Origin of the sequence: Novosphingobium olei (assembly GCF_012927405.1) — a bacterium.
GTDB classification, from domain to species: Bacteria; Pseudomonadota; Alphaproteobacteria; order Sphingomonadales; family Sphingomonadaceae; genus Novosphingobium; species Novosphingobium olei.
Genome location: NZ_JABBGM010000012.1, coordinates 57,672 through 108,474, shown reverse-complemented (window position 1 = coordinate 108,474; position 50,803 = coordinate 57,672). Strand labels below are relative to the sequence as shown.

Genomic DNA, 50,803 nt, shown 5'->3' with positions numbered 1-50,803 from the left:
CTACGACGACATCGTCGACCAATGCTGCTTCGCATGGAACAAACTCGCCGATCAGCCGTGGCGCATCATGTCTCTCGGATTGCGCCAGTGGGCCCATGGGTTCTGATCAATGCGCGTTGGTATTAGCGAACGCTTCGTGCCCCGCGCCGCTTGGCTGGGCGCCCATATTCCGGCGCTCTATCCCTACGCCGATATCTACCCGGTATTCATGGACCCGGCGGTGCAGCGGGCCGATGGCGTCCAGTTCCAGGTGCCGATCACCCCCAACGCCAGTTTTAACGGACGCCCGGCGATCCAGATCTCGCGGCGTAACAATTCAGCGCAAACGCATCCCCAGACCGCGGTCGGCAAGGTGCTCAAGGTGCTCGACTTCCTGGAGAAACTGCCGTGACAGACAACCGGATCGATCTCACATTCGCGCAAGCGGACTACGCCCGCCTGATGGCGCACCTCTTCCCCGGGGATCGCGACGAACACGGCGCAGTGCTTCACGCCGGCATTGTACGCGACGGCGACACACTGAAACTGCTGGTCCGGGACGTTTTCCCGGCGAAGCCCGGACAGGACTATGTTCCCGGGCAGCATGGCTACCGCGCGCTCAGCCCGCAGTTCATTCACAAGCACATCACGGCGTGCCGCGACCAGGGGCTCGCTTACCTCGCCGTGCACAATCACAACTGCGACGACCGTGTCGGCTTCAGCCACATCGACAATGCATCGCACGAGCGCGGCTACCCTGCCCTCCTCGACATCGGCAAGGGCGTTCCGGTGGGCGCGCTGGTCTTGGGGCGAAATTCGATCCAAGCAGATATCTGGACGCGCGCGGGTCGCTTGTCACTGCGCGAAGCCCGCATCCTGGGCCCGCGGCTCCGCCGCATCTACCCTGCCCCTCCCGCCCCCGCGCGCAGCCCGGGCGAGGAGGAGGCCCATGACCGCCAGATCCGCATGTTCGGACAGCAGGGCCAGGCGCTGCTCGGCAAGGCGCGGGTGGCGGTGATCGGGCTGGGCGGGATCGGTTCGCTGGTTTCGGAATATCTTGCAAGGCTGGGCGTGGGCGAGATCATTGCCATCGACCCGGACCACCTGGAGGTTTCGAACCTTTCGCGCGTGGTCGGCGCAACCAGGCAGGATGCGCAAGCCCGTGCGACAAAGGTCGAGGTGGCGAAGCGCCACGCCGGGGAAGCCAGCTTGTCCCGGTTCACTCCGCTGGAAGCGGACCTGGCGCGCGAATCCGTTGCCCACCAGCTGCGATCTTGCGACTACCTGTTCCTCGCGGCGGACTCGATGCGGGCGCGGCTCGTGTTCAACGCGCTGGTCCACCAGCACATGATTCCGGGGGTTCAGCTCGGCGCGAAAATCCGCTCCGACGCGGACGGCGCGTTGCTCGATGTGATGAGCGCGGTTCGGCCGGTCCATCCCGGCGAAGGCTGCCTGTGGTGCAACCAGCTGATCGACCCACAGCAGCTGGCCATCGAGGCCAAGAGCGATGCCGAACGCATCGCCCAGGCTTACGGCGTGCAGGAACCCAATCCGAGCGTGATCACTCTCAACGCCGTCGCGGCGGCCCATGCGGTCAACGATTTCCTGTCCTATTTCCTCGAACTGCCAAGCGCGAGGACTGAGCACAGCTACCGCCATTTCCATCTCGTGGAGGACCGGCTGAACATCGTGATGCCCCGCAAGGACGAAAATTGCCGAGAATGCGGCAAGGATGGACGCTTCGGCCGGGGCGACGCGGCGGCGCTGCCCTGCCTCGAGGGCTAGGCGGCTATCATCACCAGGATCACCCTCGATAAGGCCTCTGTGGACGTTCCGCAGGGGCCTGTTGGTGTCTGGTTTCGTACTCACCAGCGCGGCGTTGACGCAGGCTCCGGCCGACCGCTTGCATCGTCCAATGGTCGTTCGGAAGGGCAAGGCAGCTTGGGTAGGGCTGGTGGCTATTTGTACCCGCAAACGGAACAAATCGAGAATTACGTCGTAGTCGCTTCGAGGTGGTCGCGGCCACCGCCACAGCCCGAACGGGCGGAAATCCCGCAGGAATCCGCGAGCAACCAGAGATTTCGATCAAGCCGCCAGCACCGGTCCAAGGGTCCTGATTCCTGCCTGTTGACAGGCACACCGTACGTGCTTCTGCATAATCTCCGCCACAGCTTCGCTTCGATAGTAGTGCGGGAAGGGGTGCGTCTGATAACGATCGATCGGCTACTCGGACATGCCTTGCTAGGAATCAAAGCTCACTATGCCCACTTTGCCGACCAAATGAAGGCCGAGGCGGCTGCGCTGGGAGTGCACCATGTCCCGTCTTGCGCTTCGCGAGATTGTTGCAGGCGCGCTCGGCGAGGTTGGACTCGATCGCGCGCTCCCGGTCGGGCCAGCGGGCAAGGCGGCACCACGATGTGGCTGGCGGGGCGAATTCGGCGGTGGGATTCGTCATTACCAGAGCGGCCGCAAAGTCTACGTCGTGCAGACCCGCATGAGTGGGCGGATGTCCTTGAAGCAGCGCAAGCGATCGCTGATGTCGTAAAGCGTACGACCTATCGGTCAGGACCTAGGGTGAGCGGCGTGGCTGATCGAAAAAATCAGGAAACTTGCCTCAACTATGCGACTGGGGTAGGTTACATGTAACCCTCAAGGAGGCTGAATTGGTAGCGCCCACATCTATCCCATCATCCCGGTCCAAGGTGCAGGCACATCGTGCGCGGCTGAGGAGCAAGGGCTTGCGTCCAATCCAGATCTGGGTGCCGGATGTGCGTGCACCTGGCTTTCGACAAGAGGCGCACAGGCAGTCGCTCGCCGTTGCCAACAGTGTGCATGCAGCGGAGGATCAAGCGTTCATCGATGCGATTTCCGATTGGGATGATGCATGAAGCGAGGCGAAATCTGGACGGTCGCTGGCGGGTCGGATTATGCAGGAAAGCCTCGCCCGGTCGTGATTGTTCAGGACGATGTCTTTGATGCCACAGCGTCGGTCACGGTGTGCTTGCTGACGACGGACCCGACTGAGGCCCCGTTATTCCGGCTCGCAATCGAGCCGAACGAACGCAATGGATTGAGGTTTACGAGCCGAATCATGGTGGACAAGGTGACGACTGTGTCCAAGCCGAAGATCGGCGACAGAGTAGGGCGTATCGACGACGAAGATATCGTCCGCCTCAATCAGGCACTGATGGTCTTTCTTGGTCTTTCCATTGCGCCGAAGAGTCGATCGAAAAGCTGACCGATTCTTTCGGAATACTAGTTTTTGCTAGATGGAAAAATCCGGCACAAGATGCGCCGTGCGGTAGAGTGTGTTGCCGCTGATTCACCATCTTCGTCCAGAAGATCGTGGATATCCACCGATAGCTTCCGGTTCTGATCAATGATCTCCTGCTATTAGAGCGTGCTTCAACAAGTCGCCACCCTCCTGCGCAGTAATTGCTTGCGTCGTGTGTAGAGCTGCCCTGTTCCGATCCGATGTCGTCGCGCAACGCCGTTACAATTACCCCCGGCTGCGTCGTCTCCTTCAGGGTCGTGAGGTTTTCCTCCCCGCTCCAATGTCGCCGTCGCTCTACCCGTACGACCATCCCGACGAGGGCCTGTACGCTGCTCATTTGACTGCTCTCCGCTACGCGCAAAAGCCCCATTTGCCCCGCGAAATTCACGCCTGCTCAATCCCGCACAAGGCGGGGTTCTATCGGCGCTTACCCCCCGGCAGCTTTCCCAGCAATATTTCGCAACGCTCTGGAAATGGTATATTGCGAACGATTATCAATCGCGTTATCTCGCCTGCGACTCGACGAAAGAGGGAAGTATGCGGACGGTTGCAACATGGTTTGCGGGGACTTCACTGGCATTTGCGGCTCCGGCGTTTGCGCAAGATGTTCCAGTGGAGGTGGAAGTTGCACAACTGAAAGCGCAGATCGCTGCGCAGAAGGAACTGATTGACGCGCAGGCCGCTCGGCTGGCGCAGATCGAGGCGAAACTGCAGGCCTCTGCACCGCAGACCCGCGAGCCGCCCGCCCTCGCGGTGACCAGTGCTAGCGAAGCAGGCGACGCTCTGACGGCGCCGTCCGCCGGAAGCGGCGGCGTGGGCCGAACTGGTGCACTGGCAGCCAATGACACGACGATCGGCGGATATGGCGAGATTACGTATAACGGTTATGTCAAGGATGGCAGCCGAAACCAGGCCGACCTCAAGCGGCTGGTGTTATTCGTGGGTCATCGTTTCAGCGACAAGTTGAATTTTACCAGTGAGATCGAGGTGGAACATGCGGTCGCCAGTTCGGGCGACGAGGGTGAGGTTGCGATCGAGCAGGCCTATCTCGACTATGCATTCAATCCGGCGCTCAATCTGAAGGCTGGACTGTTCCTGATGCCGTTTGGCTTCCTGAACCGCAATCACGAGCCGCCGGTGTTCCATGGCGTGGAGCGCAACGAGGTTGAAACGCGGATCATTCCTTCGACATGGCGCGAAGGTGGCGTGGGCTTGTTCGGCACCACCTCGTTTGGCCTGAACTACGATGTCGGGGTTGCCACTGGCTTCGACATTGCCAAGCTGGATGATGCGGGCGCGCCGTTGGCCGGTTCGCATCAGGAACTGCAACTGGCGAAGGCCGCAAACCTATCGGTCTATGGTTCGCTGGAATACCAAGGCGTACCCGGTTTCCTGATCGGCGGTGCCGTGTTTACCGGCAACGCAACGCACAACAATGCGGATTTTCGGCATGACGGCAGCCTTCCGGACTTTGCCGGTATCACCTCGCGCATCACGCTGTGGGATGTTCACGGGCGCTGGCAGCATCGTGGTTTCGATCTGCAGGCGCTGTATTCGCGCGGCACGATCAGCCGTGCGGCCGAACTGGATCGCGTGATCGACGCCTACAATACCACGAACAGTGCCGAACTGCCGCTTGCGCCAAGAGCGTTCTACGGCTGGTATGTGCAGGGTGCATACAGCATTGCGCTGGGCGGCGATGCGACCATCGATCCCTTCGTGCGCTATGAAAAGTTCGATACGCAGGCGCAAGTGCCGCTCGGCATTGTGGCCGATCCGATCAATCGCGACCGCGTGCTGACGACCGGGCTATCGTTCCATCCGCTGCAGTCGGTGGTGGTCAAGGTCGATTTCCAGAAGTTTTTCGAGAACCGCGACAACGACCGGGTCAATCTTGGCCTCGGTTACATGTTCTGAGGCGACCGGGCGTCAAGGGCGACCGTCGGCCGAAATCAAGACAAAGGACATTCAATGAGAAAGCGATTTGCCGCGCTGGTCGCGGTCGGGGCTCTGTGCCTGCCTGTTGCGGCCCAAGCCGATGAAAATCTGTTCGGCTACAACACTGGCGCGGAAACACTGCCCAAAGGTTCGGCTGAAATCTACGTGTTCAACACGCTGCGGACGAACAAGGGACAGGGCACATATCGCGCCGTCGATACCGAAATCGAAGGCGAATACGGCGTCACTGACCGGATCACGGTATCGGCTGCGGCGGGTTTCCTGACCATTGATACGCACGGCTTGCTGATCGATGGCTATCTTCCGGCCCCGATCGACAAAGGACCGCGCTTTTCCAGTCTGGAAATGAAGGCCAAGTTCAACGTTCTCAGTCCGGCGCTCGACAACTTCGGTCTCGCCGTCATCACTTCGGCGGAGTGGAAGCAACTCGATCCGCATAGCGGGCAACGCAAGACCGAATACGAAGGCAAGGTCGTGCTGGCGGCGCAGAAGTATTTCCGCGAAGGTCAGATCGTGTGGGTCGGTAACGTCGGCCTCAAGGCCGGACATGAGAAGCGGGCACCGATTGACGGGTTGCCCGACGGGTTCGACTGGCCGACCACGCCCGAAATGGAAATCGAACTGACCGCAGGTACCGGCCTGACCTATCGCGTCGCGCCGAACTGGTTCGTGGGCGCCGAGACGCAGTATACGTCCGAGTACGAAACTGAGGTGGGCCAGGAGCGATGGTCCTTGTTCGCCGGACCGACGATCCATTACGGCGGGCAGAAGCTGTGGGCCACGCTGACCTGGTTCCCACAATTGAAGGGCGGGGGCGAACGGTACCCAGGGCAGACGGGAAGCCTTCACCTGATCGAAAAGACGAAGAACGAGTTTCGCCTGAAGATTGGCTACAATTTCTGAACGGAACGTCTCATGGCACGAATTGATTGGATAAGCCTCCTATCGCTTCCGGCATTGATGGCTACAACGTCACCGGCATTTTCCGCCGATTACCTGACCGTGGCCGACGCGCAGCGCATCCTGTTGCCGCAGGCGCAGTCGTTCGCAGCCTATCCGGTGACGCTCAATCCCGCCCAGATGGCACAGATCCGCGCCATCTCAGGGGTTGCCCAGCGGACCGCGCAGCCGCGCGTGTGGCGAGCCCTCGTTGCCGGCCGCACTGCAGGCTGGGTGATCGTCGACGAGGTCGTCGGCAAGCACGAATTTATCACGTACGCCACTGGCATCACGGCGGACGGCCATGTGACCGGCGTTGAAATCCTGAGCTATCGGGAAACCAAGGGCGGTCAGGTCCGGGATCCGCGCTGGCGCGGCCTTTTTCGCGGCAAGACCGTGAAGGACAAGTTCAAGCTGAACCAGGATATTCCCAACATTTCCGGGGCGACGCTGTCCTGCCGCAATATTACTGACGGCGTGAAGCGCCTTTTGGCGATCCACGCCGTCGCGCTGGCGCAGGTGGGATAACTTGCTCAGCCGCTGTCGCCCGCTCCTCGGCACATTTGTCGAGATCACGGTTCCGGACGGTGCCGAAATCGCGATTGCCGCTGCGTTTGCGGCAGTGTCGCATGTGCAGGAACGCATGTCGTTCCATGAGGAGACGAGCGATCTCGCCGCGATGCGGCGGGCACCGCCCGGCGACAAAGTTGCGGTGTCTGCCGAAACGGTTGCAGTCCTGTCCGCCGCGCTGGCATTTTATCGCCAGTCCGATGGACTTTTCGATATCACGATCGGCAGCGATCTGGTTCGGGACGGTTTCCTGCCGCGCCCGCCGGGCAGCCTGCCGGGCCGTTGCCGCGGCACCAGTGCGGACATCGAGATCGTGGATGAACTCCATGTGCGCTGCCACGCACCGATGCTGATCGATCTTGGCGGCATCGCCAAGGGTTATGCCGTGGATCAGGCCGTGCGCGCGCTCCAGGCGCAGGGCGTAATTGCAGGGCTGGTCAACGCTGGCGGCGATATGCGGATGTTCGGCCATGAAGAATGGCCGATCATGTTGCGCGATGGAGATGGACGGATGCGCGAACATCTTAGCCTGGCCAATTGCGCGATCGCCAGTTCGGCCAATCTCCGCGACCGCCGGTGGCGGCTGGGCCGGTGGCGCACGCCGCATATCGGCGTGAACCGGGCGCCCGTTGTAGCGCGCGGGCGCACAACAATTGTGGCGCCCGACTGTATGACGGCTGACGCGATGACAAAGATCGCGATGGCCGATCGCGCGCTTGCGTATGCCCTGCTCGCTTCTTTGAGCGGCCAGCTCTTTTCTGAACGTCAACGAGGAGCCCAACACTGATGCCGCATCGTCGTACTGCCAGGCTGGCGTCGTGGCAGCTCTGGTTGTTGTCACTTAGCTGCGCGGGGCTTTGGCTCACCGGTGCTGGGTGGCTTCTTCTCCATTATTTCGGGCAAGCGCAGGGCGAATACGGACCGGAAATGAACCCGGCGGAGCCGTGGATGATGACGCTGCATGGCTTTGTCCTCATTCCCGCCCTCCTTGGTCTGGGCGGGCTTTTTGTCGCGCATATTCCGAAGGGCTGGTCCCACAAGGGGCAGCGCGTGGCTGGATTGGCGCTGAGCGGTGTGCTGACGGTACTCATCGGCAGCGGATATTTGCTTTATTATGCTGGTGAGGAAGGAGTCCGAACCTACGCCAGCCTTTCGCACTGGCTGGTTGGACTTGCGATGCCTGCCATATTCACATGGCATTATGTGAACGGCTTGAGGATGCGCCGCCGAGTCCGTACGAAATCGACGGCTCATGCGTCGGAAGCTGACGCTGGCCAGAACAGCAGGTAGCGGCACGCGGGGCATTGCTCACCTTTGACGTCTCGCGTGGGTTCAACGGGTGCGGATGCAACGTTGACGTAGCGAGAAATGCAAATGACGATGGCCCCAGTAAGGCACCTGCCGGAATACGCTCATGCCGTAGGTACATCGATCGCAGCGAGCGCGATAATGTTGAACTTTGCAGAGTTCGGTCTGCTCGTCCGATTGGTGCCCCGCTTGGCCGCGTGCGCGCCATGCCGGTTCATATTCCGCTCATTCCGCGTCGCGATAGCTCTGATAGAGTGATGAGGGAGACATTCGATGATCGGAAAATGGTGTGCGGCATTGGCTCTGGGCGGCGCGATGTTGGCTGGCAGCATGTCACCGGCATTGGCACGGGATTGGGATGACGAAGGCTATTACGAGCACGAAGGACCTGACCGGCGCGAATACCGCGAGGAGCATTATCGTCGCGATGCCGATGGTTATGAATCCTATGAGCACCATCGCGTCGAATATCGTCCGCGCTATGCAACCTACGACGAAGCTCCGCGGCGGTCGTATTATCGGCATCGTTATCACCGCTGTGGTTCTGGGACGACAGGCGCGATTCTGGGCAGTGTCGTGGGCGGCCTGCTGGGCCGCGAAGTTGGCCGAGGCGGGCCGTGGAACGAACCCAGCACGACCGGCCTGATTGTCGGTGCGGGTGCCGGGGCTTTGGCGGGGCGCGCGATCGAGCGCGATGGATGTCGCTGACGCGCCGGTTAGGTAGATCCCCGTGTCGGCGGCAATGGATGCCGCCGACACGGGGTACATTGCGTGAAGCGGCCTTGCGAACCCATGGATCGGTGTGTCGCCTTGTCGGCACGATTGTGCCGGTAGTCTTGCTTTCGGACTATCTCAGAGGTTTCAGGCTCCGCCTTTAGCCAGTAGGGCGCGAAACCACCGGAGGTGTGTTGTCTGCCTGCCATGGAAGTCCTCCGTGGTCCGGTTGTGAGCGCAATGGTGCATCCGGCGCGCGCATGTGTCGGCAAAGTGGTCACGGTGGATTATGCGGCTATTGGTTGTTGAAGATAGCGAACGCCTGGCATCGCTCATGGCCAAGATTCTGACAGGAGGCGGGCACGTCGTGGACGTGGTGCAAAGCCTTGATATGGCGCACGCCGCGCTCGAACTGGTCGACTATGAAGTAGTGATCCTGGACCTTTCCCTGCCCGACGGGGACGGACGGGAAATTCTCGACAGATTGCGCCGCAGCGAACGCGATGCGCTCGTGCTGGTCGTGACCGCCCGCGGCGATGTCGTCAGTCGTGTCCAGATCCTCGATGCCGGTGCGGATGATTATATCGTCAAACCCGTGGAGGGCGATGAACTCATCGCGCGCGTCCGGGCGTTGGGTCGTCGGGCGAGGCAGCTTCAATCCGAGCAACTCACGTTCGGCAATGTCTGTCTGGACAAGGCGTCGCTGACGCTGACGGTGGGCGACAGCCTGGTTGGTATTTCACCGCGCGAACTGAGCGCGCTGTCGGTGCTGATGAGCTGCCAGGGGCGCGTGGTGCGTCGAGAAAAGCTCGAAACGGCCATCTACACTTTCGACAGCGACGTCACCGAAAATGCCATCGAGGCGACGATTTCCCGCCTGCGACGACGATTGCTGGCGTCGGGCGCTACCATCGAAATCGTGGCGATGCGCGGCATCGGGTACGTGCTGACCGAGCGCGAAGCGTGCTGATCCCCCGAAGCGAATCCCTGTCGTTCATTCTCGCGCGTCGCATGGCGGCGACATCCGTGGTTGTGTTGATGGTGCTGGCCCTGGCCTTTTCCATCAAGGAACTGGTCAACAAGCGGTATCTTCAGGAAGCCACGCTGAACGCCAATGCGGTCGCCATCGCCGAGGCCCTGCACAGTGGCGGCCAGCCCGCGCTGCTCCGATTGTATCGTGATTATCCCAAGGCTTACGGCTTCAGGGTCTTCGACCACAGCGCGCTTGCCAGACGCCATGTGCTGGCGGCGGCGAATACCGGGTGGTTCCCCACCGTGCCCGGGTCAACGCCCGGCATGGACGATCGGGACGAGGCGCGCAATTCCACCACCGACGACACGAAACTTGTCGAAGGGTTCGTGCTTGTTCGTGGGCTGTCCGCGAACGATCGCAGCGCGCCCCCGGTTGCCGTGGCGACCAGGCGCGTCGGTTTCGCCGATCGGCACTATTGGGTGCAGACTTACATGGCAGGTGATCCGGCGTTCGCTTTCACGGGCGTGATCGCTGATGATCTGATCAAGCAGATCCTGGTCCCCGCACTGTTCATCATCCCTGCGCTCACCCTGGCGATCTTCCTGACCACCCGCACGGTTCTGCGACCGCTCCGTCAATTGTCGGATAGCGCCGGCCACGTCGGCGCAGCGGTGGCCAGCGGGCAGGCACTCGTGCCCATACCCGAAAGCGGCATGGCCAGGGAATTCGCCCGCGTGGCTGCGACCATCAATGTCATGTTGGCGAAGCTCGATCACTCTCTCCAATTGCAGAAGCAATTCACGTCGGACATCGCGCATGAATTGCGGACACCGTTGGCGGTCCTCCTGCTGGATATGTCGCAGTTACCGCCGGGAAGTGCGCGTGATCGGGTCAAGTCCGACCTGAAGGAACTGGGGCAGCTCGTCGATGAACTGCTGCGCTTCGCGCAAGCCGAAGACGTGATGGCGAGCGAAGTCGGCAACGTGGACATCGTGGCGGTCGCCCGCAAGGTCGTCGAGGAGGCGGTGCCCGACGCGCTGGTCAAACGGCAATTGCTGGAATTGAACTGCTCGACCGAGATCCTGATGCTATCGGGCAACCCAGCGCTGCTCAAAATCGCGATCCGCAATCTGGTGGACAATGCGCTCAAGTACGCCCCCGCCAGAACCACCGTGACCGTGGCGGTCGAGCCGGGGCCATCGGTGATCGTCGACGACCGTGGGCCGGGCATTCCTACTGAGCATCGGGATCGGGCCTTCGCCAGGTTCTGGCGGATGGATCGCCAGTTGGGCTGCGGCGCAGGCGTAGGCCTGGCCCTGGTGCGGCGCATCGCCCAGTTGCACGACGGCCACATCCGCATGGAGCAGCGCCCCGGCGGTGGCACGCGTATGATCCTGAGTTTGGCCGGGTCGGCCTTCTCCTGAACTGCAAGTCGGCGCGCGCGCGCCGGGCACGATCAGGTATCGCGCGCAGCCTGGCTGCGAAATTTCGCGCTGTCAGCGTCTCATCAGCAAACCCTGCTATAGGACCCGCAACAAACACCCATGAGGCGCGCGATCGGGCACCGCTGCCATTCGACGGGTTTCACGGGCTGTCATGGAAGGTGGAATTTCCCGCGTTCGGGAGCGTTGTAAGGGAAAGCAACAGGAAGTGATGGGCTGCCCAACGTGCGCAACACGCGCGCCCATCGGCAACTAAAGTTAATATTTTATCTAACTCTTCATTCGGTGTGGTCGCTAACCAGCTCCGGCAATCGGAGGGCTGCCCTTCGGGTTCGCAAAGTCGGAAAATGGGAATGAAACGCTGGTTGTTCACACTTCCGCTCCTTGCCGGGGCGGACCCTCGGGCGCTGCTGGCCCAGGAGGTCGTTCCCCCGGTCGCGTCGGCAACGGTCCAGGATCCGCAGGCGGCACCGCCGCAGGACGATGAGGATGACGGCGAGGGAGAGGATCCCGCGATCGTCGTTACCGGGCACAAGGCCCCGCGTGGCGCCGTGATCGGCGATGTCCGGCCCGACGAACAGTTTTCCCGCGCCACCATTCGCGCGCTGGGCATCAATTCGGTTTCGGAACTTCTTCAGGAGCTTGCGCCGCAGATCCGCAGCGGTCAGGGCCGGGGCGGCGAGCCGACGATCGTCCTTCTCAACGGGCGGCGGACGTCCGGCTTTTCCGAAGTGCGCGACATCCCCGCCGAAGCGATCGCCAGGGCCGAGATCCTGCCCGAGGAAGTGGCGCTCAAATATGGCTATCCGGCCGACCAGCGCGTGGTCAACATCGTGCTGCGCAAGCGTTTCCACGCCCTGATCGCAGAGGCGGGAGACCGGATCGCCACCGAGGGCGGCCGCAATCTGGTCGATCCCGGCGTTACCTATCTGGAAATCGACCACGACCGCCGGGTAAACATTGCCCTGCAATACCAGCACGCCGACGACCTTCTCGAAAGCGCGCGCCATCCCGGTGCGTTTGCGCCGCGTCGCCCTTATGATGTGGTGGGCAACGTTGCCGCGCTGACGCCTGCGGGCGAAATCGACCCCGCGCTCAGCGCACTTGCCGGGCGAACCGTGACGCTGGCCGGTGTGCCCGCCATGGCCGTCGGTCGCCCTCTCGCACTGGGTGACTTTGTTGCAGGGGCCAATCGCGCGAACATTACCGATACGACGCCATTTCGCACGCTGCTGCCATCGGGCGACCGTGGGTCGATCAATGCGTCCTACAGCCGCAACATCTTGGGTTCGATTGCCGCCACGATCAATGGACGGCTTGAAGCGAGCAACGACGTGTCGCTGCTGGGCCTGCCGAAGCTCAAGCTGGACTTGCCTGCCGGCAACCCGTTTTCGCCCTTTGCCAACGACGTTGCGGTCTATCGGCTTGCCGAGGGCGCTCCACCGCTCAGCCGGCACGAACGGGACATCGGCGGGCATCTGGCCCTGATGCTGAACAGCCATGCCGGGGCCTGGCAATGGTCGTTTTCGGGCACGTACGATCATCTCGAGGCCCGCACGCGCACCGAAGGCGGGATCGACCAGACGGCCATCGACGCCGCGCTTCAGGCGCGCGATCCTGCGGTCAATCCGTTTGGCGCGTTCGGTCCGGGCCTGTTGCTGGCAAGGCAGCCCGACATCACCCGCCTCGTCAGCGACGCGGGCGGGTTCGACGCCATGATCCACGGCCCGGCGCTGCACTTGCCTGCGGGCCAGGTGCTGACAAGCCTGCGCCTTGGCGCGAACTGGTCGGCGCTGGACGGGCATTCTGTGCGCCTTGGCGTGGCGCAGGACAGCGGCGCTTCGCGCAGCGATGTCAGCGGACAACTGAGCATCGACGTTCCCATCACCAGCAGCCGCAACAATGTGCTGGCCGCGCTGGGCAACCTCTCGGTGAATGGCAACGTCGCGCTGCACAGGCTTTCCGATTTCGGCACGCAGAAGACCTTGGGCTACGGCGTAGTCTGGTCGCCGGTCCAGCCGCTGCGACTCATCGCCTCGATGACGGACGCCGACGGCGCGCCCTCGCTTGTGCAGATCGGCGCGCCCGTGCTGACCACGCCCAACGTGCGCATCTATGATTTCATGCAGGGCGCGACGGTGGAGGCCTCGCGCATCGAGGGGGGCAACGCGCGGCTTTCGGGCGACAACCGCCGCGTGCTGAAGATCGGCGCCACGTGGAAGCCGGGCTGGACCAAGGGGCTTTCGCTCACCGCCAACTATATCCATGCCCGCACGCGCAATGCGATCGTGCCGTTTGCCGCCACCCCTGCGCTGGAAGCGGCGTTCCCCGGGCGCGTGGTGCGCGATTCAGCCGGTGCGTTGACCCGATTCGATGATCGCCCCGTGAACGTGTCGCGCGATGACCGCGAGGAATTGCGCTGGGGCATCAACTGGCTGAAGGCGCTGGGCGGGACGGGGGCATCGGGTGGCCACGTGCCCGGCATGCGCAAGAACGCCAACCGTCTTTCGTTCGCGCTCTATCACACCTGGCATCTGCGCCACGACGTGCTGCTGCGTGATGGCCTACCCATGCTCGACCTGCTCCATGGCGATACCCTGGCCATGACCGGCGGCGACCCGCGCCACGAGATCGAGGCGCAGGCGGGCATTGCCAGTAACGGCATCGGCCTGCGGCTTTCGGCAGACTGGCGCAGTGCGACAACGGCACAGCGGATGGCGCGGGGCACGACGGCTTCGGCGCTGTCGTTCTCGGACCTGGCGACGGCCAACCTGCGCATCTTCGCCAATCTCGGCCAGCAGCAGGCGCTGGCCCGCGCGCATCCGTGGCTGGCGGGCGTGCGGCTGACCCTGGCGGTCGACAACATCTTCGACGGGCGTCCGCGCGTGACCGATGCCTCTGGCGCCACGCCCTACATCTACCAACCCGCGTTCCTCGATCCGCTGGGCCGCACCATCCGGTTCAGCATCCGCAAGACCTTCTGACGATCCCGTTCCCGCTTCCCGATCAACAGCGCCCGGCGCGCCGACATCAAGGACTGCAAGCGTGCATCAGACCAACATCACGCATCCCGCGTATGCCGGACCGCCGCTGACCGCGCGATTGCGGGAATGGACCAGCGCCTGGCAGCGCGGCGAAACGCTCGGCGAACGCATCGGACGCGAACTGGAGTTTTCGACGCTGCTGGACCTTTTGCCCAATGTCGGCAACCGCCGCGCGCTGGTGGGCACCACCGCGCGCGGGCTGCATTCGCTGTCCTTTGCCCAACTCTACGAATTCTTGAGCGCGGGCGCGCCGTTTGACGACTTCGCGCTGCGGCCGGGCGACCGATGCGCCATCGCGATCCCCGAAGGCCCGGAACTGGCGGTCTGCCTGCTCGGGGTCGGCATGCGCTGCACCGTGGTGCCGATGAACCCCTGGAATCCCGAGGCCGAAATCGCCGCCGACCTGGCTGAAACCGGCGCAAGGGCGGTGATCGTGCCGGTGGGCGAGGATTTCGACCATATCCGGCGCGCGGCGCGCGGCTGCGGCATCGCGGTTGCCGATCTCGTACGGCATCCCGATGCGGTCGGCCTGTTCGACCTGACTGGCGATGCGCTGCCCGCTGGCACCAACTGGCGCCGGTTCAATGGTCCTGACGATATCGCGCTGGAACTGTTCACGTCGGGAACGTCGGGACGCAAGAAGCTCGTCCCCATCCGCCTGCATGACTTGTGCGTCGGCGCTGCCTGCATCGCCGCTGCGCTGGAACTTGGGCCGGACGATCGCGGCTACAACATGATGCCGCTGTTTCACGTCGGCGGGATCGTCCGCAACCTCTATGCGCCGCTGCTGGCCGGGAGCGGGATGATCTATTCCGACGGCTTCGACCCGGCGATGTTCTGGGACGAGTTGGACGAAGGCGCGGGCTTCAATTGGTATTACGCCTCGCCCACGATGCACGACAGCATCCTGCACGAAGGCGAAGGCCGGACACCGCGCGCGCGCAAGCTGCGCTTCATCTGCAACGCTGCGGGTGATCTGCTGCCGTCCACCGCCGACAGGCTGCGCGCGCGCTTCGACGCCACGATCCTGCCCGGGTACGGCATGACCGAATGCATGCCGATCGCCTGCCCGCCGCTCGATTACCAGCTTGAGCGCAAGGGCGCGAGCGGGCGCGTGCTGGGACCGGACGTGCGCATTCTCGGTGATGCGGGCGAGGTGCTGCCGACGGGCGTTTCGGGCCGCATCATGCTGCGTGGTGCCCCGCTGGCGCGCATTGTGCAGGACGATCCGGCGCCCGGCGAACCGACGATCCCGCAAGGATGGTTCGATACCGGCGATATCGGACGCTTTGACGAGGACGGTTTCCTCTACATCGTCGGTCGCGGCAAGGACGTGATCAAGCGCGGCGGCGAAACAATTGCGCCCGCCGAAATCGAGGACGTGCTGGTCGGGCACCCCGAAATCCTGGCGGCGATGGCCTTTGCGGTGCCGCATCAGATGTTGGGCGAAACCGTGGGCTGCGTGATCGTGCCCCGCGATGGCCGCCGCGTCGATCTCGAAGCGCTGGCCCCGCACCTTTCCCGGCACCTGTCGCCGGCCAAATGGCCTGTGCTGGCCGTCTACATGGACGATCTGCCCAAGAACGCCACGGGCAAGCTGCTGCGCGTTCGCCTTGCCATGCGCTTCGGCATCGACGGGGTGGACGAGAAGGCACCCGCACGGTCGCGCCTGCTGATGGCGCAATGCCCGCCGCAGGGCACCCCCATCACCGAGCCGATCGCGGCGCGCGCCGTGGAAGTGTCGGTCGCGCAGATCGAGGCGGCGATCCGCGCAGCTTGTCCCGCAGCGGCGGACGTGGTGGTCCATATCGGCCATTCCTGCGGCACCATCCGCGCGGGCGTCGAGACCGCGAATGTCACCCAAGCCGATCTCAAGGCCGGGCTTCACGCCGCCCTGCACGATTATCTCGTGCCGCGTTCCATCACGCTGCTCGATGCATTTCCCCGCCACGCCGCTTCGGGCGCGGTCGATACCGACCAGCTTCTGGCGCTGCTGGAAAAGCCGCAACAGAGCGATTCCGTTCCGGCCGACAAGGTGGAAGCCTTCATCCTGGAGGAATGGCGCAAGTGTCTGGGCGAGGATCGGGACGTCTGGCTGGACAGCGATTTCTTCGATGACCTTGGCGGGGATTCGCTGACGGCGGTGCGGATCATCGCCGATGTGCGCAAGCAATATGGCATCGCGCTGGCCCCGACCTCGATTTTCCGCAACCGCACGGTGCGCGAACTGGCCGGGGCGGTGCGCGCTGCAATCGCCACGCTGGCGGTCGATGCCGACGCCGGCACGACGGACCACGCCGCCGCCACCGGTTTCGATGGCCCGCCCGCAAAGTCGCAGACGGCCCTGCCGACGCTGCTGATCCAATTGCTTCCGCTCGCGGTGCTGCCGCCGGTGGTTCGCCTGGCGCAGTTCGCGTGCTGGATTCTTACCTGGTGGTACATGCGCACCGATCTCGGCCTGCGCGGCGCCTGGGTGATGTTCGCCGCGCTCGCAGGTGCGAGCCTTGCGCGCAGCACCGTTGGGCCGCTGATCACGATCGCGCTCAAATGGGTGCTCGTCGGTCGCTACCGATCGGGCGCCGCGCCGCTGTGGGGGCATCGCTACTTGCGTTGGTGGTTGGTGCGCCAGATACATGCTACCATCGGCCTTGGCGTGTTCTCGACCGCATATCCGATGATCGCGCTCTACTATCGCCTGATGGGCGCCCGTGTCGGACGGCGCACGCGCATCGCGCCCAGCGCCGATCTTGGCGAGTTCGACCTGCTGACCATCGGCGATGAGGCCTGCATCGACGAATCCGCGATCGTCCGGCCTTTCGTGCTGGAGGGCGGGGCGATGGACATGAAGCCGATCGCGCTGGGGGCCAACGTCTCGATCGGGACGCGGGCAACGGTGGTGCCGGGCAGCTATCTTCCGGCTGATACCGAAATTGCGCCGCTGGGCACCTCCGACAATCCCAGGGCGCGAAACCAGGGCACGCGGGGTCTGTCGCGGGCGCTGCTGTATGATCCGCCCGCCTGGCTCAAGGCTGCGGGGCTGGCGATCAAGGGCGGCCTGATGCTGGCAGCGTGGGTGCCGGTGGTGCTGCTGATGCACCACTTCCTCGCGGGGTGGATGGCACAGGGCGGGCACATGGCCAATCCGGTCGACCTGCTGGTCCGCATGCTCAAACCGCATCGGCTGATCGTGTCGACCTCGGTGCTGGTGGTCTCGACCCTGACGACGCCGTTTCTCTACCTCGCCGGCGTGATCGCGGTGAAGTGGATCGTGATCGGCCGCTTCCGCGCCGAGGCCGACGTCCGCCGCCCTTGGCCGATGTTCGAACGGTGGCTGATGTGGCAATTGCTGCCCGATGGCCGCTTCGGCGGCGTGGCACCGCTGCTCGGCTCCAACTTCGCGGCGATCAGCGGGATCTACCGCCTGCTCGGCGCCAGGGTGGGCAAGCGCATCTACTGGCCCGGTTCGGGCAACGTCATGACCGAGTACGACCTGTTCGAATGTGGTGACGACGTGACCTTCGGCTCGCGCTCGACCTATCTGATGACCAGTACCCAAGGCTCGCGATCGATCCGTATCGAACCGGGCGCGAACGTGGCCGATCGCTGCGTGCTGTCTCCGGGCGTGGTGGTCAGACGCAACGCGGTGATGGGATCAGGCACTTTCGCGCCGGAAGGCTTCGTCGCCCCTGCCGGATCGACGTGGATTGGGCAGGACGGTCGCGAGGCTCCGATCGAGCTGGAAGCGGCAACGCCCCGTCGCGTACAGGCCGACACGCTGCGCCCTTATGGTCGCGCGATGTATCTGGGCGAGGCCGACTACGCCGTCTGGCCGCTCGGCGCCCATATCGCCTTCAATCTCGTCTGGGCGGCCTTCGGGGCGCTCTATCGCGCGGCACCGATGATCACGGCGCTGTTGCTCGTGCGCGCCATGCTGATCGCCGACGGCGCGACCCTGCGCAACACCGCTGACATCCTGCTGCTGCAGGCGGGCTTCTACCTTCCTCTCCATCTGGCGAGCGCTCTTGGCGCGCTGGGTTTGCTGGTTGCAACCAAGTGGATGATCATCGGCCACCGCACCGAAGGGGAACACTTCTGGACCGCCTCGTCCTACTGCCAGCGCTGGAAGATCCACAGCGTCATTTCGTCGCTGTCAAGCGGATGGTTCGCCAACCGCGACGTGCTGGCCTACCTTGAAGGTTCGGCATTCCTGGTATGGTACTTCCGCGCCGAGGGCGCACGGATCGGACGCAACGTGTGCCTCTACCCCAACGGGGCCGATCCGATGATGGAAGAGCCTGACTTCCTCGACATCGGCGACGATGCCCGCATCGATCAGGCCGTGCTGATCGCGCACCTCAACACGCGCGGCGAATGGATGATGGGACCGATCCGCATCGGCGCGCGCGCGACGTTGCGAACCGCCTCGCGCGTGATGATGATGAGCACCGTGGGCGATGGGGCCACGCTGCTGGAAGGGACGCTGGTGCTGGCGGGCGATTCAAGCTCGCCTGCCTCGACGTGGTACGGTTGGCCGGGCGAAGCGATCACGCTAACGGCGATGGCGCAATTGCGGACGGCGTGCATGCAAGTCGGCTCCCCGACATGATGACGGCCCCATCTTGAACAGGAGGCTGCACCGACTGACGGACATGCTTCCGATCGGACAGGGGACGCAACCTGCACCCGGTCGGCATGAGGTTCACGTCTGGCGGTACGAAGACGGGGCGGGGACGCAGACCGGGCACATCGCGGCCCTCCACGCATTGCTGTCACCCGATGAACGCGCGCGGTGCCTGCAACTGCGCGATGAGCAACGGCGGCGGCAATTCGTGATCGGCAGGGCACTGTGTCGTCAGGTCCTGTCACTCTACGGGCCAGTGCTTCCCCAGGACTGGCGCTTCGCGCTAGGACGACGTGGCAAGCCCTATATTGCGACACCTGAGTTGCCCCAACCCATGTGGTTCAGCCTGTCTCACGCCGACGGTGTAAGCATCTGTGCGGTTACCGGCGCCGGGCCGGAGATCGGCATAGACCTGGAACGGATCGCTTCCGGTCGGAACTCACTGGAAATTGCCGAGCAGTTCTTTTCGGATGCCGAGTCGACGGCGTTGCGAAATTTGCATCCTGCGCAGCAGACCGAAGCCTTCGTCCGTCTGTGGGCGCTAAAGGAAAGCTATGTGAAAGCTCGTGAAATCGGCTTGGCAGACGGGCTTTCCGGCACAACCTTCGACCTTTCGCCGCCGGATGAGATCGGTGTGATCTTTGCCCATGGCCTGCGCGAACGGGCACAGGATTGGCATTTCAGGCTGCTGCGCCTCGGCATGGACAGAATTCTTGCAATTGCGGTACGTCAGCCCTCCGTCGCAACACTACTGTTGCGCACGCAGAATTGGCATGGGTTGTAGCGGCGCCACAAGTCTTGAAAGGAAGACTCAGTGATTTCCGACAACTTTGCCCAGCGTCAGAATAGTGGCAATGATCGCGATCTGGCAGGATTGCACCTCAACCCCCAACCACCGCGCGGCGTTCAGGGCATGGCAGATGGCGGACGAACCTGAGCGCCTCGACCATTAGCGGACTAGCTCCAACAAATAGACCCTGCACGGAACCTGCGAAATTGCCCAGATGGCGGTTGGTCTATTCTTCAAAAGCTTGCACATCTCCCGGTTTGCGCAACATCTTGTTGACTTCGTCGAGGTGCAATTCCTCGAGCATGATCATTTCGCGCGCATATTCTTCCAGAAGGATGGAGCGGTCGTTCGAGAGTTCTAGGAGCTCGTAGTAAAGGCCCAAAGTCATCTTCTCGTGTTCGAGGCTCTCGCGCAGGATATCGCCAATGTCATGACGGGCGGTTTCCAGAAGCGGGCCGATCTGCAGCGACGGGTGCCCGCCCAGCAGCGTCACCAGTTCGCCGGCCTTTCGCGCGTGGGCCAGCCCTTCCGAGGCGTTGCTTTCCAGCCACGAGACGATCGGAATGCGGTTATATCCGTACACCATCAGCGAATAATGGGTGTAGCGGACGACTCCTGCCAGCTCGGCCTCCATGATCCGGTTCAGAACCCCAATGGCGGACTTCTTGTCGTCTTCGGTCATGACAGTCTCCTGCATTTTCCGAGGCAGTGCCATGCTAACATAGCAGCCTTGGTGCCAAAGTTTGTAGGCGATTTTTTCGAAGATGGCCATCGCCTGCCAGGGTGCCATTTCACATCGGGCGGGATGTGCCCGCCACGATCAGGACTAGCGACCGGTCGGTTCGCGAAGTCGTCCATGGCGGGCACTGATTGCGGCATGCGGATCAGCCCGGGGATGAGAAGCCGGTCCGCAGCCGTGTCACAGTTCGAAGCGGACCGTTCCCATGACCGTACGCGGCGCGCCGGGCAGGTTCAGGTTGGGCGAGGTGCCATGCCCTGAGACGATGTAGCGGCGGTCGAACAGATTGTAGGCATTGACCTGCAGCCGCGCATTGCCGAGCCTGACCCAGGCCAGCGCATCGACGGTGACATACGCCGGCAAGGTCACCGTGTTGCCCGGATTGGCAAACCTGTCACCCACGTAGTTGCCGCCAAGGCCGAGTCCGAAGCGATCCTCGAACGTCTTGGTGACGAACAGGTTGACGCTGTGCCGCGGGGTGATCGTGGCGCGCTTGCCCTGGACTGGCTGGCGGTCGTCGATGGCGACCGAGCGGATCACCCTGGCATCGAGATACGAATATCCCGCCACTGCCCGCCAGCCGGACGCCAGGTCGAGATTGGCTGACAGTTCGACGCCGCGCGTACGCTGGGTGCCGATCGGGATCAGCGTCGTGGTCCCCGGCACGGTTGACTTGATCCCGGTGCGCTCCAGCTCGAATAAGGAAACCGTCGTGTTCAACCTGCCGCCAAGGAAAGTGTACTTGGCGCCAACTTCCTTGTTCGACGTCCGTTCGGGCTCGATCCCGGCATTGTTGACGGCCAGCGCGAAGCCTTCGCCCGACGGCTGGAAGGAGCGACTCCACGAGGCATAATAGCTCTGCGTCGCATCGGGCTGGAAGACCAGGCCCGCACGCGGGCTCCATTCGCTGTCCTTGCGGGCAAGGTTGGGTAGCGCAAGATGCTGGATCGTGCGCTGTTCGAACCAGTCATGGCGAATACCCACCAGAGCCTTGATGCCCGAGCCAAAGTCGATCAGATCCTGCGCATAAAGCCCTTCGTTCCGGAAACGGCCTTCGTTGTCGGTCGCAGGATTGCCGCCAAGATCCACCGGCACGACAGGCAGCACCGGCGCGAACAGATCGACCGTCGCAAAACCATTGCGCGAATAGAGCAATTGCCGCTTGGTCTGGCGGCCGATCTCGAAACCGTAGAGCACCGTGTGGCGGATGCCGCCCGTGGCGAAGATGTGGGTCAGTTCGAGCTGGTTCGACCAGCCATCTTCGTTGCGGAAGAAGTTGGAGCGGTTGAGCGAGGCCAGCGGGTGGGGCCGGGTATCGCTGACCGGAAGCACCGCGCCGGTAAGCGTGTTGCGGCGATCGAGGTCATAGTTGTAGCGGCGAAAGCCGTTGCGCAGGGTCAGGTGGTCCGAGAAATGATGGACGATGCTGATCGCCTGGGAGGAAACCTTTGACCGGCTGGTATCGGCATCGCGGGCGTTCGCCGCTCCATAGTAGGTTCCCGGTGCCACATCCACCGGTCGGCCCTGATAGGCGGGAATGCCAAAATCGGTGATGCGCTTGTCGCGCAGATAATCGGCCTGGAACAGAATTTCGGTTTGCGGGCCGGGACGCAGCAGCAGTGACGGCGCAATCGCTTCGCGATCGAGGAACTGGTACTGCCGGAAGCTGCCGCTACGCTCGAGCGCGCCGGTAAGCCGCAAGGCGACCTTTCCGTCATCGAAGACCCGGCCAAGGTCGAACTCGCCGCGCTTGGTATCCCAAGAGCCTGCCGTGAGCGTCAGCGCCGCAACGTTCTCGCCCGGCTTGCGGGTGACCCGGTTGATAAGGCCGCCTGACGAACCGCGCCCATAGAGTACTGCCGCCGGCCCCTTGAGCACTTCGACCCGCTCGACGTTGGAAAGGTCGCGGAAGTAGAGCGCGTCATCGCGGAATCCGTCAACGAATTGGTCGGAAATCGCGCTGAAGCCGCGGATTGTCACCTGGTCGCGCTGACCGTCGCCGTGGCTGAGGCCAACACCCGGAACGTTCTTGAGCGCATCCTGGATCGACAGGGCGCGCTGATCCCGCAATATTTCCTCCGGCACGACGTCCACTGTCTGCGGAATGTCACGGAGTTCGGCAGGGATTTTGATCGCTGCCGTGGCGGCTGGCGCATAGCCTGCCTCGCGCGCGCCCGTGACCACAATGCCGCTGCCACGTCCCACGCTATCAGCGGCACTGCTTTCGGCTTCGTTCGCGTGAGCGCCCGCGCTCAAAGCGCAAGCCAGTGCAATGGCGGCAGTGGCAGATGGCATTGTGACTTGCATGACGGTCCCTCCTGATCTCACGGCCACTAACGAGAATGCGAGTGACTCGCAATATCGTTTTATTTTTTCTGATATGGGCTAAAGCGGGTCATCTTGGAGGGACAGCGCATGGCGTCGACAGCATTTCACGAAGGCGGCAGGGCAAAGCACATTTTTCGCCGCGTGCACCTGTGCATGGGTCTCACCCTCGGCTTGTTGTGGGCGCTGCAAGGGCTCACCGGCGCGATCCTGGTGTTTCACCGCGAACTGGACCGAAGCGCCTTACCGTCTCCGCAGCGCTCCATGCCACTTTCGCTGGACGTGCTGCTTGGGGCCGCGCACTTGCCAGTTGCGACGCGCCCTGAAAGCATCGGACGTGTTGATCATGACCCGTCGATTTTCGTTATCAATTATACCGGACCTGACGGACGCAAGCGCGGCCACCTCATCGACACGGCGACAGGGGCCAAGCTTGGTGAACGTGACTGGCGACCGACTTCGCCATTTGAAGGCAGTGCGACGCGGTGGATTTATGATTTGCACCATCGCTTGTTGCTGGGTGAAATGGGCGGAATCTTGCTTGGTGCATCCGGCCTGTTTCTGCTGGCCAGCGCGTTGATTGGCGTGTGGCTGGCATGGCCCCGCCGCAAGGCTTGGCGCGCCATCTTCGACTTCCGTCGGTGGCGTTCGACGGCCCAGCGTCTTTATGGCTGGCATCGACTGGTCGGGCTGTGCGCCGCTGTGTCCCTTGTGCTACTTGCAATTACCGGGGCGACGATGGGCTTCGGCAAACAGTTGCGTAGCTTCAGCGAGAGCCATTTGCCATATCGGCCTCCTTATGCAGTGCAGCCTGGCCTCCTGCCGCGACATATTGTCACTGCTAATCAAGCACTGGCAGCCGCTCAGGTCAGGCTTCCGCATGCCGCCTTCGTCTCGCTCATCCTGCCGAGCCCTGCACTGCCCGCATATCAAGTCAGGCTTCGTCAGCCTGGGGAATGGCGGATCTGGTCAGGCACGAGCATGATCACAGTCGATCCGGTGGATGGCCGGGTGCTGGACGTTTACGATGCCGAAAGGGCACCGCTGACCAATCGCCTGCTTGAGAGCGCTTTTGCCTTCCACAGTGGTGAGGCGGCCGGCTTTGCTGGACGGATCGTAACATTCCTCACTGGATTGGGGCTGACAGCGATGTATATGACCGGAGTTTCGATTTGGTTTAGCAGGCATCGCCGCAGACGAGGACAGGGGGCGAGCCAGTTATCGCACGATAAGCCGGGCCGGCGGGCCGTCTAATCGCATTGACCCGCCGAAACCCCTTCGCTTACCAGCCGTTATAGCCTTGCCAGTAGCCACGTTCATGTTCGCGCCAGTGTTCCCGCTCTTCGCGTCGATGTTCGCGCGCATGCTCACGATTCAGACGGCGGTGAAGGCGTTCGTGTTGCCAAGGCGTCATCCAATACTGGTGGGCCTCAGCATGCTGATCGTCGAGCAGGTCGTGCGCGTCGTCGTGCTGATCGTCGAGGTCATCATGAAGGTCGCGGTGCGCATCGCGCCAGCCTCGATATCGCTGGCCGTACGCGGGATAGTCGTATCCATAACCGTTCCCCACGGTTACCGACCAACTTGACTGGGCCGAAGCCATGGTGGGCGTGAAGAGCGCGACGGCTACTACTCCCAAAGAAGAAAAAAATGCGCGATATTTCATTCGACTCACTCCTTCGCCCCGAGGCCTGTTTTTGCTGACGATGGCTGCACTTCGGCTGAACCTGATCGTCAGGAAAACCGGCGCGATGGGGATACCAGTTTCGCGATGCAGCGAGCACGGGCATGTCCGCGCGATACAGGGCGACCGGGCTTGCGCCGAGGGCAAGTGCGCACGCGGGTATTGCTGGTTACGAGAGGGAAGGATCAGCCAGCCCCAATTGCGCGACCAAAATAAGCACCGTGAAAGCAAGGACAGTCTCCATGACGATGCTGAGTTTGAGCTTACGCATCAACGCAGCCCGGTCCGCAATGTCGCCTGCCCTGATGAGCTTGGGAACGAAAACGAACCGATTCACTGCCGCAAGCGCAAGCATTCCCCAAAATGCACAGAGTTTGAGCAGTAACAGGCGACCATAGAGAATGCCTGTCAGTGAGGGAAATTCCATTGGGCTAACGAGAAACGTCAAGTTGGCAAGGCCAGTAACGAACAAGGTTCCAACTAGCCCGCTCCCGATGCCGGCAAAGCGTGACAGCGTGATTACCGGCTCGCCTGCAGAGTCCGATTTGTGGAAAAGCATGGCCAGGAAGAGCGCTAATGCACCAATCCAGATCGAGGCAGCCAGCAGGTGGGTAATATCCAAAGCAAGGCGCAAGGCCGACATCCAACCTTCGCTTGCTGCAGCATGTCCTGACCAGGCGAGTGAACCCGTCGCGATTGAAGTGGGAAGCACGAGCCACCGCGGATTAGAGCGCGGCCGGGCCAAAAGCACAAGTGCGGCAAATAGAGCGATTGAGCGGGCGATAGCGGATAGGCCAAGTGTGGACCCTGTTAACAGATCCAAGATGAGTTGCGGGTCAAGTCCCGAGATTGCGGTTCCCGCCATTTGAGCAACAAGTAGAAAAAATGCCATCGCCGCCAGAGGCACCGAAATAATCGCCAGTGCCAAAAGAGAGCGATGGGCGAATTCGAGCGTTTGCCTGGCCCCGAGCAGAATGGCAGCCGCCGGTACGCCGAACAGTAAGCCGAGATCAGCATAGACCGCCCAGCGTACCAGCGTGAACCCGTTCATCAGCGAGCCGTAAAACTTACTTTGCCGGTAACCCGGTGGGTATCGCTGCCCACAGCATGCCAGCTTACGTCATAAGTGCCGGCAGAGAGACGCCGCGGCAATCTGGCAGTCAGCGATTTGCGGTCGGCGCTGGCAGCCACCTTGATACCCGTGACCTTCATCGAGGGGTGATGGCCTGCCATTCCGGGAATGCCGGTCATGATGATTTCAAGACCCGACATTTGCGGCAAAATCGATTCGTTGAAATTCAGGGTTATGATCCTGACGTTTATGGCGTTCGCTGCCGTCACCGGACTGGAGGAGACCAGGCGCGGATGGGCTTGTGCGGGCAGCGCGAAAGCGAGGCCGAACACAGCGGTTGTGGCGGCGAAGTATCGAAACGGCTTCATCGTACATTCCTTGGACAAGCTAGTGCCATAAATGCGCCGCCCGTCACGTTACCTCTCCACTCGGGTGCAATTGGTGAGGGGTTGGGTGCGCCTTGGCGTATGAATGTGTGGAACTGCAAGGATGTGCTTGCGATGAATGACCTCGTCTTTGGCTCTGTCGTGGCAGCAGAACTCGACCAGGTGCACCAGCTCGCCGACTGTACGATGGGGCGGTATCGACTAGATTTTCCGCTTGCCTGCTGCCCTCGCGACGCAGGGTCCCGCGACGTGCGGACGCTCTCGATACACCCAGCCTGTGGCGGTGCCCTCCCGAGGCAAGCCTACGGGTATCATGATCTTCGGCCCGAAGACCGATGGCCGACCTGCATGTTTACTATACGCCGATCATCATGACGAAGGCGGCGCTGTCAGCATGCACAACGTTGAAAGCTCGGTCGTCCTCGTGATCGGAACGGTTCACCAATTGCGAGTCTTATGCCTGACAACGCGGGGTAGACGTGGTATCGTTTGCTATTGCAAGCGGGATGGACGGTGCTTCTCACCATGGAGGTGCAGGATGACCTACTGGAATCTCAAGGGCCGCGAACTGGTGAACTGCAACTGCGATTTCGGCTGCAACTGCCAGTTCGGTGGGTTGCCCGACAAGGGGCACTGCCAGGCAGTATTCGGGATGGCGATAGATGTCGGCAGGCACGGTGACATCGATCTTTCGGGGCTGAACATCGCAGCCGTGTTCCACTGGCCTGGGCCGATTCACGAAGGCCACGGAGAATGTGCTGCGTTCGTCGATGAACGGGCCAGCGCCCAACAGCGCAACGCCTTACTGACCATCATGACCGGGGGTGACACGGATCCGTTTGCGACGGTTTTCGCAGTGTTTGCATCGACCATCGAGACGATGCACGAGCCCCGTTTTCACTCGATTGATTTCGACGTGGATGTAGAGGCGCGCAAAGGTCATCTGCGCATTGCAGAACACGTGGACATGAGGGGCGAACCGATCCGCAGCCCGGTAAATGGCGCAGAAATCCGTGCGCAGATACGACTGCCGGAAGGCTTCGAGTACGACGTGGCGGAAGTGGGATCGGGCACCAGTCGGTCGTTCGTGCCGATGAAGCTGGATCATGCCGAAAGCTATGGGCAGTTTGCTCATATTCATCTCGACAGCCACGGTGTTGTCCGGTCGTGATCCGGTGCGGTGGCGCCGTGCGTTGGCCCATCCCGCGCGGGTAAGCGCGGTCCTGCTGGCACTGCTTTGCATCATGGCATGGGCTTGGGTGCTGTCAGGGGCCGGGACCGGCATGGCGATTTCCGGCGGTCTATGGCCGCGAGGTGCCACCTCGTCTGCCATGGGCGCGACGACTATGAGTGGGGGACCGCTGCGCTTCGTGATCCTGTTTGCGATGTGGTGGGTAATGATGGCCGCGATGATGCTTCCGGCGGCCTCGCCCACCATCCTCCTGTTTGACCGCGTGGCGACCCAAGCCCCCGGTCGCGGAAAGAGCGAATGGACTGCGGCCGGTCTTTTCCTCGCCGGTTACCTGCTGCTGTGGGGTGCGTTTTCTCTGGCAATTGCCGCACTGCAATCGTTGCTTGCGCAGAGCGGCATGATGGAACCGATGACAATGGCGCTGACCAGTTCCTGGCTGGCCGGACTCCTCCTCTTCTGTGCCGGGATCTACCAGCTTACGCCGGCCAAGAACGCATGCCTTCGCCAGTGTCGCAATCCGGCCGTGTTTTTGAGCCGGTATTACCGCCCTGGACGCATGGGGGCGCTACGAATGGGGCTGATCCACGGCGCGATCTGCGTCGGCTGTTGCTGGTTGCTGATGGCGCTGCTGTTCGTGGGCGGTGTGATGAATGTCGTGTGGATCGCCCTTCTGAGCGTTCTCGTCGCTTTTGAAAGGGTGAGCCGGTTTGGAAACAGGATCGCCGCTTTCGTTGGAATTTGCATGATTGGGCTATCAGTATTGGTCTGGGGTGGCGCTATTTCATCGTGAGATTCAATCCGGCGACCACAAGCTGGACTTCGCCGACCGCCGCTGCAACGGCTTGGTTGACCCTGCCGGCCTCGTCGCGAAACCGGCGCGCGAGGGCGTTTTCGGGGACGATGCCAAGGCCGACTTCGTTGCTGACGAGGACGACATGACCTCTGGCACCGGCGATCACCTTCGTCAGGTCGGTGGTGGCTGCCGGGATGTCGCGATCGGCGAGGAGCAGGTTGGTGACCCACAAGGTCAGGCAATCGACCAGCACCACAGCGTCTGACGCATTGTGCGCGCGGATCGCCTCTGCCAGCGCAAGCGGCGCTTCCACGGTTGACCAGGCGGGGCCGCGATCCTGCTGGTGCAGGTGTATGCGGTCGCGCATTTCGTCGTCCCAAGCCTGGGCGGTGGCAATGTAAACCGGCGAAAGGCCGGTGGCTTCGGCACGGTGCTGCGCATAGCGGCTCTTGCCCGAACGGGCGCCGCCCAGAACGAACAGGCTAGGCAACGGCGCCTCCCTGCGCGAGCGCCAGCAGGGCATCGACGTCGAGGTGGGTTTCGAGATCGTGCGCGATCGAATCGAGCGCGGCGTCCACCGCGGCGGCGTGGTCGAAACCATCGGACTGGATGCTGAGTGCGGCGAGCAGTGCCGTGCGCAGGGGCGTGCTGGCCAGCGCGCCGTGGACATAGCTGCCCATGACTTGCCCGTTGGCACTGATGGCACCATCGGCACGGTGACCGTCGAGCATTGCGAAGGGGCGCATGCATCCGGCACCGGCCGTTTCGCCCATGTGCATCTCGAAGCCTTCGAACGGCTGTTCCAGCGCGGTCCCCTGGACGCGCCGCAAAGCCTTGTGCGGGGTAAGCTCGGTTTCGACATCGAGCAGGCCCAGCCCGTCGATTTCCGCCAGCGGGCCTTCGATGCCATGTGGATCGCGGATGCGGCGGCCCAGCATCTGATAGCCGCCGCAGATGCCGAGCACGCGTCCCCCGCGCCGGTGATGGGCCAGGATGTCGATGTCCCATCCCTGTTCGCGCAGGGCGACCATGTCCGCGATGGTCGCCTTCGAACCGGGCAAGACGATCAGCGCGCAATCGGCGGGGGTGGGATGGCCGGGCGGTACCATGACGACCGTGACCCCGCTTTCGGCCTTCAGGGGATCGAGATCGTCGAAATTGGCGATGCGCGGCAGGATCGGGCAGGCAATCTTCAGCGTGCCCATGCCATCGCGCGCATGGCGTTCGAGCACGACGGCATCTTCGCTGGGCAGGCGCGCGCTGGCGGCGAGCCACGGAACCACGCCATAGCCGCGCCAGCCCGAAAGTTGCTCGATCTGGTGATAGCCGTCCGTGAACAGCGCGGGATCGCCCCGAAACTTGTTGATGATGAAGCCCCGGATCATCGCTGCATCGGCAGGATCGATCACGGTGCGGGTGCCGACCACCGCCGCGATCACCCCGCCACGGTCGATATCGCCCACCAGCACCACTGGCACGCCTGCGGCGCGCGCAAAGCCCATGTTGGCGATATCGCCTGTGCGCAGGTTGATCTCGGCCGGGGATCCTGCGCCTTCGACCAGCACAAGATCGCATTGCGCGCGCAGGCGTTGCCAGCTTTCCAGCACATCGGGCAGGAGCGCGGCGCGCGCGGTGCGGAAATTCCCGCCGCCCATCGTTCCGCGCACTCGCCCATGCACCACGAGTTGCGAGGTGTGGTCCGCCTGCGGCTTGAGCAGGACGGGATTCATGTCCGTATGAGGCTCAACCCGGCAGGCCATGGCCTGCAAGGCCTGCGCTCGGCCGATCTCTCCGCCGTCGACCGTGACGGCAGCATTGTTCGACATGTTCTGCGGCTTGAACGGGCGCACGGCAAGGCCGCGATTGGCAAACGCGCGGCACAGCCCGGCGACCAGCACCGATTTGCCGACATCGGACCCGGTACCTTGCAGCATCAGTGCGCCCATCACCATCCTCTCCATGCAAACGCGGTAGCCGTTACGCCCAGCAGGAGGCAGGCGCGAACGTAGATTACGAGCGCGCGGCGGATATCCGCCGCCGTCGCGTCGGGCGGGCCTTCGCCGATCCACGGCTTCGCATGGGCCACTCCATCGTAGACGACCAGTCCAGCCAGCCGCACGTGCAGGGCGCCGGCCATGGCCGCTTCGGTCCAGCCGGCGTTGGGCGACGAATGACGGCCATGATCGCGCCACATCGTCGACCATCCGCCGCGTCCTGCAAGGCAGATGATCACGGCGCCGATCCGCGCGGGCAACAGGTTCGCCAGGTCGTCGGTGCGTGCAGCGGCCCAGCCGAAGGCGCGCCAGCGCTCCTCACGATGCCCAATCAGGCTGTCGGCGGTGTTGATCGCCTTGTAGGCCCAAATCCCCGGCAGGCCGCCCACGACCAGCCAGAACAGCGGGGCGGCAATCCCGTCGCAAAAGCTTTCGGCAAGGCTTTCGATCGCGGCCCGCGCCACGCCCGCTGCATCGAGCTCGGCGGTATCACGCCCGACGATCATGGCAACGGCACGGCGGGCCGCGGGAAGGTCGCCGGCCTCAAGGGCCACGGCCACCGGGCGGACATGATCGAACAGGCTGCGCTGTGCCAGCGCAGGCCAGGCGAGCACGGCCTCGGCGATCCATGCAAGCGACCCGAAAATCTTGAGCAAAAGCGCCTGCATCGCGAGTGCCATCCCGACCGGAATGGCGATGAGGATCACCACCGTCAGTACCCCGAGCAATCGCCGTAGCGGCGGGGGCAACGCCGGGCGGTTCCAGGCGCGCTCGCAACTCTGGATGATCCGGGCAAAGCCGCCGACCGGGTGACCCAGCCGTCGATAGAGCCGATCAGGCCAGCCGATCGCCGCATCGAGGGCAAGGGCAAGAAGAACGACGGGTTCAGCCATGGTCGGGCAGGGCGGAGATGAAGCGGGCAAGTCTCTCTTCGCTGTCCGGCAGCCCCACCCGCAACCACTGCGGTTGGTGGACAAAGGGGCGGGTGAGGATGGCCCGCATGGCCAGATGGTCGAACAGGGCCGCGCCATCGGCACATTCGATCAGGCGGAACAGCGGGCAGGCGCCGATCACGCGATACCCGCGCCTATGCAGTTCGGCGTCCAGTCGGGCTGCCTCGGCCTCCAGCCTGCGGCGCATCATGGCCGTCCACGCACGATCGGCGTAAGCCGCCGTGCCGATCGCGATGGCAGCGGCGGAGACCGGCCAGGCCCCCAGCCGCCTGCGCAGGTCGTCGATGATCTGGCGCGGCCCGATCACGAACCCGAGCCGCACGCCGGCCAGCCCGAAGAACTTGCCGAACGAGCGGAAGACGAGCAGGCGCTGCTCGTCGCTGACCCGGTCGGCGACGGTGTGGTTGGGGTGGCAATCGGCAAAGGCTTCATCCAGCACAAGCCAGCCGTTCGCGCCGCGTCGTGCCAGCAGATCGTCGATTTGGTCACGGCTGAGCAGACGCCCATCGGGGTTGTTCGGGTTGGCGAGGATCAGCGTTGAGCCGTCTGCCTGATCCAGCGTGTCGATAGCGATGGGCCTGCTGCCGGTCACCATCTCGGTATGCGTGCGATAGGTGGGCGTGACGTGGCAGGCCCGGCCATCGAGCAGTTCGCCTGCAAGGCGCAAGCCCACTTCGGTCCCCGGGACGGCGCAGACGCTGCCTGCATCGCAGCCGAAGTGGGCGGCAGCAGCGCGTTCGAGCGCCGCCACGTCGTCTTCGCCTGGCAGGGCGCGCCAATCGACGGGCACGGCGTTGGCGTGCGGCCAGGCGTGGGGGTTGATGCCGGTGGAAAGGTCCAGCCAGTCCTCTCCTCCGAAGTGGGCTCGGGCCGCAGCGATGCCGCCGCCATGCCATGTCCAGCGGGGCGAGGTCACAATGCGGTCTCCACGCAGAGGCCCAGCAGCAGCGCGGTTTCGATCAGTTCGATGCCCGCGCCATGGCCGTCCCCGGAAATGCCGCCGATGCGCCGGGTTATCCAGCGGCCCCACAGCACGATGACAGGAACGATGGCCAGCAGGGCCGGGTGGAACCATGCGGTTGCCAGCAGCGCGAGCGTCCAGAAGGCGATGTCTGTCGGGCGGATGGCCCCTGCAAAGCGTGCCCCAAGCCCCTGATGCAACGGAGCGATCCAGCGGGTCCAGAACAACGGGGCGATGCGCGCGGCGAAAGGCACGAGCACGAGCGCAGCGATCTGGCGGTGGTCGATCAGCGCGTGCAGCAGCACCAGCTTGGCCAGCAATTGCAGCGTGATGGCGGTCACGCCGAAGCTGCCCACATGGGGATCGGCCAGCACGGCGCGGAGCCGGTCGCGATCCTTGTGCGCGGCGCCGCTGGCATCGGCCATGTCGCCCAGCCCGTCCAGGTGCAGCGCGCCTGTGACCAGAATCCATGCCGCGAGTGCGGCCAGCGCGCCGGTCCAGCTGTCGACATGCGCCCCGGCCCATCCCGCCGCGGCAACAATCCCGCCGACGATCAACCCGACCACCGGGAACCACCGCATCGATGCGCCGAACGCGTCGTTCGAGACAGACACCGACGGCGCGGGCAGGCGGGTAAGGAACTGCACCGCGATGCACAGGCCCTTCATGGCCACAGCCCCACGATCTGCGCGATGCGCGGCGTGCCGGGCCACAGGCGCAGGCTGACGACGCAGGCATAGGGCAGGTCGAACGCCCAGAGATGGCGCTGCTCGAAGCCGAACAGGCAAGCCATCGCCGCGCGGATAGCGCCGCCGTGCGTGACGACCAGCGTATCGCCCGCGATACTGCCAAGCGCGGCATCGACGCGGGCGACCAGCGAGGACCAGCGTTCGCCGCCCGGTGGCGGATCGGCTTCGGGATCGTTCCAGAACCGGGCGAGCGCTGTGCTGTCCGCGCGCGCCGGGTTCAGCCCGTCCCAGGCCCCGAAATCCAGCTCGCGCCAGCGTGGATCGCGCGTGACCGGCAAGGCGCGCGAACCGGCGATTCCGTCCGCCGTTACCGCGCAGCGTTGCAGGTCGGACGCGACTACCGTGCCGAAGGACAGGTCGGTGACTTGCTGCACGCAGGCCGCAATACCGGCCAGACTGGCGGGCATGTCGGTATGGCCCAGCAGAAGTCCGGATGTTTCGGGGGCGCCATGCCGCATCAGGTGGAGGTGAAACGCGCTCACAGCCTGTCGGCCACGCCCGCTTCGGCAAAGGTGGCCATCTGCGCGTGCGTGGCAAGCGCTGCGCGGATCACCGACACGGCGAGCGCTGCGCCGCTGCCTTCGCCCAGCCGCATCCCAAGGCTCAGCAAGGGAGACAGGCCAAGGTGGCGAAGCAGGCGGACATGGCCGGGTTCGGCCGAGCAATGCCCGGCAAGGCAATGATCGGTGATCGCCGGAACCTTGGCGGCCAGCGGCGCAATCGCCGCACAGGTGATGAAGCCATCAAGCACCACGGGGATGCGCAACTGGCGCGCCTTCAGCACCGCACCTGCAATGGCCGCGATCTCCCGCCCGCCAAGCCTGCGCAGCGTTTCGAACGGCGAGGCAGGCGCGGAGTGATGCAGGGCAAGCGCCTGTTCGATCACGGCAACCTTTCGGGCAAGGCCGGCACTGTCGACACCCGTGCCGGGGCCGACCCATTCGGCCACGCTGCCGCCAAAGCTGCGGGCGGAAAGCGCCGCGGCGGCCGTGGTATTGCCAATGCCCATTTCCCCCACGGTCAGGATCTGGAGATCGGGCGTCACGACGCCTGCCCCGGCCGACAGCGCGGCAAGGCATTCGTCCTCGTCCATCGCGGGGGCAGTGGTGAAATCGGCGGTGGGGCGATCGAGGTCGAGCGCGACGATCCTGAGATCCAGCCCGGCCGCGTCGGCCAGCGCATTGATCGCCGCGCCGCCAGCTTCGAAATTGGTGACCATGGCCTCGGTCACGCTGGCGGGAAAGGCGCTGACGCCGTGGGCCACGAAGCCATGGTTGCCCGCAAAGATCGCGGTGCGACCGCGTTCGATCACCGGGCGAGCCGTGCCCTGCCAGCCGGCCATGAACACGGCGATGTCTTCCAGCCGCCCCAGCGATCCCGGTGGCTTGGTCAGTTGGCCCTGCCGGGCGCGGGCGGCCGCAAGGGCGTCCGCATCGGCAGAGGGCAGGCTGGCCAAAGCGGCCTCGAACGCGGCGGGCGAGGCAAACCCGATCATTGCGCAACAAACCCTGCGGGCGGGGTGCGGCAGATGAAGTGGCCCTTTACGCCCTTGGGCCATTCCTTGAACGGCACGCGCCCGTGTTCGCTGGCCGCATGGAGCACGGCATAATCGAGCAGGGCAGTGGCGGCCTCCTCGTCGGGGGTGAAGCGGCCGAGCACATACCCGAGTTTGCCCGGCGCGCGGACGTGGACCGAGCAGAACTCGGTGCAGGAAAACAGGCACGGCATTTCCTGCACCGCGATGCCGGCATAGCGCGGATCGGCTTGCTGCATGGCGCGCAGCGCGGCAACCAGCAGGGCACCGCCGCGCTGACCGTCCGCGTCGTTCTGGGCATCCTTGGAGTGGCGGCAGGTGTTGCAGGCCACGATGGCCGGGCCATCATCGGCGGGGATCAGCATCGCATTACGCTCCTTCGGGCAAGGGTCATCTCTCGAACAGGCGATCGGCCAGAGGCTCGCGCGATTGCCAGCCGCGTTGTTCGAGTTCGGGGGTTTCTGAAGGTTGGTCGGGATAGCCGATGCACAGCAGGGCGATCAGCGACCACCGTGGCGGCACGTCCAGCATGGCGGTCACCACCTGCGGATCGAGGATCGAGACCCAGCCGAGGCCGATCCCGCGAATGCGCGCGGCCAGCCACAGCGTCTGGATGGCCGCAACGCAGGAATAGCGGAGCATTTCGGGCATGGTGGCGATGCCGAGGCGGTGGCCCGCCCGTGCCTGTTCATCGCAGAATACGGCCAAGATCTCGGGCGCTTCGCGCAGGCCGTGCAGCTTGAGTGCGCGATAGGCATCGTGGCGTGCCTGGTCGGCGTAGCCGCGTGCGGCCAGCGCGTTCTGGTCATCGACATGGGCGGCCAGCGCCTCGCGCAAGGCTGGCGTGCGCACGCGCACGAAGCGCCATGGCTGGGCATTGCCGACCGAGGGAGCCAGCGCCGCCAGCGCCAGCAGATCGGCCATGTCCTGCTCGGCAACCGCCTGCGGCGCAAAATGCCGCACATCGCGCCGCCAGCGCAGCAGCGTCTCGAACGCCTGCGCGAATGCGGCATCGAACTTGCGAGCGGGCTGGCTCAAAACTCGATACCCGCCTGCGCCTTCACGCCTGATCGGAACGGGTGCTTCACCATGGTCATCTCGGTGACGAGATCGGCGGCCTCCATCAGCGCATCGGGCGCATTCCGGCCAGTCACGATCACGTGCTTCATCTCGGGCTTCGTGGTCAGGACTTCGAGCACTTCGTCGAGCGGCAGATAATCATAGCGCAGCACGATGTTCAGTTCGTCGGCCAGCACCATGTGATAGGCCGGGTCCGCGATCATGCGCTTCACTTCGTCCCAGGCGGTGCGGGCAGAGGCGATATCGCGCGCACGGTCCTGCGTGTTCCAGGTGAAGCCTTCGCCCATGGGCTTGAACTCGACATTGTCGGGAAAGGCCTCGAACACGGCCCTTTCGCCCGTGAGCATCGCGCCTTTCACGAATTGGACCACGCCCACTTTCATGCCGTGGCCGATGGCGCGCACCACCATGCCCAGCGCGGCGCTGGTCTTGCCCTTGCCCTTGCCGGTGTGAACGATCAGCAGGCCCTTTTCCTGCGTCTTGTTGGCCATGATCGTATCGCGCGCGGCCTGCTTCTTGCGCATCTTGTCCGCGTGGCGCGCATCTGCGGCTTCTGCCGCCATCGGTGCGTCAGTGGCTTCCATCGACCTGTTCCTTTCGCATCAGATAGATATCCATGATCCAGCCGTGGCGGGCGCGAAGGGCGGCCCTGCGTGCGGCGATGCGCGGGGCAGCTGCTGCCAGCGCCCCATGCTCCAGCGCCTGATGGTCCATGCCCAGATAGGCACCCCACCAGATCGTGATGCCGCGCGGATCAAGCACGTCGAAGGCGCAGCCGCTGTCGAGCATGACCACGATCGTATCGGCATCGACGGGCCAGCCGTGTGTGCGCAGCGTACGGCCCGTGGTGATGGTGACGGGGCCGGCCAGTGGGTTGAGCGGAATGGCATGGGCGGCGGTCAGCGCCTGAATGCTGGTAATGCCGGCGACGACCTTGACGGTCACCTCCAGCCCGGCACTTTGCAACCGTTCGGCAATGCGCAGCGTGCTGTCATAGAGCGAAGGATCGCCCCAGACCAGCAGCGCAAGCCGCCCGCCCTTGGGCAAGTGCGCGGCGATCTGCTCGTGCCAGACGGTGGCGATGGCATCGTGCCAGACGTTGACGGCTTGTGCATAGTCGCCATCGGCGGCACGCAGGGGCATGTCGAATTCGACGATCCGCACCGGGCGGGTCAACACGGTCGCGCAGATCGTGCGGCGCAGGTCTGCAAAGTCCGACTTCGCACTGCCCTTGCGCGGCAGCAGGATGAGGTCCGCCTCGTTCATGGCACGCGTTGCCTGCGCGGTGAGGTGATCGGGGTTGCCGGTGCCGATGCCGATCAGGTGGAGCTCGATCATGCGTCCATGTCCGGACCGGAGGGGGCAATCATGTGAAAGAAGGTTCCGGTCACCCGGCCCCGGCGCGATCCGGTTTCGGCCACCGGATCGCCGTTGGCGTCGGTGACGCGGGCCAGCGGCGCATCGTGCTGCGCGAGGATGGTGGAATAATGGAACTCGTGCCCGCGCAGGCAGGTGCCCGCCGGAATGCCGGCGACGGGGGCGAGCAGTTCGGCACGGCGATAGCCAAGGTGCATCCGGCGCTGGGCATAACTGGTTTCCAGCCCGAGCAGGCCGGCCATGCGGTGGCGTGTCCCTGCCTTGTCCACCAGCGCTTCGCCCAGCACCATGTATCCGCCGCATTCGCCGTGGATGGGCCGCGTTTCGGCATGGCGGTGCAGGCCGGCAAGGAAGGTGGACGCGGCCGCGATCGTTCCGGCGTGCAGTTCGGGATAGCCGCCCGGAAGCCACACGAGATCGGCATCGGCAGCCGGTGCTTCATCGGCGAGCGGGGAGAACGGCGTGATCTGCGCGCCAGCACGCCGCCAGCCTTCCAGAAGGTGCGGATAGAGGAAGGAAAACGCCGCGTCGCGCGCGACCGCGATGCGCTGTGCCGGGGGGGCGGGCAGGCGTCCGGCGCGTGGCGCAGCGGGCATGGCTTGCGCTGCGGCCCGGAGCGCGGCGAGATCGACATGGGCGCGCAGGAAAGTGGCGTAATCGACGACCGCGCGTTCCAGATCGGGGTGTTCCATCGCCTGCACCAACCCGAGATGGCGTTCGGGCAGGGCAAGATCGGTGCGCCGGGGCAGCGCGCCGAGCACGGGCATACCGATTGCCTCAAGCCCCTTGCGCAGCAGGCTTTCGTGGCGGGGGCTGGCCACGCGGTTGAGGATCACGCCGGCAATGCGCAGGGCAGGATCGAAGCTGCGAAAGCCGAGCGCGGTGGCGGCGACGGACTGCGCCTGTCCCGACGCGTTCAGCACCAGCACCACCGGCCAGCCCATGCGCTTGGCAACGTCGGCGCTGGCGCCATTGCCGGTAGCGCCTTGTTGGGCGACGCCGTCGAACAGGCCCATGGAGCCTTCGACCAGGATCATGTCAGCGCCTATCGCCTGCGTGGTGATGGCGTCGATCAGCGCCGGTTCCATCGCCCAGCTGTCAAGGTTGAATGAGGCGCGTCCGCAGGCGGCGCGGTGGAACGCGGGGTCGATGTAATCCGGCCCGCTCTTGAACGGTTGCACGGCAAGGCCATCCTGCGTCAGCGCGCGCAGCAGGCCGAGCATGACCGTGGTCTTGCCGGTGCCCGACGCGGGTGCCGCGATCATCAGGCCGGGAACGCTCATTCGGTGACGCCGATGAAGCGCGAGGTGGCATCCTGCGGGCGGAAGCGCCGGTCGTAGTCGGCGGCATAAAGGCTGCTTTCGGCAAACCCTTCGGCCGCCAGCACGCGACCGACGAGGATCAGCGCGGTGCGCTCCATGCTGCCGGCCACGGCCTGTTCCACCGTGCCCAGCGTGGCGCGGACCACGCGCTGGTCGGGCCAGCTGGCGCGCCACACCACGGCGACCGGGCAATCCTCACCATAGGCGGGGGCAAGATCGGCAACCACGGTGGCCAGATTGTGGATCGACAGGTGGATGGCGAGCGTCGCGCCGGTCACCGCGAAGTTGGCGAGGCTTTCGCGCGGGGGCATCGTACTGGCGCGGCCGGGCGTGCGCGTGAGGACCAGCGACTGGCCGAGTTCGGGCAGCGTCAGTTCCGCTTCGAGCGCGGCGGCGGCGGCGGCGAAGGCGGGGACGCCGGGCGTGACGGTGCAGGGAATGTCCAGCGCGCGCAGTCGGCGCAACTGTTCGCCCATCGCCGACCAGACCGACAGGTCGCCTGAATGCAGCCGCGCGACGTCTTGCCCGGTGGCATGGGCAGCGGCGATCTCGGCCACGATGTCGTCCAGGGCCATGGGCGCGGTGTTCACGATGCGCGCGCCGGGCGGGCAATGGGCCAGCACCGCAGCCGGGATCAGCGATCCGGCATAAAGGCAGACGGGGCTTGCTGCGATCAGGTCGCGCCCGCGCAGGGTCAGCAAATCGGGCGCGCCGGGGCCGGCGCCGATAAAATGGACGGTCATCAAGGGGTTCCTTGGGCAATGGCGCAAGTCGCCATGCGATCGGGGGAAATCTGGCGGGGGCGCAGCAATCGCGCGTCCGGCCCTGCCGCCGCGAGCGCGGCGGCTTCCGCCACGCTGCCGGTGTGGTGCGTCTCGCGGCTGGCGGCGGAGTGGGTGTGTGTCGGCGTTGCGGCCAGCGCATCGGCGGCGACTTCGGCCAGCGGCAGACCCAGCACGCGCGCCAGCGGGGCCAAGGTCGTTGCCTTGGTCTGCGCGGTGGCAAGGTGGGTGACCGGAGGCAGCCCCTGCTGCGCAAGCGCCAGCGCGGCACGCAGCGATTCCAGCGTCGCACCGGAACGGAAACCGAAGCCGGCGACCATCACAGCGTCACACTCCACTGCACCACCGGATAGCGGGCCTTCCAGCCGTGGCGGTTGCCGATGGGGGCGGCGTCGGCGAGTTCGATGCGCAGCAACGCGCCGCCTTTCGCGCAATGCCAGTGGGCCAGCACGGCTTCGGATTCCAGCGTGACCGCGTTGGCGACCAGCCGGGTTCCTGCGGGCAGGCGATGCCACAGGGCGTCCAGCAGAGTGTGGGACAGCCCGCCGCCGATGAACACCGCATCAGGTGCCCGGCCATCGGGTAGATCGGTCGGGGCGCGGCCTTCGATCACGCACAGGCGGTCCACGCCCAGCGCGGCGGCATTGGCCCGCGCGCGGGCAGCCCGCCCCGGATCGGCTTCAAGCGCGATGGCATGGTTGGCGGGGTGCGACAGCAGCCATTCGATCCCGATCGAGCCGGACCCGGCGCCGATGTCCCACAGCGTTTCGCCCGCGCGCGGCGCCAGCGCCGACAACGTCAGCGCACGCACCGGCCGCTTGGTGATCTGGCCATCGGACGCGAACAGATCGTCGGGCAGGCCAGAGGCCGTGGACACCGCCTGACCTTCACCTGCCGTGGCGATGCCGACGGCGACAGGATGGGCAATCTCGCCGAGCGCCATCTGGTCGACCACCACGCTGCGCAGCCGTGCCCGAGGACCGCCCAGCGCCTCCATGACGTGGAGCGTGGAAGCCCCGAAGCCCAGGCTGACACAATAGGCCGCCAGTTCATGCACCGCATGGCCATCACGCAGCAGGGCGATGATCTGCCGACCCGGTGCCAGATGCTGGCGCAGGCGTTGCAGCGGCGTGGCGTGCAGGCCGAGGCAGACGGTATCCTGCACGGCCCATCCCAACTGGCTTGCGGCCAGCGAGAACGTCGACGGCGCCGGGTGCGCGGTCCATTCATCGCGGCCGAGATGGCGGGTCACGCTGCTTCCGGCCCCAAACCAGAAGGGATCGCCCGACGCCAGCATGACCACGCGGCGCCCGCGATGCTCCAGCAGGCGCGTCACGCCATCTGTGAAAGGCACTGGCCATGCGATGGCCGGGCAGGTAAGCGCGTGCAGCAACGACAGGTGGCGCGGCGGCCCCATCACCAGTTCGGCCCCGGCCAGCGCCGCGCGGCTGGCGGCGGACAGGCCATCGAAACCATCTTCGCCGACGCCGATGATCGTCAACCAGCCAGCGGGATCCCGATCAGCCATGCCAAACGTCCTTGTGCTGGGCGGCACCACCGAAGCCAGCGCGCTGGCGCGCCTGCTCGCCGAGTGCGGCATCGCAGCGACGCTGAGCTATGCCGGACGCACTGAAAGCCCGCGCCCCCAGCCGGTGCCGGTGCGCATCGGCGCCTTCGGCGGCGCGGCAGGTTTGGCGGATCATCTGCGCGAAACGGGTGTCACGCACCTGGTGGACGCCACCCATCCTTTCGCCGCGACGATGAGTGCCAACGCCGTGGCCGCCGCACGAGAGGCGGGCGTGCCGCACATCGCGCTGACCCGGCCCGCCTGGCAGCCGGTGGGCGGCGATAGGTGGCACCACGTGGCCGACATCGCTGCCGCCGTCGCCGCGCTGGCGGGTCCGGCCCGCCGCGTCTTGCTGGCGCTGGGACGGATGCATGTGGAAGCCTTCGCCGCGCAGCCGCAGCACCATTACCTGCTGCGCTTCGTCGATGCGCCCGACGAGCCGCCGCGGCTGCACGATCATGGCCTCGTGGTCGATCGCGGGCCGTTCACCGTCGCCGGGGACCGTGCGCTGTTGCAGGATCACGGCATCGATCTGGTCGTCAGCAAGAACGCTGGTGGCACGGGCGCGGAGGCAAAGCTGATCGCCGCGCGCGAACTGGGTTTGCCCGTGCTGATGATCGACCGTCCGGCCGTGCCCGAACGGCTCGAAGTGCATCGGCCGGAAGATGTGCTCGCCTGGCTGGGTCACGCCACCATTTCCGGCACGGAACGCGGGGTATAGAGCACGGGGCCAGCGGGGCGTTCGATGATCCGCGTCTGGCTGGACCCTACGATCACCATCGTGCGCATGTCGGCCATGTCGGGCTGGGCCTTGTCGAGCGGCATGATGCGCAGCACTTCGTCCGCCGTGGACACCGCGCGCGCGAACAGCACCGGGCGGTCATCGCCGCAGGCTTCCTGCAAGACCGCCAGTGCGCGGGCGAAGCCTTGGGGTCGCGATTTGGAGCGCGGGTTGTAGAACGCCATGGCAAAATCGGCTTCGGCCGCCAGCCGCAGGCGCTTTTCGATCAGCGACCATGGCTTCAGGTTGTCCGACAGGTTGATCGCGCAGAAATCATGGCCGAGCGGCGCGCCGGCGCGGGCGCTGGCCGCCAGCATTGCGGTGATGCCCGGCAGAACGCGGATGTCGATGTCCTGCCATGCGCCCGCGCCCGCTTCCAAGGCTTCGAACACGGCAGCGGCCATGGCAAAGACGCCGGGATCGCCCGACGAGACGACCACCACTTTGCGACCCTGCGCAGCAAGGTTCAGGGCAAGTTTCGCCCGATCCAGCTCCACGCGATTGTCGGAAGAATGCAGCACCAGCCCTTCGCGCGGGGCAATCCGCGCGACATAGGGGATATAGCCGATCACGTCGGTCGCTTCGGCCAGCGCAGCACGCACTTCGGGCGTGACAAGTGCCTCATCGCCCGGCCCCAGTCCGGCGACGGCCAGCCAGCCGGTTGGCATCGGCACTCTCACGGTCTGCGCCCCTGGCCATGGATCAGCAGGATCGAGAAATAGGGGGTCACGTCGGTCGCTTCTGCCAGCGGCGTGACGCGTTGCGCAGGCATGGCGGCGTATTCGACCAGCCATGCTGCTTGCTCACGTCCGGCGGCTTTGACCGCGCGACGCAGCTTGGGCAGGTTGCGGCCGATCTTCATTACCACCAGCGCATCGGTATCGCGGATGCGCCGGGTCAGTTCCTCTTCGGGCAGGGTGGCCATGGCCACAGTCAGCACGTCGTCCCCCCAGGTGATCGGCAGTCCCGTGGCGTTCCACGCGCCTGCCATGCCGGTGATTCCGGGCACGACCTCGACCGGCGTCAGGCCGGCAAGCCGCGAATGGAGATGCATGAACGAGCCGTAGAAGAACGGATCGCCTTCACACAGCACCACCACATCCTCGCCCGCGCGGGCCAGCGCGTTCAGCCGCTCGGTGCACTCGGCATAGAATGCCGAAAGACAGGCGTTGTAGCGTGGGTCGGAGACTGGAATCTCGGTCGTCACCGGGTATTCCATCGCAATCTCGACGGCGTCTTCGCGCAACATGCCCTCGGCAATGCGCCGTGCCTGTCCGGGGCGCCCTGCCTTGCGGAAATAGGCGATGTGACGGGTGCCGCGCACCAATCGGTCGGCGCGCACGCTCAGCAGGTCGGGCGCGCCGGGGCCAAGGCCGACGCCGTGGATCGTGCCTGCGGTGAGGGCGGTGCTCATTCCGCGCGGCTCGCAAGGGCGTTGACTGCCGCCACGGCGATGGCGCTGCCGCCGAGGCGCCCCTCCACGATGCAGCAGGGCACGGGCTGCGCGTCCCACAACGCGGCCTTGGATTCCACCGCGCCCACGAAGCCGACAGGACAGCCGATGATCGCGGCCGGGCGCGGGCAGTCCGGATCCTCCAGCATGTTCAGCAGGTGGAACAGGGCGGTGGGGGCATTGCCGATGGCGACAACGGCGCCCGCCAGATGGGGCCGCCACAGTTCCAGCGCGGCGGCCGATCGGGTGTTGGCCATGGCGCGCGCCAGATCGGGCACTTGCGGATCGTGCAGGGTGCACAGCACTGCGTTGTCGGCGGGCAGGCGCGGGCGGGTGATCCCTTCGGAGACCATCCGCGCATCGCACAGGATGGGTGCGCCTGCCGCCAGCGCGCCGCGGGCCGCATCGGCAAAGCAGGGCGTCAAACGGATATGCCGGGCGAGGTCCACAATCCCGGCGGCATGGATCATGCGCACGGCCACCGGTTCTTCCTCGGCGGAAAAGCGCGCCAGATCAGCCTCGGCGCGGATCGTGGCGAAGGACTGGCGATAGATCGCCGCGCCACAGGTTTCATAGGCATGGGGCATCAGGCGACTCCAAAATGCGCGAGGACCGCTGCGGGGCTGAGATCGGTCAGGTCGGCGGGCGATCCGGCGCGGCCGTTGTGTGCAAGGTCGAACCGGCCATCGCGGCCGGTCAGGACGACGGCGGCGGCGTGCGGGCAGGCACAGCCCTTGGCGCAGCCGGAAACGTGCAGGTTGCCCGAAATGGCGGGGGCCAGCTGCCGCGCCAGATCGCGCGTGGCCACGCTCGCTTGCGGGCAAAACGGGGCGCCGGGGCAGGCATAGGCGCGCAACAGTGGGTCGGTGGCACTGGCGATCAGGCCGGGGATGGCACCGCTCTGCGCCCCTTCGAAAAGCAACACGCGCCATGGCGTGATCCGCAGGCCCTTGATAGCAGGATCGGCAAGGGCGCGGGCCAGCACGGCCGCTTCCGCTTGCCCGAACGGCGCGCCATGCGCTGTGCCTTGCGGCGTGCTGCCCGGTGCCATCGGAGCAACGGGCGGTGCAGGCGGCACCGCTCCTGTCGCCCAATCCGGCAAGGGCGCATCGTGGCGAGCCATGCGGCCTGCCAGCGCACCGCCGCTGTCATGGAACCAGTGTGCGAGCGCGACCAGCATTCCTGCTTCGTTGCCTGCGGCGAGCTCAACGCCCGTGGACCGCCCGGCGGCGCGCAGGATCAAGCCGCCGGTCGCACCGCGTTCGACGCGGAAGTCGCCCGGTTCGTCCAGCAGGACGGGCGCGGCACCGGCGTCGACCACGAAACCGACTTTGCCGGGAAGGTCCGGCAACTGGCCCAGCCGCGCCAGCAGCTCGCAGGCGATACGGTGGCTGTCGTCGCCCTGCGCCCAATCGGGCGCCACCAGCAGGTTTCTCAGGGTTTCGATGCGGCGATCGGCATCCACCAACCCCAGCTCGACCAGTTCACGCACCAGATCGCGCCAGCCGGTTTCGTTGACACCGCGGATCTGGAGATTGGCGCGACGCGTGACGTCGATGATGCCGTTGCCGAAGCGGTCGGCCAGCGCGCACAGGGCCCGTGCCTGCTCACGGGGCAGGCGCGCAAGGCGTGGTTTGATCCGCACCAGCAGGCCGTCGCCCGTTTCCATCGGACGCCACGCATCGGGGCACCAGCCCTTGATCGCAAAGCCGCTCATGCCTCGGATTCCGGCGCGGACGACAGGCGCAGGGTGGCGAGGATCGAATTTCGCCGTGTAGGCCAAAGTCCGGCGGCATGGAGTGCGGCAAAGCGCGCTTCCATGGCTGCCAGCGCCTGGGGGTTTTCCTGTTCCAGAAAGGCGCGCACCTCGCTCTGCCCCAGCGTGGCCTCGTGATAGAGGTCGAACAGTTGCGGCGGCACGCTGCCGGAAAGATGCGCATATGCACCCAGATGATCCAGCGCTGCGGCCAGCTCCGCCCCGCCGCGAAAGCCGTGGCGCATCATCCCGGTGATCCATCCCGGATGGGCGGCGCGGGCGCGCACCACGCGCGCGATTTCCTCGGCCAGCGCGCGCGTGACCGGGCGTTCGGGGTTGCGGCTGTCGAGGTGATAGAGCGCCGCTTTGCCGCCGGTGACGGCCTGCGCAGCGGCAAAGCCCGCCTCGTGCGCGGCATAGTCTGCCGCCAGCAACAGGTCTGTTTCGGCAAGGTCCTGCAAATGGACGAAGGCATCGGCCCCGGCCACCCGTTCGCGCAGACCCCGGCTGTCCGCCTGCGCATCGGCGGTGTCGAGTGCATGGCCCGACGCCGCCAGCCAGGCTTCACCTGCCGCGCGGCGTGCCGCGTCGGTATAGGTTTCCGCCGCCGACCCCATGTCCAGACCATAGCGACCGGGCTGCGGGCCATAGACGCGCGGGGTTGCCTGTGTATTGGCAAAGGGGTTCCATTCCGGCTCTTCGTCGCGTTCGCACAGCGCGCGCACCGCTTGCCCGAACAGCATGGGCAACGAAGGGAAGGCATCGCGAAACAGCCCCGACACGCGCAGCGTCACGTCGATGCGTGGTCGGTCGAGCAGGGCAAGCGGCAGGATCTCGATCCCGGTCACGCGCTCGGACGCCGGATCCCACAGCGGCTTCGCGCCCAGCAGATGCAAGGCCATGGCGAATTCCTCGCCCGCCGTACGCATCGTGGCTGAACCCCACAGGTCTACGACCAGACCGCGAGGGTAGTCGCCGTGATCCTGCAAGTGCCGGCGCAGCAGTTCCTCGGCCAGCGTCACGCCCTGCGCATGGGCGGCGCGCGATGGCACCGCGCGCGGATCGATGGTGTAAAGGTTGCGCCCCGTGGGCAGCACGTCGCTGCGCCCGCGATAGGGGGACCCCGAAGGTCCGGCCGGCACGCGCCGTCCCGCCAGCGCCGCGAGAAGCCCCGCTCGCTCGGACGCGCCCTGTTCGCCTCGGCCGTACACATGCAGGCCGTCGCCAAACTGGCTCTCCTTCACGTCGCACACGAAGCGGTCGATGCGCGTGATCGCCTCACCCAGTGTGGTCGCGGCGTCGAGGCCCAGTTCCGCCTCCAGCCCCAGCGCCTGTGCCTCGGCGCGGATGGCACTTTGCAGGCGATCGCGGCGGGCAGGATCAAGCCCGTCGGCGTTGGAGAACTCGTCGAGCAGCGTCTCGATCCGTTCCAGCCCGGCGCCATGCCGGGTTGGTGCCAGCGGTGGCGGGACATGGCCCAGCGTGACCGCGCCGATGCGGCGCTTGGCTTGCGCGGCTTCGCCCGGATCGTTGACGATGAACGGGTAGATCACGGGCAGGGCGCCAACCAGCGCTTCGGGCCAGCAGGCGTCCGACAGGGCCACCGATTTGCCCGGCAGCCATTCCAGCGTGCCGTGCGCGCCGACGTGGACCAGCGCATCGATCCCCAGTCCGCGCAGCCAGAGATAGAACGCTACGTAAGCATGGCGAGGGCATCGTGTCGTGTCGTGATAGGCCTCGTCCCGGTCGGCCAGATTGCCGCGTTCGGGTTGCAACGCCACCAGTGCTTGGCCCGTTGTCACGGCGCTAAAACGGAACGCGCCATTCACCACGGCGGGGTCGCTTTCCGGATCGCCCCAGGTCTCGGCCAGCGCGGCGCGCAAGGGCGCGGGAAGTGCGGCCAACGCCGCCCGATACGCCGCCAGCGGCCAGTGCAGGGTTTCCTGCCCCAGCGCGGTCGCCAGATCGGGAATGGCGCCCGTCGCATAGCCCGCATCGGCAAGATCATGGAGGATCGCCTCGGCCGAGGCGAGCGCATCCAGCCCCACCGCGTGCGCCATCTGGTGCGCCTTGCCCGGATACGTCGAAAGGACCAGCGCTACACCGCGTTCGCCGGCCGTCTTCCTTGCCAGCGCGATTGCGCCCGCCACGCGCGCCGCGATGGCCGCGATGCGATCCGGGTCGGCGCGGTGCCGGTTCTGGGCAAATTCCAGCGCGGGGTCTGGTACATCGGCTTCCTTGAAGCTGGCCACGCCAGCGAACACCCGGCCATCGATCTCCGGCAGGACCACGTGCATCGCCAGATCGGCGGGCGACAGCCCGCGCGCGGCATTCGCCCACGCTTCACGCGCTCCGGTGGCCAGCGCCAATTGGAACACGGGCACGCCAGCGCCATCCAGCGGGCTGTCGCCCTGATCGTCCCGCGCGGAAAAGGCGGTCGCATTGACGATCGCGGCGGGGGCCAGCCGCCGCACCCAGCGATCGACTTGCGCGCGCGATTGCGGCTCCTTCAGCGACGTGACGTACAGCGACAGCGTGGCAAAGCCCGCCGCCTCGAACGCTCGGTGCAGCGCCTCGAACGGGTCGAGATCGTGTGCCGCAAGATAGGACCTGTAGAACACGATCAGCACCAGCGGGCGCGTTGCATCGGGGATCAGCGCCAGCGGATCGCACAGGCCATGGAGCGGGTGCCAGCCGCCGGCCATGGGCAGCGCCGCGTTCGGGGTTTCGGTGGCCGTGACCAGCTTGGCCACGCGTGCCAGCTCGCCCAGCGCCGCGCGCGCCGCATCCGCTCCACCGGAATCGCAAAGCTGGCCAAGCGTGCGCAGCACGGCGGGGGGAACCGTCGAGACTTCGTCCAGCCTGTGATCCGGCCGCCCATCGCCGGACAACACCGCCAGCGCGATCCCGCGCGAGCGCGCCAGCGACGCCACCTGTTGCAGCCCATAGCTCCAATAGGGCGTACCACCGATCAGCCGGATCAGGATCGCCCGCGCCCCGCTCAGTGTGCGTTCGATATACGTATCGACGGAAAGGGGGTGCATCAGCGCGGCCAGATTGGCGAGGCGCAGCGACGGAAACACCGGGTTTGCCAGTCTCGCCTGGTGCCAGCCGCCTGCGAACGCGCCAAGGTCGCTGTCGGAAAACGACAGCACCACGAGATCCGCAGGCGTCTGCCCCAGATCCTGCGGGACGGCGGTTTCCTCCATCCCGTGCGTTTCGCGGAAGATGACGTGCATCGCGCTGGCTCAGCCGGCGAGAACCGCCTTGATCGCAGGCGCATCCACGTGCTCGCGCTCGGCAATGGCGACCAGCGTGGTATGGCGGGTTTCCCCTGCGCGCCATGGTCGGTCGTAGTGATGGCGCACGCGCGATCCCACCGCCTGCACCAGCAGCCGCATCGGCTTGCCGGTCACGGCGGCATATCCCTTGACGCGCAGGATCCGGTGATCGCGCGCCAGTGTCTCGATCCTTGCGACCAGAGCGGCGGGATCGGCAATTTCACCCAGCGTCACCACGGTGCTGTCGAAATCGTCGTGCTCGTGATCGTCTTCGCCGTCATGGTGCGAAGGACGTGCCGCGATGTCGTCTTCGGCCGCGGCGTCGAGCCCCAGGATCACGCGCGGATCGACGGCGCCATCGACGAGTTCGATCACCGGCACAGGGCGAGGGGATTCAGCCGCGATCACCGCCCGTGCGGTGGCCACGCCATCGGCTCCGGCAAGGTCGACCTTGGTCAGCAGCACCATGTCGGCGCAGGCCAGCTGGTCCTCGAACACTTCGGACAAGGGCGTTTCGTGGTCGATGCCGGGATCGGCGGCGCGCTGCGCGTCGAGCGCCGCCACGTCGGGTGCGAAGCGCCCGGCCGCAACGGCTTCGGCATCGGCCAGCGCCAGCACCCCATCGACGGTGATCCGGCTGCGGATCGCGGGCCAGTCAAACGCTTTCAGCAGTGGTTTGGGAAGCGCAAGGCCCGAGGTCTCGATCAGGATGTGGTCGGGCCGAGGGGTGAGTGCGAGCAGCTTCTCGACCGTCGGGATGAAGTCGTCCGCCACGGTGCAGCAGATGCAGCCATTGGCCAGTTCCACGATGTTTCCCGCCGGGCAATCGGGAATGGCGCAAGATTGAAGAATGTCGCCGTCGACGCCCAGCGTGCCGAATTCGTTGACCACAACCGCCAGCCGGCGGCCACCGGCATTGCGGATCAGGTGGCTGATGAGCGTGGTCTTCCCCGCGCCAAGAAAGCCGGTGACGATGGTGACGGGCACCTTCGAAAGGTCGGACACGTGCAACTCTCCCGCGCGCCAGAGCGAGACCGGGCGGGGCTTGCCGGACAAGTCCGGTCGGCGCGCGACGACGGGCGGGCGCGACGTTGCGTCCGTGACCACGCGACCCGTGCAGCCCCAGCCACACAGCTTCGTCGCTCAGACGGAGAGTTACCGTGCCGTGACCATCCCCTGGACCAAGGCAAGAGCGACCGGTGCGCCGGCAGGTCTCCTGGCTCGCGGGTCACAGCTTGATGCACGCCTTCCCAACACGGCGCTTGCGCCGTCCAGTGGCTGCCCCTCGAAGGGGCCAGTGCATCGCGCTATCCGCTTACAGTTGCAGGGACAGCCGCGGATTTGGGAAGACATGCTTCCCGCACCGCATTCCCGATTAAGCCCGTTTCCGGGCACCGGCGCGATCATGTGAAGGCCGAACCGAGGCCAGACCTTCGTGCGGCGACCTAGCGGGAGATCGCCGCCGATGCAATCGCCTCTTGGCTAAGCCTTTGTCGAAACCTCGATTTCGTCCAGCCGCTTCCAGCGATAGATGGCAAAACTCGCAACCCAGCACGCCACGAACAAGGCGATGATGGCAAAGCCCAGGCTGTTGAAATGCGCGCCCAGATCTGCGGCAAAGGTCCACGGCCAGCCGGTCAGCGCAAATCTGCTGCCGATCAGCGCGATCGTCTCGATCCCGCCGATGACGATGGCGACCACCGCGGAAATCAGGGTGATCGTGATATTGTAGTACAGCTTGCGGATCGGCTTCACGAATGCCCATTCGTAAGCTCCGAGCATCATCACGCCATCCACGGTGTCGATCAGTGCCATTCCGGCGGCGAATAGGGCCGGCAGCACCAGCACGGTTGCGATCGAAACGCCGTTGGCGGCCTGGCTTGCCGACATGCCAAGGATGGCGACTTCGGTTGCGGTATCGAAGCCCAGCCCGAACAGGAATCCCAGCGGCGCCATGTGCCATGGCTTTGAGATCAGCCGGAACAGCTTGCCAAAGATCCGCGACAGCGGCCCACGCGATCCGGTCAGTATGTCGAGGTCTTCTTCGACATAGGCACCGCCCGCGCGCACGTGCCGGAACGTTCGCCAGACTGACCGCAGGATCACGAGGTTCATCCCCGCGATGGTGAACAGGAAGAGGGCCGAAGCTGCCGTGGCGATCAGCGCCCCGATCTGGCGGAAGCCGTCGAACCGCACAAGCGCGCTCGCCGTCAGCGCGATGGTGGTCGATGCCAGCGCGATGATCGTCGAATGCCCGATGGCGAACCAGCAGCCGACCGAGATCGGGCGCTGTCCTTCCTGCATCAGCTTGCGCGTCACGTTGTCGATGGCCGCGATGTGGTCTGCGTCCACCGCATGGCGCAAGCCCAGCCCCCAGGCGAGCAGCGCTGTCCCCAGCATCAGCGGCTGGGCATGAAACAGGCTCAGCGCCCACGCCCATGCCAGCAGGTTGGCGCCGATGAGCGCGGCGAACAGCCAGCCGATCCTGCGGCGGAGGGGCAGGGCAGGCATGGGCGCGCTGTCATGCGCTTTATGAAGCGCCGTCATCAGAAGTTGACCTTTGCGCCAAAGCGCAGGGTTCGTGGTTCCACTACGCGGCTCAATCGGCCGGAAACAGGGCCATCGGTATCGAAGGCGGGGATATAGGACTCGTAGTAATACGCGATGTCCTTGTCCTTGCTGGCGAGCAGGTTGAGGATTTCGCCGTAAAGCTCGATCCGCTTGTCGGACCACGCGGCGCGGGCGTTGACCACGGTGCTACCGCGATCGCGGATGCTGTTGTCCTCGATCAGCGGCGACGGGCCAAGGTGACGCACCCGCACGCTGGCTTTCCAGCGGTTCAGGATCAAGGCCGCGCCCGCCGAAGCGGCGCTTTCGAAGGCATTGGGGATGTGGTCGCCATTGTCGTAGCGGGCATGGCTGATGGTGTAGTTTCCATCCAGCACCAGCCATGGCAGCGCCCGCCAGAAGGCCGTCGCCTCGTATCCGTTCCGGCGGCTCGCTCCTGACGGTTCCACTGCATTGGAGTCACCGACGAAGCGCAATTCGCTGTCGACGTTCAGCCACCAGCGCGTCAGTGTCAGCGTGACGCCGGAAAACTGCGTCCGCGCGCCCAGTTCGTGGCCCGATCCGCGAACCAGCGCCGGAACCGGCGTGGCCGCGTTGACGGCGCCGCGCATGTCATTGGAATGGAAGCCACGGCCCCAATTGCCATAGAATTCGATGTGCGGTGTCACGGCCCAGGACACCGACGCCTTGGGCGAGGCGAGGAAGGCCGAGCCATCCCCCTGGCCCAGCGCCGCGGCGGCGGCATCGCGCGCTCTGACGGCGTAGCGGTAATAGTCCCCCCGCAGCCCACCCGTCAGCCGCAGCCCAGTCAGCCCCAGTCCAGTCAGGGGCGCCCATGTCG

At 65.1% G+C, this 50,803-nt stretch carries 48 protein-coding genes and 1 riboswitch (1 of these 49 running past the window's edge); of the genes, 20 read left to right on the top strand and 28 right to left on the bottom strand.

What is annotated here, in order from left to right; genetic code table 11:
* Nucleotides 1-109 precede the first annotated feature (109 nt).
* From HHL27_RS19025 to HHL27_RS18950, 16 genes are all read left to right on the top strand, one after another.
* Entirely contained in the window at nucleotides 110-391 is a 282-nt protein-coding gene (locus HHL27_RS19025) for a hypothetical protein (protein ID WP_169494972.1), read from the top strand.
* Nucleotides 388-1,764 carry a ThiF family adenylyltransferase gene (locus HHL27_RS22745; protein ID WP_206069712.1) on the top strand — a complete coding sequence of 459 codons (1,377 nt, stop codon included), beginning with the start codon at nucleotides 388-390 and terminating at the stop codon, nucleotides 1,762-1,764. Before HHL27_RS19025 ends, HHL27_RS22745 begins: the two co-directional genes overlap by 4 nt.
* A gap of 529 nt (nucleotides 1,765-2,293) precedes the next feature.
* Entirely contained in the window at nucleotides 2,294-2,524 is a 231-nt protein-coding gene (locus HHL27_RS19015; protein WP_169494971.1) for a hypothetical protein, read from the top strand.
* 157 nt (nucleotides 2,525-2,681) lie between these two features.
* Nucleotides 2,682-2,867: an antitoxin MazE family protein gene (locus HHL27_RS19010; RefSeq protein ID WP_338114956.1), complete on the top strand. Its 186-nt coding sequence runs from the start codon at nucleotides 2,682-2,684 to the stop codon at nucleotides 2,865-2,867.
* The gene (locus HHL27_RS19005; protein WP_169494970.1) at nucleotides 2,864-3,217 is read left to right on the top strand and encodes a type II toxin-antitoxin system PemK/MazF family toxin; all 354 of its coding nucleotides are present in this window, start codon (nucleotides 2,864-2,866) and stop codon (nucleotides 3,215-3,217) included. The genes HHL27_RS19010 and HHL27_RS19005 overlap by 4 nt, the downstream gene beginning before the upstream one ends.
* Before the next feature lie 573 nt (nucleotides 3,218-3,790).
* A complete protein-coding gene (locus HHL27_RS19000) occupies nucleotides 3,791-5,170 on the top strand; it encodes a porin (protein WP_169494969.1) in 1,380 nt (459 codons plus the stop codon).
* A gap of 54 nt (nucleotides 5,171-5,224) precedes the next feature.
* The gene (locus HHL27_RS18995; protein WP_169494968.1) at nucleotides 5,225-6,115 is read left to right on the top strand and encodes a DUF6662 family protein; all 891 of its coding nucleotides are present in this window, start codon (nucleotides 5,225-5,227) and stop codon (nucleotides 6,113-6,115) included.
* Between the two features lie 12 nt (nucleotides 6,116-6,127).
* Entirely contained in the window at nucleotides 6,128-6,679 is a 552-nt protein-coding gene (locus HHL27_RS18990) for an FMN-binding protein (RefSeq protein WP_169494967.1), read from the top strand.
* Nucleotide 6,680: 1 nt separating this feature from the next.
* The gene (locus tag HHL27_RS18985) at nucleotides 6,681-7,508 is read left to right on the top strand and encodes an FAD:protein FMN transferase (protein WP_169494966.1); all 828 of its coding nucleotides are present in this window, start codon (nucleotides 6,681-6,683) and stop codon (nucleotides 7,506-7,508) included.
* Nucleotides 7,508-8,011 carry a hypothetical protein gene (locus HHL27_RS18980; RefSeq protein ID WP_169494965.1) on the top strand — a complete coding sequence of 168 codons (504 nt, stop codon included), beginning with the start codon at nucleotides 7,508-7,510 and terminating at the stop codon, nucleotides 8,009-8,011. Before HHL27_RS18985 ends, HHL27_RS18980 begins: the two co-directional genes overlap by 1 nt.
* 291 nt (nucleotides 8,012-8,302) lie before the next feature.
* Nucleotides 8,303-8,737 (top strand): glycine zipper 2TM domain-containing protein, encoded by a 435-nt coding sequence (locus tag HHL27_RS18975; protein WP_240960039.1) that lies wholly within the window; start codon nucleotides 8,303-8,305, stop codon nucleotides 8,735-8,737.
* 295 nt (nucleotides 8,738-9,032) lie between these two features.
* The gene (locus tag HHL27_RS18970) at nucleotides 9,033-9,713 is read left to right on the top strand and encodes a response regulator transcription factor (protein WP_277350590.1); all 681 of its coding nucleotides are present in this window, start codon (nucleotides 9,033-9,035) and stop codon (nucleotides 9,711-9,713) included.
* Nucleotides 9,707-11,140: an ATP-binding protein gene (locus HHL27_RS18965; RefSeq protein WP_169494963.1), complete on the top strand. Its 1,434-nt coding sequence runs from the start codon at nucleotides 9,707-9,709 to the stop codon at nucleotides 11,138-11,140. Before HHL27_RS18970 ends, HHL27_RS18965 begins: the two co-directional genes overlap by 7 nt.
* Before the next feature lie 371 nt (nucleotides 11,141-11,511).
* Entirely contained in the window at nucleotides 11,512-14,142 is a 2,631-nt protein-coding gene (locus HHL27_RS18960) for a porin family protein (protein WP_169494962.1), read from the top strand.
* 61 nt (nucleotides 14,143-14,203) lie between these two features.
* The gene (locus tag HHL27_RS18955; protein WP_169494961.1) at nucleotides 14,204-18,808 is read left to right on the top strand and encodes an AMP-binding protein; all 4,605 of its coding nucleotides are present in this window, start codon (nucleotides 14,204-14,206) and stop codon (nucleotides 18,806-18,808) included.
* A gap of 349 nt (nucleotides 18,809-19,157) precedes the next feature.
* On the top strand, nucleotides 19,158-19,607 hold the full coding sequence (locus HHL27_RS18950; protein WP_169494960.1) for a 4'-phosphopantetheinyl transferase family protein: 450 nt from the start codon (nucleotides 19,158-19,160) through the stop codon (nucleotides 19,605-19,607).
* Nucleotides 19,608-19,839: 232 nt separating this feature from the next.
* Here HHL27_RS18950 and HHL27_RS18945 read toward each other — a convergent pair whose 3' ends face one another.
* Together HHL27_RS18945 and HHL27_RS18940 are read right to left on the bottom strand one after the other, a co-directional pair.
* A complete protein-coding gene (locus HHL27_RS18945; RefSeq protein ID WP_169494959.1) occupies nucleotides 19,840-20,295 on the bottom strand; it encodes a ferritin-like domain-containing protein in 456 nt (151 codons plus the stop codon).
* Nucleotides 20,296-20,532: 237 nt separating this feature from the next.
* The gene (locus tag HHL27_RS18940; protein WP_169494958.1) at nucleotides 20,533-22,647 is read right to left on the bottom strand and encodes a TonB-dependent receptor; all 2,115 of its coding nucleotides are present in this window, start codon (nucleotides 22,645-22,647) and stop codon (nucleotides 20,533-20,535) included.
* A gap of 120 nt (nucleotides 22,648-22,767) precedes the next feature.
* Between HHL27_RS18940 and HHL27_RS18935 the strand changes: the two genes are divergently transcribed.
* Nucleotides 22,768-23,931, top strand: coding sequence for a PepSY-associated TM helix domain-containing protein (locus HHL27_RS18935; RefSeq protein ID WP_169494957.1), 1,164 nt, complete (start codon nucleotides 22,768-22,770; stop codon nucleotides 23,929-23,931).
* A gap of 28 nt (nucleotides 23,932-23,959) precedes the next feature.
* Here HHL27_RS18935 and HHL27_RS18930 read toward each other — a convergent pair whose 3' ends face one another.
* The 3 genes from HHL27_RS18930 to copC all read right to left on the bottom strand — a co-directional run bounded on the left by HHL27_RS18930 (nucleotide 23,960) and on the right by copC (nucleotide 25,801).
* Nucleotides 23,960-24,343, bottom strand: coding sequence for a hypothetical protein (locus HHL27_RS18930; RefSeq protein ID WP_169494956.1), 384 nt, complete (start codon nucleotides 24,341-24,343; stop codon nucleotides 23,960-23,962).
* 187 nt (nucleotides 24,344-24,530) lie between these two features.
* Nucleotides 24,531-25,412 carry a copper homeostasis membrane protein CopD gene (copD, locus tag HHL27_RS18925; RefSeq protein WP_169494955.1) on the bottom strand — a complete coding sequence of 294 codons (882 nt, stop codon included), beginning with the start codon at nucleotides 25,410-25,412 and terminating at the stop codon, nucleotides 24,531-24,533.
* Nucleotides 25,412-25,801, bottom strand: coding sequence for a copper homeostasis periplasmic binding protein CopC (gene copC, locus HHL27_RS18920; protein ID WP_169494954.1), 390 nt, complete (start codon nucleotides 25,799-25,801; stop codon nucleotides 25,412-25,414). Before copC ends, copD begins: the two co-directional genes overlap by 1 nt.
* Nucleotides 25,802-26,357: 556 nt before the next feature.
* On the opposite strand from copC, the gene HHL27_RS18915 reads away from it, so the two are divergent.
* Together HHL27_RS18915 and HHL27_RS18910 are read left to right on the top strand one after the other, a co-directional pair.
* Nucleotides 26,358-26,990 carry a DUF1326 domain-containing protein gene (locus HHL27_RS18915; RefSeq protein WP_169494953.1) on the top strand — a complete coding sequence of 211 codons (633 nt, stop codon included), beginning with the start codon at nucleotides 26,358-26,360 and terminating at the stop codon, nucleotides 26,988-26,990.
* Entirely contained in the window at nucleotides 26,926-27,801 is an 876-nt protein-coding gene (locus tag HHL27_RS18910; protein WP_240960028.1) for a DUF2182 domain-containing protein, read from the top strand. Before HHL27_RS18915 ends, HHL27_RS18910 begins: the two co-directional genes overlap by 65 nt.
* Here HHL27_RS18910 and cobU read toward each other — a convergent pair.
* From cobU to cbiE, 15 genes are read right to left on the bottom strand one after another with little or no spacing between them, the layout of a single operon-like run.
* On the bottom strand, nucleotides 27,788-28,294 hold the full coding sequence (gene cobU / locus HHL27_RS18905) for a bifunctional adenosylcobinamide kinase/adenosylcobinamide-phosphate guanylyltransferase (RefSeq protein ID WP_169494952.1): 507 nt from the start codon (nucleotides 28,292-28,294) through the stop codon (nucleotides 27,788-27,790). The two genes, HHL27_RS18910 and cobU, sit on opposite strands and share 14 nt — an antisense overlap.
* A complete protein-coding gene (locus HHL27_RS18900; RefSeq protein ID WP_169494951.1) occupies nucleotides 28,287-29,750 on the bottom strand; it encodes a cobyric acid synthase in 1,464 nt (487 codons plus the stop codon). Before HHL27_RS18900 ends, cobU begins: the two co-directional genes overlap by 8 nt.
* Nucleotides 29,750-30,691 (bottom strand): adenosylcobinamide-phosphate synthase CbiB, encoded by a 942-nt coding sequence (gene cbiB, locus HHL27_RS18895; protein WP_169494950.1) that lies wholly within the window; start codon nucleotides 30,689-30,691, stop codon nucleotides 29,750-29,752. Before cbiB ends, HHL27_RS18900 begins: the two co-directional genes overlap by 1 nt.
* Nucleotides 30,684-31,667 carry a threonine-phosphate decarboxylase CobD gene (cobD, locus tag HHL27_RS18890; RefSeq protein WP_169494949.1) on the bottom strand — a complete coding sequence of 328 codons (984 nt, stop codon included), beginning with the start codon at nucleotides 31,665-31,667 and terminating at the stop codon, nucleotides 30,684-30,686. The genes cbiB and cobD overlap by 8 nt, the downstream gene beginning before the upstream one ends.
* Nucleotides 31,664-32,380, bottom strand: coding sequence for an adenosylcobinamide-GDP ribazoletransferase (gene cobS / locus HHL27_RS18885; RefSeq protein WP_169494948.1), 717 nt, complete (start codon nucleotides 32,378-32,380; stop codon nucleotides 31,664-31,666). Before cobS ends, cobD begins: the two co-directional genes overlap by 4 nt.
* On the bottom strand, nucleotides 32,377-32,943 hold the full coding sequence (locus HHL27_RS18880; RefSeq protein ID WP_169494947.1) for a histidine phosphatase family protein: 567 nt from the start codon (nucleotides 32,941-32,943) through the stop codon (nucleotides 32,377-32,379). Before HHL27_RS18880 ends, cobS begins: the two co-directional genes overlap by 4 nt.
* Nucleotides 32,940-33,956, bottom strand: a complete 1,017-nt coding sequence (cobT, locus tag HHL27_RS18875) for a nicotinate-nucleotide--dimethylbenzimidazole phosphoribosyltransferase (protein ID WP_206069708.1) — start codon at nucleotides 33,954-33,956, stop codon at nucleotides 32,940-32,942. The genes HHL27_RS18880 and cobT overlap by 4 nt, the downstream gene beginning before the upstream one ends.
* On the bottom strand, nucleotides 33,953-34,360 hold the full coding sequence (locus HHL27_RS18870) for a DUF1636 domain-containing protein (protein WP_169494946.1): 408 nt from the start codon (nucleotides 34,358-34,360) through the stop codon (nucleotides 33,953-33,955). Before HHL27_RS18870 ends, cobT begins: the two co-directional genes overlap by 4 nt.
* A 25-nt stretch (nucleotides 34,361-34,385) precedes the next feature.
* Complete coding sequence (bluB, locus tag HHL27_RS18865; protein ID WP_169494945.1) at nucleotides 34,386-35,033, bottom strand: 5,6-dimethylbenzimidazole synthase; 648 nt, start codon at nucleotides 35,031-35,033, stop codon at nucleotides 34,386-34,388.
* Complete coding sequence (gene cobO / locus HHL27_RS18860) at nucleotides 35,030-35,659, bottom strand: cob(I)yrinic acid a,c-diamide adenosyltransferase (RefSeq protein WP_240960026.1); 630 nt, start codon at nucleotides 35,657-35,659, stop codon at nucleotides 35,030-35,032. The genes bluB and cobO overlap by 4 nt, the downstream gene beginning before the upstream one ends.
* On the bottom strand, nucleotides 35,646-36,413 hold the full coding sequence (gene cobF, locus HHL27_RS18855; protein WP_169494944.1) for a precorrin-6A synthase (deacetylating): 768 nt from the start codon (nucleotides 36,411-36,413) through the stop codon (nucleotides 35,646-35,648). Before cobF ends, cobO begins: the two co-directional genes overlap by 14 nt.
* Nucleotides 36,410-37,735 (bottom strand): cobyrinic acid a,c-diamide synthase CobB, encoded by a 1,326-nt coding sequence (locus HHL27_RS18850; RefSeq protein WP_169494943.1) that lies wholly within the window; start codon nucleotides 37,733-37,735, stop codon nucleotides 36,410-36,412. The genes cobF and HHL27_RS18850 overlap by 4 nt, the downstream gene beginning before the upstream one ends.
* A complete protein-coding gene (cobM, locus tag HHL27_RS18845; protein ID WP_169494942.1) occupies nucleotides 37,732-38,517 on the bottom strand; it encodes a precorrin-4 C(11)-methyltransferase in 786 nt (261 codons plus the stop codon). The genes HHL27_RS18850 and cobM overlap by 4 nt, the downstream gene beginning before the upstream one ends.
* Nucleotides 38,517-38,879 (bottom strand): cobalamin biosynthesis protein, encoded by a 363-nt coding sequence (locus HHL27_RS18840; RefSeq protein ID WP_169494941.1) that lies wholly within the window; start codon nucleotides 38,877-38,879, stop codon nucleotides 38,517-38,519. The genes cobM and HHL27_RS18840 overlap by 1 nt, the downstream gene beginning before the upstream one ends.
* A complete protein-coding gene (cbiE, locus tag HHL27_RS18835) occupies nucleotides 38,876-40,084 on the bottom strand; it encodes a precorrin-6y C5,15-methyltransferase (decarboxylating) subunit CbiE (RefSeq protein WP_169494940.1) in 1,209 nt (402 codons plus the stop codon). The genes HHL27_RS18840 and cbiE overlap by 4 nt, the downstream gene beginning before the upstream one ends.
* Here cbiE and HHL27_RS18830 point away from each other — a divergent pair.
* Entirely contained in the window at nucleotides 40,083-40,844 is a 762-nt protein-coding gene (locus HHL27_RS18830) for a cobalt-precorrin-6A reductase (RefSeq protein ID WP_169494939.1), read from the top strand. The two genes, cbiE and HHL27_RS18830, sit on opposite strands and share 2 nt — an antisense overlap.
* Here the strand turns inward: HHL27_RS18830 and cobJ are convergent.
* From cobJ to HHL27_RS18790, 8 genes are all read right to left on the bottom strand, one after another.
* A complete protein-coding gene (gene cobJ / locus HHL27_RS18825; RefSeq protein WP_169494938.1) occupies nucleotides 40,808-41,572 on the bottom strand; it encodes a precorrin-3B C(17)-methyltransferase in 765 nt (254 codons plus the stop codon). The genes HHL27_RS18830 and cobJ overlap by 37 nt on opposite strands.
* Nucleotides 41,573-41,580: 8 nt before the next feature.
* Entirely contained in the window at nucleotides 41,581-42,318 is a 738-nt protein-coding gene (gene cobI, locus HHL27_RS18820; RefSeq protein ID WP_169494937.1) for a precorrin-2 C(20)-methyltransferase, read from the bottom strand.
* Nucleotides 42,315-42,944, bottom strand: coding sequence for a precorrin-8X methylmutase (locus HHL27_RS18815; RefSeq protein ID WP_169494936.1), 630 nt, complete (start codon nucleotides 42,942-42,944; stop codon nucleotides 42,315-42,317). The genes cobI and HHL27_RS18815 overlap by 4 nt, the downstream gene beginning before the upstream one ends.
* Complete coding sequence (locus HHL27_RS18810) at nucleotides 42,944-44,074, bottom strand: cobalamin biosynthesis protein CobG (protein WP_169494935.1); 1,131 nt, start codon at nucleotides 44,072-44,074, stop codon at nucleotides 42,944-42,946. Before HHL27_RS18810 ends, HHL27_RS18815 begins: the two co-directional genes overlap by 1 nt.
* Entirely contained in the window at nucleotides 44,071-47,352 is a 3,282-nt protein-coding gene (gene cobN / locus HHL27_RS18805; RefSeq protein WP_169494934.1) for a cobaltochelatase subunit CobN, read from the bottom strand. Before cobN ends, HHL27_RS18810 begins: the two co-directional genes overlap by 4 nt.
* A 9-nt stretch (nucleotides 47,353-47,361) precedes the next feature.
* Nucleotides 47,362-48,399: a cobalamin biosynthesis protein CobW gene (gene cobW, locus HHL27_RS18800; RefSeq protein WP_169494933.1), complete on the bottom strand. Its 1,038-nt coding sequence runs from the start codon at nucleotides 48,397-48,399 to the stop codon at nucleotides 47,362-47,364.
* A 184-nt stretch (nucleotides 48,400-48,583) separates the two neighbouring features.
* A riboswitch (cobalamin riboswitch) is annotated at nucleotides 48,584-48,808 on the bottom strand.
* A gap of 68 nt (nucleotides 48,809-48,876) precedes the next feature.
* Complete coding sequence (locus HHL27_RS18795) at nucleotides 48,877-49,905, bottom strand: HoxN/HupN/NixA family nickel/cobalt transporter (RefSeq protein WP_169494932.1); 1,029 nt, start codon at nucleotides 49,903-49,905, stop codon at nucleotides 48,877-48,879.
* Between the two features lie 35 nt (nucleotides 49,906-49,940).
* A protein-coding gene (locus tag HHL27_RS18790; protein ID WP_169494931.1) for a TonB-dependent receptor crosses the window boundary here: on the bottom strand, nucleotides 49,941-50,803 show its end. 1,213 nt of this gene lie beyond the right edge of the window; the window shows 863 of its 2,076 coding nt (coding positions 1,214-2,076); the start codon falls outside the window, past its right edge; it ends in the stop codon at nucleotides 49,941-49,943.

Coding starts and splice junctions, on each gene's coding strand:
- HHL27_RS19025 (WP_169494972.1), top strand. CDS start 110: ATGCGCGTTGGTATTAGCGAACGCTTCGTGCCCCGCGCCGCTTGGCTG.
- HHL27_RS19015 (WP_169494971.1), top strand. CDS start 2,294: ATGTCCCGTCTTGCGCTTCGCGAGATTGTTGCAGGCGCGCTCGGCGAG.
- HHL27_RS19005 (WP_169494970.1), top strand. CDS start 2,864: ATGAAGCGAGGCGAAATCTGGACGGTCGCTGGCGGGTCGGATTATGCA.
- HHL27_RS19000 (WP_169494969.1), top strand. CDS start 3,791: ATGCGGACGGTTGCAACATGGTTTGCGGGGACTTCACTGGCATTTGCG.
- HHL27_RS18995 (WP_169494968.1), top strand. CDS start 5,225: ATGAGAAAGCGATTTGCCGCGCTGGTCGCGGTCGGGGCTCTGTGCCTG.
- HHL27_RS18990 (WP_169494967.1), top strand. CDS start 6,128: ATGGCACGAATTGATTGGATAAGCCTCCTATCGCTTCCGGCATTGATG.
- HHL27_RS18980 (WP_169494965.1), top strand. CDS start 7,508: ATGCCGCATCGTCGTACTGCCAGGCTGGCGTCGTGGCAGCTCTGGTTG.
- HHL27_RS18975 (WP_240960039.1), top strand. CDS start 8,303: ATGATCGGAAAATGGTGTGCGGCATTGGCTCTGGGCGGCGCGATGTTG.
- HHL27_RS18970 (WP_277350590.1), top strand. CDS start 9,033: ATGCGGCTATTGGTTGTTGAAGATAGCGAACGCCTGGCATCGCTCATG.
- HHL27_RS18960 (WP_169494962.1), top strand. CDS start 11,512: ATGAAACGCTGGTTGTTCACACTTCCGCTCCTTGCCGGGGCGGACCCT.
- HHL27_RS18950 (WP_169494960.1), top strand. CDS start 19,158: ATGTGGTTCAGCCTGTCTCACGCCGACGGTGTAAGCATCTGTGCGGTT.
- HHL27_RS18945 (WP_169494959.1), bottom strand. CDS start 20,295: ATGACCGAAGACGACAAGAAGTCCGCCATTGGGGTTCTGAACCGGATC.
- HHL27_RS18940 (WP_169494958.1), bottom strand. CDS start 22,647: ATGCCATCTGCCACTGCCGCCATTGCACTGGCTTGCGCTTTGAGCGCG.
- HHL27_RS18935 (WP_169494957.1), top strand. CDS start 22,768: ATGGCGTCGACAGCATTTCACGAAGGCGGCAGGGCAAAGCACATTTTT.
- HHL27_RS18930 (WP_169494956.1), bottom strand. CDS start 24,343: ATGAAATATCGCGCATTTTTTTCTTCTTTGGGAGTAGTAGCCGTCGCG.
- copD (WP_169494955.1), bottom strand. CDS start 25,412: ATGAACGGGTTCACGCTGGTACGCTGGGCGGTCTATGCTGATCTCGGC.
- copC (WP_169494954.1), bottom strand. CDS start 25,801: ATGAAGCCGTTTCGATACTTCGCCGCCACAACCGCTGTGTTCGGCCTC.
- HHL27_RS18915 (WP_169494953.1), top strand. CDS start 26,358: ATGACCTACTGGAATCTCAAGGGCCGCGAACTGGTGAACTGCAACTGC.
- HHL27_RS18910 (WP_240960028.1), top strand. CDS start 26,926: ATGCCGAAAGCTATGGGCAGTTTGCTCATATTCATCTCGACAGCCACG.
- HHL27_RS18900 (WP_169494951.1), bottom strand. CDS start 29,750: ATGGGCGCACTGATGCTGCAAGGTACCGGGTCCGATGTCGGCAAATCG.
- cbiB (WP_169494950.1), bottom strand. CDS start 30,691: ATGGCTGAACCCGTCGTTCTTCTTGCCCTTGCCCTCGATGCGGCGATC.
- cobS (WP_169494948.1), bottom strand. CDS start 32,380: ATGAAGGGCCTGTGCATCGCGGTGCAGTTCCTTACCCGCCTGCCCGCG.
- cobT (WP_206069708.1), bottom strand. CDS start 33,956: ATGATCGGGTTTGCCTCGCCCGCCGCGTTCGAGGCCGCTTTGGCCAGC.
- HHL27_RS18870 (WP_169494946.1), bottom strand. CDS start 34,360: ATGCTGATCCCCGCCGATGATGGCCCGGCCATCGTGGCCTGCAACACC.
- cobO (WP_240960026.1), bottom strand. CDS start 35,659: ATGGAAGCCACTGACGCACCGATGGCGGCAGAAGCCGCAGATGCGCGC.
- cobF (WP_169494944.1), bottom strand. CDS start 36,413: ATGATCGAGCTCCACCTGATCGGCATCGGCACCGGCAACCCCGATCAC.
- HHL27_RS18850 (WP_169494943.1), bottom strand. CDS start 37,735: ATGAGCGTTCCCGGCCTGATGATCGCGGCACCCGCGTCGGGCACCGGC.
- cobM (WP_169494942.1), bottom strand. CDS start 38,517: ATGACCGTCCATTTTATCGGCGCCGGCCCCGGCGCGCCCGATTTGCTG.
- HHL27_RS18830 (WP_169494939.1), top strand. CDS start 40,083: ATGCCAAACGTCCTTGTGCTGGGCGGCACCACCGAAGCCAGCGCGCTG.
- cbiE (WP_169494940.1), bottom strand. CDS start 40,084: ATGGCTGATCGGGATCCCGCTGGCTGGTTGACGATCATCGGCGTCGGC.
- cobJ (WP_169494938.1), bottom strand. CDS start 41,572: ATGCCAACCGGCTGGCTGGCCGTCGCCGGACTGGGGCCGGGCGATGAG.
- cobI (WP_169494937.1), bottom strand. CDS start 42,318: ATGAGCACCGCCCTCACCGCAGGCACGATCCACGGCGTCGGCCTTGGC.
- HHL27_RS18815 (WP_169494936.1), bottom strand. CDS start 42,944: ATGCCCCATGCCTATGAAACCTGTGGCGCGGCGATCTATCGCCAGTCC.
- HHL27_RS18810 (WP_169494935.1), bottom strand. CDS start 44,074: ATGAGCGGCTTTGCGATCAAGGGCTGGTGCCCCGATGCGTGGCGTCCG.
- cobN (WP_169494934.1), bottom strand. CDS start 47,352: ATGCACGTCATCTTCCGCGAAACGCACGGGATGGAGGAAACCGCCGTC.
- HHL27_RS18795 (WP_169494932.1), bottom strand. CDS start 49,905: ATGCCTGCCCTGCCCCTCCGCCGCAGGATCGGCTGGCTGTTCGCCGCG.